The sequence below is a fragment of the Rhodococcus sp. P4_E4 genome (genome assembly GCF_056401575.1).
Genome location: NZ_JBFUJB010000027.1, coordinates 1 through 56,803 on the forward strand (window position 1 = coordinate 1; position 56,803 = coordinate 56,803).

Consider the following 56,803-nt stretch of genomic DNA (forward strand, 5'->3'; position numbering starts at 1 on the left):
GTGCAGTTGGCTGATCCGGCGGAGGCTTTGCCGTTCGTGAAGACGTTGCGTGAGCACGGTATTTCGGGTCGCGCGGCGGGTCAGGGTGCGATGCAGATTTCGCCGACGTTCGTCATGACCGACGATCAGGTCGCGGAGATGGCAGCAGGAATCCTCGCAGCCCTCGGCTAGGTACCTCGTTTCCGTTGACAGACATCGTGTTACGGAATCATTAAGCCGAAGAAAATGTTTGGGCCCTTCGCGGAGCGGTCCTCATTTGGGTCGAAACTGTCTCCAGCACTGACGATGACCCCTGCCCGCGTCATCTGCCACCATTGTTGCCAATCTCGGTGAGTGGGTTCTGGCAGATTGTCATCACGTCCAAATCTGATTGCTGCATTAGCGTTTCACTCCAGACACGGTGTTTGTGAGCTGGGGCACAAAGCATTTCGAACACCTTCCTCCTTCGCGAAAGGTCTCGTCATGCCGATCTGGACGTTGCACGGAGACGGAAAGAACATCGGACCCGGTGAAGTGGTCGCTCCCGGCGAGCGACTCAGTTGGGGAAGAACCATCGGGTTGGGTGGCCAGCATGTCGTGTCGATGTTCGGCGCGACGTTCGTCTTCCCGATCATCATGGGTCTCAATCCCCAACTTGCCGTGATGATGTCGGGCTTTTGTACGCTCTTTTTCCTCCTGGTGGTCAAAGGACGCGTCCCCAGTTACCTCGGTACGTCGGCGGCCTTTGTCGGCGGCGTTGCCGCTATTCGTGCTCAGGGTGGAACGACGGCGGAAGTGACCGGTGCGATTCTGGTGTCGGGGTTGGTTCTGGGATTCGTCGGCATCGCCATCCACTTTCTCGGCGGTGGCGTCATCAGTAAAGCGCTACCGCCGGTGGTCACCGGCGCTGTGGTGATGCTGATCGGTTTCAACCTGGCGCCCGTTGTCGCGGGGTTGTACTGGCCGCAGGACCAATGGGTGGCGCTGATCGTGATGGTTGCCCTGATCGTGATGAGCGTTGCGCTACGCGGCTTCCTGGGACGTATCGCCATTCTCGTCGCGCTGGTTTTCGGCTACATCTTCTCGTGGGTCCTCGACCGGGTCTCCGGTCCGATCACGTCCGCCGGCGGTAGTGGAGCACCCACCGAGCACTTTCGTGTCAACTGGGATTCGGTGCACTCGGCGTCGTGGTTCGGGTTGCCGCCGTTCTCGGACGAAGCCAACGGAATCGTCGGTATCCACGCTCCCTCGTTCAGCCTCACGTTCATCGTTCTGGTCCTTCCCGGTGTCATCGCACTGGTCGCGGAAAACGCCGGTCACGTCAAGGCCGTCGCCGAGATCACGGGCGACGATCTCGACCCGTACATCGGACGCGCAATTGCCGGTGACGGTTTTGCCACCGCCATCGCCAGCGCAGTAGGCGGCTCTCCCACGACGACACACGCCGAGAACATCGGTGTCATGGCAGCCACTCGGGTGTACTCGACCGCCGCGTACGTGATCGCGGGTGTCATCGCGATCCTGCTTGGCTTCTCCCCCAAGTTCGGGGCGGTCATGGCGGCGACTCCCGGCGGCGTTCTCGGCGGAATTCTTGTGGTTCTGTTCGGCATGATCGGTCTGCTCGGCGCCAAGATCTGGAAAGAGAACGGTGTCGACTTCGGGAATCCGCTGAATCTGATGCCGATCGCCGCCGGTCTGATCATCGGTATCGGCGACACGGCTCTGAAGTTCAGTGACACGTTCTCACTCGGAGGCATCGCGCTCGGCACCATCGTCTTGATCGTGATGTACCACTTCTGCCAGTTCGTCGGGTCCAGGAACCCCGAACTGAACAGGCCGGAGCCCGGCAGGCGACCGGGCTCCATGACGGGTCCGGATACGTCAGATGACGAACGGGAAGAGCCCGTGGCGCAGCTCACGTGATGCCAAGTTGAATGTATGCCAGGTATGACCCGTGACCGTTGTCACATCTGCACAAAACGTGAAGTGACTCATAGAGGCAGGATTGAGTAATGAAACCGTCGCCGCTGACTTATCACCGACCGTCCTCGGTCGAGGACGCGTGCCGAATCCTCTCCGAGGTCTCTCACGAGGGGAAGGTGCTCGCCGGTGGGCAATCGCTTGTGCCGCTGCTGTCCATGCGCCTCGCCGCGCCCGCCCACATCGTCGACATCGGATCGATCCCGAACCTCGCTTCGGTGACCTCGTCCGAAGACGAAGGAGTGCGGTTCCAGGCCCTGGCCACGCACTCGGCGCTGGCGGCCGACGAAGGTGCTCGTCGAGTTCAGCCTCTACTGAACCGTGCTCTGCAGTTGGTAGCGCACCCCACGATCCGTAACCGCGGGACGAGCGTCGGTTCCATCGTCCATGCCGACCCGTCGGCGGAGATGCCGGCAGTCCTGACACTGCTCGGCGGCAGCGTGACCGTCCAGTCGGTGCGTGGCACCCGCGAGATCGCGTCGACGGATCTCTTTGCCGGTCCTCTCGAGTCGAGCCTGGAATCGGACGAGATCGCGGTGTCGGTGTCGGTGCCCGGCGCCGAACCCGGAGTGGGGACCGCCATCGACGAGATCGCGCGTCGTCACGGTGACTACGCATTGGTCGGCGTCGTCGCCCGGATTCGCGTGGTCGACGGTCTGGTGGCCGAAGCGCACATGACGTACGTGTCCGCCGGAGAGCTGGGGCAGGTCGTGGACTACACGGACGTGCTGGCGGGGGCGTCCGCGACGGATCAGCGAGACCCGCGATGGCGCACTCTCGGAGAATGCGCCCGCGCGCAGATAGATACCGAGGCAGACATTCACGGGACGGCGGCGTACCGCTCGCAGTTGGTGTCCGCGCTCACGGCGCGGGTCGGCTTCGCGGCGGCAACGGATGCTCTCAGTGAGAACGCAGTACTGGCAGGAAAGTGGTGACAATGTCCAAAAACGATCGCTCCATCGATGATCAACTTGCCGAGTTGGCAGCAGACACCGGTGAGCACCATGTGGCCGTGACGTTCACGCTCAACGAGGTGACGAGCACCGTCGTTCTTCCCTCCCGCACTTTGGCTTCGGATGCCATTCGTCACCACCTCCGTAAGACGGGCACGCACGTCGGTTGTGAACACGGCGTGTGTGGTGCGTGCACCGTGCTGCTCGACGGAAAGCCGGTTCGGTCCTGCCTCGTCCTCGCTGCCAGCCTCGAAGGTCGATCGATCACGACCGTCGAAGGCCTCGTCGAGCCGGACGGTACTTTGCATCCGGTTCAGCAGGCGTTCAAGGATTGTCACGGTCTGCAGTGCGGATTCTGCACTCCGGGATTCGTGACGACCATCGCGGCGTTTCTCGAGGAGAACCCCAATCCCACACGTGAGGAAGCAACCGACGCGATCGCGGGAAACCTTTGCCGTTGTACGGGATACCAGAACATCAGGGCGTCGGTTCTGCGCGCAGCCGAGATCAAGCGTGAACGGGCCGGGCAGTTCCCGCTCGGAATCGACGACGCGTCCACTCGGGAGGCGTTGGATCGCAAGGTGCGGGGAACAACGAATCCCGTCGGAGGACGGGCGGGTAAGGCATGAGTACTCCGATCAAACCAGCAAAGCGCAACGGGGCGAAGCACCCCGCTTCCGATCATTCGACGGCCGATCATTCGGTTGCCGACGACGGCAAGTTCTTCGGTAAACCGATTCCGCGCGAGGAAGATACGCGTCTGCTCAGTGGTCAGGGGCGATACCTCGACGATCTGGGCCACAACGCGCTGATCGCGGCATTCGTCAGGTCGCCGCACGCTCATGCGCGAATCATCGACATCGACATCGACCAGGCGCTGGAAGTGCCTGGTGTGCATGCCATCTACACCTACGAAGATCTCCTGGCCGACACGCCGGAAATGGCGGAGAACCTGCCACTGCTCATTCCGCATCCGGGAATCATCGCTCCGCGCAACGGGTATCCCCTCGCGAAGGACGAGGTGAAGCATGTCGGCGAAGCCATCGCCATGGTGGTCGCCGATAACCGGTACATCGCCGAGGACGCTTGCGCGAAGATCGACGTCACCTACGAGGCGCTGAAGCCTGTAGTGGGGATCGACGTCGCTCGCACCGCCGCCAACGCCGTCCACGCCGACGTTCCGGACAACGTCGCCGCTCACCTGCAGCACGGGTTCGGAGATCTGGATGCCGAACTGGCCGCCGCGCCGCACCGACTGACGCTGGATCTCGAAATCGAGCGTTCGGCTTCCATGCCGATGGAGGGCAAGGGTGTCTACGCGCGCTGGGACGGCGACGAGAACACCCTCACGTTCTGGACCTCCACCCAGACCTCCACGTCCGCCCGCGCCGCAATCGCCGCGCGATTGGGGATGGCGCTGAACAAGGTTCACTGCATCGCTCCTGACGTCGGCGGTGGATTCGGCGTCAAGATCGTTCACCCGTGGCCCGAAGAAGTGATGATCACGTGGGCCGCTCGACGCCTCGGCCAGGCCGGCATCTCCTGTGAGGTGAAGTGGGTCGAGGATCGCCGTGAGCACTTCATCTCGAGCGCGCACGAGCGTGGGCAGATCCAGAAGGTCGACATCGGATTCGACGACGAGGGTCGCCTGTTGGCGTTCGACTTCACGTTCTGGCACGACAACGGTGCCTACCTGCCGTACGGGATCATCGTCATGATCAACACCGCGACGCAGGTTCTCGGGCCGTACAAGCCGAAGTCGTTCCGGGTCAACGCCTATTCGCTGTACACCAACACGGTCATCGTGACCCCGTACCGCGGCGCCGGACGTCCGCAGGCAGTGTTCGCTATGGAGCGATCCATGGACGCCATCGCCAAGTACCTGAACAAGGACAAGATCGCGGTGCGGGAGGCGAACTTCATTCGCCCTGAGGACATGCCGTACGACTTCGGCCTGATGTTCCAGGACGGACGCCCGTTGATCTACGACACGGGCGACTACCAGGCAGGCATCGACAAGCTCAAGAAGCTCATCGACTGGGACGGATTTCCCGAGTACCAGAGGAAGGCTCGCGCCGAAGGGCGGTCGGTCGGAATCGGTATCGGTGCGTACGTCGAGGGAACCGGCCCGGGACCTTACGAGGGTGCCCACGTCGTGGTCGAGACGTCCGGAAAGGTCAAGGCGGCAACAGGCTTGACGACGCAAGGCCAAGGCCATCAGACCGCGTTCGCCCAGATCGTTGCGGACGATCTCGGAGTCAAGGTCTCCGACGTCGAGATCGTCACGGGTGATACCCGCCGGTTCGGTTATGCCGTAGGCACTTTCGCCTCGCGTGGGGCGGTCATGTCGGGTTCGGCCTTCCATGTCGCGGCGCAGATGGTCGCGGAGAAGGCGAAGAAAATCGCCTCCGGAATCTTGGATCTGCCGGAAACCGAACTGGAACTCCGGGAAGGCCACGTGTGCAAGATCGGCACCGAAGCCGGTGTGGAAGGTACGTCCGTACCGCTGAGTGTTGTTGCCGTGCTGTCGAACCCGCTACGATATGCGTTCGACCGTGAGTCGAAGCTGGCCACCGGTTTCGCCAAGACCGACACGGACATGTCGAAGCCGCCGATTCCCGAGGGTGAGCAGCCTGGTCTGGAAGCAACCGGCTACTACTCGCCGCCCAGTTCCACCTTCGCTTCGGGAGTGCACGCGGCGATCGTCGAAACCGATCCCGTGACAGCCGAGATCACGGTCCGTCGTTACGTCGTCATCCACGACTGCGGAAACGTGATCAACCCCCGCATCGTCGAAGGCCAGGTCATGGGCGCCGTCGCGCAAGGTATCGGCGGCGCACTCTACGAGCGGATCGTCTACGACGAGCACGGGCAGATGCTCAACGCGTCGTACATGGACTTCTTGATGCCGTTCGTCACCGAGATGCCGGATTCGCTCGAGATGGATCACACCGTCACGCCGTCAGGGCTCAACCCACTCGGAATGAAGGGTGCCGGTGAGGCCGGTGTGATCCCCACCAGCGCCGTCATCGCGGCCGCCATCGAGGACGCCGAAGGAATCTCGATCACGTCCATGCCCATTTCACCGTCCGAACTGTTCGAACTTCGACTCGCACATGCGGGTTCGTCATCAGAGGAGAATGCATGAGAATCGCCGGCACCGCGCAGCTGACGGCACCTCGCGAAGAGGTCTACGACAAGCTCCAGGACGGTCGTGTACTGGCCGCGACCATTCCCGGTGTGCAGTCGCTCGAGCAGCTCACGGACAATCACTACAAGCTCTCCATCATGGCCGGAGTTGCGTCGATCAAGGGCGTCTACGACGGCGAGGTTGTTCTGTCGCAACAGAATCGGCCCAATTCGTTTGTCATGACGGCTTCGGGGGCTGGTGCTCCCGGCACGGTGAAGGCGGACGTCACGGTCACCTTGACGGAGAACGAGGGTGGCACGCTGCTTTCGTATGACGCCGATGCCGTGGTCGGCGGGATGGTCGGCGGCGTCGGGCAGCGCATGATCACCGGTGTAGCCAAGAAGATGGCCGGGGTGTTCTTCAAGAGCATCGACGGCGTCATTGCCAACGGCATCCCCGAGAAGGTCACTGCCGCCGTGGCGGCGGCAATACCGGCAGTGGCGGTCGAAGGCGCGCCGGTCGTTTCCGGAGCTGTCGCGGCACCGGCGGTTCTTCCGGCCGCTGCACCGACAGCGGGCGGCACAGATGCTCGCACGGTGATGGTCAGCGCCGTCGTCGGCGCAGCCATTGCTTTGTCAGGTGTTGCTATAGGCGGATTCCTGGCGCGTTCTGGTTGTCGCGAGTAGTTCACTCAGGTGTCAACAGCTGATTCACGATGAGGGAAACGCCCCGAACCGACCAGGTTCGGGGCGTTTTTCACGTCCGCGTAACCCATGGAGGCGCCGGCGAAGATCCGCTCGTGATCGTGCGCCGAACCTTGGTCCCCCGATTCGGCGAATTGTGACAAAGAATCCGCCCTTCCGAACCTGTGGAATAGCACTACACGTCAGGTACGAGCCACTCACCGGCTAGGCCACAACCGTCGATCGGTACCAGACGAGACGAGCCAAAGATCTCAGGAGGAAGCGTGGAACCCAGGAAGATTCGGGTCGGTATCGATACCGGCGGAACGTTCACCGACATCGTGGCAGTGGACGACGAAACCGGCGCCATCGTCACCACCAAGACCCCGTCCACCCCGGCGGACCCCGCCGAGGGCTTTCTCGCCGGTATCGAGAAGGTGCTCGCCAAGCTCGGCGAGAGCGGCGACTCGATCGGTGCGGTCAGCCACGGCACGACCGTTGCGACCAACAAGCTGCTCGAAGGCAAGGTCGAGAACCTCGGCTTCATCACCACCGAAGGCTACGAGCACGTTCTCGAAATCGCTCGTCAGTCGGTGCCGGACGGCTACGGCAACTCGTACTTCTGGGTCAAGCCCGAACGCATCGTTCCCGCCGATCGTGTACGCACCGTCGGTGGACGGCTTTCCTTCGACGGCAGCGAGATTCGTCCGCTCGACGAAGAGAGCGTCCGCAGCGCAGCGCAGTTCTTCAAGGACCGCGGCATCCGGACCATCGGCGTCTGCCTCATGCACTCGTACGCCGATCCGACGCACGAGGAGCGCGTTCGCGACATCCTCTTCGAAGTCTTCCCCGATGCGACGGTGAGCATCTCGAGCCAGGTGCTTCGTGAGTACCGCGAATACGAGCGGTCCATCACCACTCTCGTCGACGCCGCGGTCAAGCCGAACATCCGCAACTACGTGAACAACATCGCGAATCGTCTGCGTGAGTTCTCGACCACCGACGGCGAACCCCGCGACATCCCGTTCTACGTCATGAAGTCCAACGGCGGTGTCCTGTCGGCCAAAGAGGTTGTTCACCAGCCTATTACGACAGTTCTGTCGGGACCGGCTGCCGGGGCTCTCGGTGCTGCGCTGATCGCCGATGCGGCCGGCGTCGAGCAGGTGTTGACCTGTGACGGCGGCGGAACATCGACGGACGTCACCGTCGTGGTTCGCGGCGAGCCCGCGCTGACCACCGAAGGGCGAGTAGGCAACTACCCCTCGAAGATCCCGATGATCGACGTCGTGACCGTCGGCGCCGGCGGTGGCTCGATCGCGTGGATGACGCCGGAACGCACCCTCCGGGTCGGCCCTCAGTCGGCCGGCGCCGATCCCGGACCGTTGTGCTACGGCAAGGGCGGCAGCGAACCGACCATCACCGACGCGCACGTCCTGCTCGGACGCATCCCACCACATCTGCTCGGCGGCGAAATTCCCCTCGACACAGAACTGGCACGCAAGGGCCTCGAAGAGCTTGCAACACAGCTCAGTCTGGGCTTCGAGGAGTGTGCGGTCGGCGTCCTCGAGGTTTCGGCGTGGAACCAGGCCAATGCCCTGCGTCAGATCACGGTCAAGCGTGGCCTCGACGTTCGCGACTTCACCCTCGTGACGTTCGGCGGCTCCGGCTCCCTGCTCGCCTGCCGTCTCGTCGACATCCTGGGTCTGAAAGACGTTCTTGTCCCGCTCAATCCGGGTAACGTCTCCGCGTTCGGTCTGCTGACGGTCGATGTCCGCAACGACTACGTCCAGACGCATGTCAGTCGTCACGACCGGTTGAAGGCTGAAGACCTGCAGAGCCAGTTCGACGCGCTGGCCGGCGAAGCCGAGATCGCGCTTGCCGAAGAAGGATTCGACGAGACGCAGCGCAAGTACTCCCGTACTGCGGATCTGCGTTACCTCGGTCAGGCCTTCGAGGTACGCGTCCCGGTGGCGGAAGGTACCGTCACGGCGCAGATCATGGACGACGCGGCCGAGGCGTTCCATCAGGCGCACCGCGAACTGTACGGCTACGACTTCCGGGGAGACCCGTCGCAGCACGTGGAATGGGTCAACCTGCGCGTGAGCGGCATCGGCCCGATCAAGCGTCCGACGCTCAAGGAGATCCCCGCCGGCACCGGCGCCGACAACGCCCGAACCGGTTCGCGGCAATCGTATTTCGACAGCTGGGTCGAAACTGCTACCTACGACCGCACGCTGCTCGGTGCGGGTGACGTCATCGAAGGACCGGCCGTGATCGAGGAGTTCAGCTCGACTGTCCCGATCCACCCCGGATTCTCGGCACGTATCGACACCTTCGGGAACATTCGTATCTCGAAGTCTTCCGACTCGAACGGAGTGAAGTGATGACCGCCATTCTCGATGCTGCTGCTGCCACCGCGGCCAAGCCGTACCGACTCACCGCTACCGACGGCGCGTCACCTGATCCGATCCTGGTCGAGATCGTCGCCGGTTACCTCGCCAGCGTGGAAATGGAAGTCGAGACCTCCATTTCGCGCACCTCGCGTTCGCCGATGATCCGTGACGCTCACGATTTCCGCGCCGGTATTCACGACCGGAACCTCCGCAAGCTCACGGGCCGTTCGTATTCCGCCCTGGTTCATCCGATCGCCCGGGACTTCCCACTCGAGACGATGAAGCCGGGAGACGTGTACTTCCACAACGACGTCTACCTGTCCGAAGGTGGCATCGGCCATCTCCCCGACCTCTGCGTCACGGTGCCTGTCTTCGCCCGCGTCACTCCCGATGCCGAGCCGAAGGTTGTTGCGTTCGTTCAGGCATTCGGTCACCACGACGACATCGGCGGTTGCTGCCCCGGCTCCATGCCGTCCGGCGCCACCACGGTGTACGAAGAGGGTTTGATGGTTCCGCCGATCAAACTGTGGGACCAGGGAGTTCCCAACGAGGCGGCGCTGCGCATCATGACGCGTAACTCCCGCATGCCGGACGCTCTCGCAGCTGACCTCGACGCCGAGTGCTCGGCGTGCCTGATGGGTGCGCGTCGACTCACCGAATTGTTCGAGCGCTACGGCGTCGACACCGTCGAGTCGTGCTTCGACGCGATGATGGACGCGACCACCGAGACGTACCGCCGCGAGATCCTCAGCAAGATCCCGGTCGGTGAGTACACGTGGGAGGACTACGCCGAGCACGACGGCGTCGACGAGCCGATGCTCCACATCCAGCGGATCACGCTCACGAAGACGCGGCCGGAGGACGAGGGCGGCGAGCGACTCATCCTGGACTTCAACGGAACCGGACCGCAGGCAAAGGGCCCGATCAACCACTGCGGTGACTACGCGGACGGAAACTTCCTCATCAAGTGGTTGGCCCCGATTCTGCGTAACCTCGCGGACACCCCCGAGCGCATGGCCGAACTGGATGTCAACGAGGGCGTCGTACCGCTGATCGAGATGAAGTTCCCCGAAAAGGGAACATTGATCACCCCGATCTTCCCTGCCCCCACCAACGCTCGCACCTTTGTCATCCTCCGTCTGCTCGGAGTGCTGGCCGGCGTCGTCGCCAAGGCTGTGGACGGCAACATGCCCGCCGACCAGGAGACCATCAGGTACACCGGTGTTTACGGTGAAGACTTCGAGGGTCACTCGTACCTCATGCGTGAGGTGCTCGGCGGCGGTTCGGGCGGACGTTACTACGCCGACGGTGAGGACACGATTCACGTCGTTCCCGACTCACGGAACCTGCCGACCGAATTCACCGAGAGCCGTTTCCCCTTCATCGTCGAGAAGCTGGGTCTGGCCATGGATTCCGGCGGAGCCGGACGCTACCGCGGCGGCCTGGGATACGAGAAGCACATCCGGATGCTCAAGGATGCGCACTTCATGTCCATCGCGGACCGTTCGATCCTCGCCTGCTGGGGAGTCAAGGGCGGCAAGGCCGGTCGGCCGTTCTCCGTCGTCCTGGATCCGGGTGGACCGAACGAGCGTGAGTTCGACGCACTGACCGATGCCGAGCCGATCAAGGCCGGCGAGGTCGTACGAATTCGTACCACCGGTGGCGGCGGTTGGGGAGATCCACTGGAGCGCCCGATCGAAGAGGTCTTGCGAGACATTCAGTGGCGCAAGGTTTCCGTCGAGGGTGCACGCGACGACTACGGTGTTGTCGTGATCGAGGGTGACGAGCCGTCGGTCGACGAGGCTGCTACCACGGAGCTACGGGATCAGTTGCGCTCGGAGCGCGGTGAGAACGAACCCTTCTTCGATCGGGGTCCGGGCTACGCGCAGCTTTCCGGTGGCGCCACCTCAGCGGTCTACGACTACGTCTAGGACGGAAAACTCTCATGGAGAACGGAATTGCTCGCGGCGCCGACATCGCGGTGATCGGCGCCGCGGGTAAGACCGGTGAGGCAGTCGTCGCTGCACTGCCGCCGAGCGTGACAGCTCGGCGACTGGTGCGAAAGGCGCGCGTCGACGGGGACTTCGAGGTAGAACTCGAAACGGGAAGAGGGCTGCGCAAGGCCCTCGCCGGGTGCCGAGGGGTGTACTTCATTGCTCCGAACGTCCATCCCGACGAGCCGGCACTGCTTCGCAATGCGCTGACGGCAGCGGCTTCGGCGGGGGTGGAACACTTTGTCTATCACTCCGTGGCGTGGCCGTTCAGCCCGTCAATGCCGCATCACCTGGACAAAGCCAGGTGTGAGGACGAACTGCATCGTTCTCCCTTGAAATGGACTGTGCTGCAACCATGTGCGTACGCGCAGAATTTCGAAGCGGTACTCACGGGTCGGTCAGAGACCATCGTCGTGCCGTACAGCGCGGACACGAGGTTTTCGTTCGTGAGTCTGGCGGACGTGGCAGCTGTTGCCGCGGTCGTCCTGAGCGAGGGCCCGGGCGAGCATCACGGAGCGACGTACGAGGTGGGGGGTCCGCAAGCTCTGAGCGTCATGGAGGTGGCACAGATGGTGGAGAAGCAGACGTCACGTACCGTCGCGATAGAACAGATCAGCGTGGATCAATGGCGTGAACAGATCGGCAGCGGCCTGGACGTCAACGCCAGCTCACGATTGGCGGCGATGTTCGAGTTCTACAACCACCACGACTTCCTTGCGGGCAGTGCTGCCGTGGAACTGCTTCTGGGTCGCCGACCGATGGGCGTCGAGAGCCTGATTCGGTGAGGCTTGCTACGCAATGCCTCCTGCCGCCCAGACAACCAGTGGGGGCAGGGCGGCGAGGATCAGGCAGACCGTTCCGTTGAGCCACTTGTGTTCCACCGTGACGGCGGCGAACTCGCGCAGAATAGCGCTCGGCAGGTAGTACCGGGCGGTGTGGGAACCGATGACTTCTGCGTCCAGATCGAGGCTTCGGGCAAAAGTTGCGGTTCGGAGTATGTGGAAGTTGCTGGTGACCAGAACCATTCGAGGCTTCGTGGTGTCGGCGCGGAGAAGGTCCCTGGTGTACTCGAGATTCTCGAGCGTGGTGGTCGAACGGTCCTCTAGCATCACGTTCTCGCGCGGGATCCCGTGATCGACGAGGTAGACGCACATTGCCTCAGCCTCGCTGACCACCTCGTCCGATCCCTTCCCGCCGCTGACGACCAACAGCGGTGAACGTCCTTCGCGGACCTCGGCGCGGAAGATGTCCGCGGCCTTGTCCAGACGGCTGGCCAGCAGGGGCGTCACGTCGGCACCCGAAAGCCCGGCGCCGTGCACCACTATCGCGTCCATCCCGGGCTGGTACTTCTGGCGTCCGTACACGTAGGAGTAGAGCAGAAAGCTCGTGAACAGAAACCCCAGGTACGACGCGACCAGGCTGAACGATCCGAGAACGACTGCGAGCCAATATCTCTGCGTCAGCAACGCTGATGCGAGCAGAACGTAGGGAACGAGCAGTGCGAGTCCGGCGACGAGGGAGAGCAGGTTCGCCACGCTGAATCCCTCGCGCCGCAGTATCGTGACCCCGTTGACGATCAGGAATCCTGCAAGCAGGAGCACCAGCAACGGCGAGAGCAGAGCGATCGTCGCGATGACGAACGACGGGATCTCGGTCCCCGGTGCACCCGACTGCAGCATCCACAGACCGGTGAAGATCACTCCGAGAAGTAGATAGACGCCGTTGCTCAGCCTCCGCCGATCCTGCCTGAACCGGTAGCCGCAGAATCCGAGCAGCGCGAGGCCGATGAGGAGAAGGATCACGGAGCCAGACTAGGCGAGGTGCCCACTACACGGGCGCCACCGTTTTGGACTGCTGGATTGCGGACAGCACCCTGGTACGGCACTCGATGAACAGTGGGTCCGCCTTGGTGGTCAGTTGATCTCGAGCTCCGGTCAACGGGACGTCGACGATGTCCTGCATCAATGCCGGCGTTCCGCCGAGTACGACCACTCGATCGGACAGGTACACCGATTCGTCGACGTCGTGGGTGACCAGGAGGACGGTGATACCAAGATCACGTTGAAGCGTCAGCAGCAGGTCTTCGAGTTCCGCGCGGGTCTGCGCATCGACCGACGCGAAGGGTTCGTCCATGAGGAGTACCTGCGGCCGATAGGCGAGAGCGCGAGCTATCGCTACTCTCTGCTGCATTCCGCCGGACAACTGCCAGGGGTAGGAACGCGCAGCACCGCCTAGACCGACAACGGCGAGTGCATCGGTAACCCTCTCGTTCTGAACCTTCCGCGCCAGACTGTTGCCCCGCAGCGGCAGGCGAACGTTCTCGCCCACTCGAAGCCACGGCATCAGTGTGCGTCCGTAGTCCTGTGACACGAGAGCCAGAGTGGCCGGCGGTGCATCGATCGCGATCCCGGCGATGCGGACGTCACCGGTGGTTGGCTTCTGCAGACCGGCGATGCAACGAATCAGCGTGCTTTTGCCGATGCCGGAATGGCCGACGATGCAGACGATTTCTCCCGGTGCGACCGTAAGGTCGATCCCGCGGAGCACTTCGCGGCCGGTGGGGCCGCCGTAGGTCACCCCGAGGCCGCTCAGTTCGACTGCGGGTATCGATGCCGCAGATTCTGTGGATGACATCAGTTTCCTTTCACTGCGAGAGCGTCGTGGGTCCGCGGCTGCCATCTGAGCAACCATCGTTCGATCACGCCGTATCCGAGGTTGAGCACGTATCCGATGATTCCCAGCAGGAGAATTCCGGACCACATGTCCGCGATGGCGAATGTCTGTTGCGCGACGATCACGAAGTGACCGATTCCTGCAGTGGAGACATACATTTCGCTGCCGACCATGATGACGACACCGATCGCGAGACTGGTACGGATACCGACTGTTATCTGCGGCATCGCTCCGGGGAGGAGTACCTGCGTCACCAGGAGGGGTGTACGGATCCGGTAGCTGCGCGCCACCAATCGGATACTCGGGTCGATGGAGCGAATGCCGTCGAGGGTGTTGAGGAGTATCGGCCAGACCGCGCCGAAGGCGATGGCGGCAACGTTACCCGTCGAACCGGTTCCGAAAACGATGAAGAGGGCGGGCAATACGGCCAGCGCCGGAATGGCGCGGAAGAACTGGAGAAACGGATCGGCAATATCGGCAGCCAGCGGGAACAGGGCCAGCAGGAGACCGGCGCCGATGCCGACCACCAGTGCCACGGCGAGACCGAAGGCAAGGTTGGTCAAGCTCGGTACGACGTCGTGGGCGAATCCCGGACCGAACCAGTTGTCCACAAACGCTTTCCAGATACGCGACAGTGGCGGGAAGTAGGGTGACTTGCTCGACTCCGAACCGAAGTACCATACGACGACGATCAAGATCGGCAGCCACAACTCCCACGCGAGGAGTCGAAGTCCTGACATCATCTTCACGTCGTCATCCTCCTCGGGATGTAATGCCAAGCAAGTAAACGATTCTCGATCGCCATCACGGCGAAGGCGAGCAGCATTCCGAGTAGTCCGGCGACGATGATCAGTGCGAACATTCGATCGGGGACGGATTGGCTCAGCAGGATCTCCTTACCGAGTCCCGGCACGCCGGCGATCAATTCTGCACCGATGGTCAGCAGCAAGCTCAGTGTTGCCGAGATGCGAATTCCGGTGAAGATGTAGGGCATCGACGCCGGTGCGACGACGAGAGCGAGTCTGCGCCACAGCGGAAGTCGGAAGGAGCGTGCGGTCGCCAGCAGTTCCGGGTCGACGTTGCGCACACCGTGAATCGTCTGGAGCAGAATCGGCCACACACTTACTGCCACGATCAGCGCCACCGCCATCCGTTGGGTCGGGCCCATGATCAGCAGAAAGAGCGGAATGATTGCGAGCGGCGGAACGGTTCGGCAGAAGTCGATGACGAAACGGGAGGAGACCGTCAGGAACGGGTGCGCGGCGAGCAGCAGTCCTGCCGGGATCCCGATGACCAGGCACAGCGCCAATCCGATCGCTGTGGTGGTCACCGTTTGTCCCAGTGATGTCCACAACGAGGACGTGCCGAGTTCGTTCACAAGGGCCACTGCCACGTCGCTGAACTTCGGAATACCTTTGACGTCCTCGTCGCCGAGCATTCCGAAGATCTGCCAGGCGGCTCCCAACGCGAAGAGCGTCAGCAGCCGACCGAGCAGAACCTGCCTGCGGCGAGTCTGCAGGGTTGTCAAGGCGGACAACTCAGTTGGCCGGTGTCAGCAGGGATTCGGCCTCGACCGAATCCGTCAGTACCCCGTACTTGACCAGCAGTTCGATCTCCGTGCCGAGAGCACCCGGTTCCACTACTGCGACGAACTGAGGATTCTTGCTGTTGGCCAGCATTTCGAGCGGAATCTTGGCTTGTGTCGAGAGCGCAGCCTTGACGGCGCCCGGATTCTGATTGGCGTAGTCGACGGATTTGGCAAGCGCCGTGCGGAATTTGGCGAGTGAGTCCGGGTTCGCGTCGACAAACGATTCCGAAGCGACCAGCGAGGTCCCTGGCACACCGGGCGCGGCCAAGGGGAAGGGGTGGCCGAGGATCTTCAGCCCCGAGTCGGTTGCTTTGCTCAGGAACGGATCGATGAGGAATGCCGCATCGGCTCCGCCAGTGGAAACAAGGTCGCCGAGGTTGGGCATGGGCGCCTGAATGAACGAGATCTTGTCCGCTGCTCCACCGGACTTCTCCACCGCAGCAGAGATGACTGCCTCGCTGACGGACTTCAATCCGCTGATCGCAACGGTTTTGCCTTCGAGGTCACGGAAGCCGCTGATGGAACTGTCTTTGGCGACGACGAGGCCGGACTGGTCGACGCCGTCACTCGCGGCAAAATTCGTGAGTCCTCCGACGATGGTGACGGGCATGTTCTGGCTGCGTGCCTGAATTGCGGCGGCGGCGGTCGTGGCTGCCATATCTGCATTTCCGCTGAGCAGCAACGGAATTTGAGCCGAGGAACTAGCACCGCCCTCGACGAGTTGGATGTCGAGTCCTTCGTCGGTGAAGTATCCCTGCTCCATTCCGAGCCAGATCGGTGCGAAGTCTGCGATCGGCTGAGGCGCGATTCGAATCGTGGTGGTCTGGGTGCCCCCGTCGTCGGAGGCCGTGGCGTCGCTCGAGCAGCCGGTCAGTGCCAATGCTGCGGTCGCGACCGCAGCTAGGGCAACAACTCTGAACCGTGGTGTCGACCGAAGGGTATGTCCAACCGTCATGTCCGAAAGCCTCTCGCTGGGAAAGATATGACTTCCTTGCCGGTAATCCGGTGGGAAGGTGAAGACGCTCAAAGAATTCCGTACGCCGGAACGATTGTTGTGACTATAGTAATTTCCAAGACGAATGCCAAGGGTTTTCCAAGAACACGAGATTTCGGATCGCCGGGTACATCCACGGCACCGGGAGGGGATCGGATGACGAAGGGTTCTGCGTCCGCCGTCGACAAAGCGCTGGATCTACTCGAGGCCATCGCGCGCTCGACCACGCCGATGAAGCTCAGCGAACTGGCAGAAGAAGTCGGGATGCTCCGCCCGACTGCGCACCGAGTGCTCGGAGAACTCGCGAACCGTGGTTGGGTCTTCCGCTACGACGGTCGCTATCTCCCCGGCCCGGCTGCACTGCAGGTTTCCCACGAAGCGGCAGCGCACTCGTTGGCGGCCTTGTGCGATCCGACCATGCGGGTGCTGTCCGAGAGCACCGACATGATGGTGAATCTGCAGGTTCTCGAGAGCGGCGGAACGCGGATCATCGCGGCGCTGCGTCCCGAGAGACTCAAGATGATCACTCGGATGCTCGGGGATCTGCTTCCGCCGCACCGGTTCGCGGGTCCGCTCGCGTTGGTCGCGGCACTCGAGGACAACACCCGGGCGCCCTACCTGGCGATGGTGGAGAAGAGCGGCTATCCACTGGAAGGCCCCACCGGCTTTCTCGCCGACATAGCCGAGACGCAGAAAACCGGATTCGCCGTTGTACACAAACGATCTCAGGACATCATCGGTTCGGTCTCGCGTGCAGTGTCTTCCCGCAAGGGATCTCCGCTCTGCGCGTTGACGGTGATCGGGTTCGATACCGACTTCGATGCGAAAACGACGCGAATGGTCGAAGAACACCTGCTGCGGGCCACCGATGAAGTGCAGCAACTCCTCACTGACCACACTTCGGGCAAGCGCCCGTCCGACACAGGAGAAGAAGGATGATTTCACGGACCGAGGGCTTCATCACCGTCGCAGACGGCGAACGGGTCTGGTACGAGACTGCCGGCGAAGGCCCGGATCTGATTCTCACGCACGGTCTCGGCGGCAACGCCGCGGTCTGGTACCAACAGGTACCGTACTTCGCTCAGCATTATCGGGTAATCAGCTGGGATCAGCGAGGATTCGGACGGTCCACCAACGAAAAGGGCAACCACGGCCCGGTAGCGGCAGTCTCGGATCTGATCGAAATCATGAACCTGTTGGAGGTCGATCGAGCGCACGTGGTCGGCCAGTCGATGGGCGGTTGGGCCGCATTGGGGACCGCGATCGCTGTTCCGGAGCGGGTGGAGTCGGTAGTCCTGGCCTGCACGACCGGCGGCATTCCCGTCGGATTCGGTCCGGACGGCGCACCTCCCCTCACCGCGGCGCCCGTCACGGCGCGGCCACTGGGGGAACACCCCGCTGTGGGCGGACGGTTGCCGAGCTTGGACATGGCGAGGGCATACCTGTACCAAGCTCTCGGCACCTTCGGTCATCGCCCACCTGACACCGAGTTCTTCCGAATTCTCAAGGCCCACAACTACTCGCCGAGCGATCTTGCCGCGGTGACGGCGCCGGTTCTGCTGATCGCGGGTGAGCTGGACGATTTGATGACACCCGAGCGGATTCGCAGCGCCGCCGAGTTCCTGCCCCACGCCGAAGTGGTCGAACTTGCCGACCGCGGCCACTCCCCCTACTTCGAGGACCCACACGCGTGGAACGAGTTGGTGGCGCACTTCCTGGCCGATGTTCGTGCCCGCCCAGTGCGCTGAAACACCAACTCGTCACGCATATTCCAACTCCGAGGAGATCTAATGGATTCATCTCAGACCGTCGAGTTCATCCCACCCGCTTTCGATACGCCGTTCTCCACCGGAGTGCGCGTCGGAGACGTTCTGTATCTGTCGGGTCAGATCGGCATGCTCCCGGACGGGACTTTGGCCGACGGCTTCGAAGCGCAGGCTCGACAGACCATGGAGAACATCGTGGCTTCGCTGATCGCTTACGGTTACGGCGTCGAAGCAATCTTCAAATGCACTGTCATGCTTGACGACATGTCTCGTTGGCAGGAGTTCAACAAGGTCTACCTCGAGTACTTCCCGGCGTCGAGACTGCCGGCCCGCAGTGCGTTCGGAACAGATGGACTGGCGCTGGGTGCGCACATGGAGGTCGAATGCATGGCGTACACACCGCGGGTCTGACTGCTCGCGGGCACTAACCGTCCCAATCCACACGTTCAGCCAGGCGCAGCAATGTGCGTCGGCGTGTAGTGCTGGTTTCGCCGATGTGCGCGATCCGGCCGTAGATGTGGGCGCGGAAGTTCTCGATTCCGTCCCGATTCTGTTCCTGCGCAGAAGTACTGGCGGCATTGTGCAGCAGGGCACGCAAGCGATCGTAGTCGTCACGCGGATACGACGGTTGGTCGTTGATCACCAGCCCGGTGAGGTGTTGGCGTCGATGAGGGCGCATCACCTTGGTCTTTCGTGGATGGATGGCAAACCCTTCGTCCCTGGCGATCTGCTCGACGCTCCAGAGGAGGGTTCCGACGTCGGCAACTTCGATTCCGGAGAAGGCGAGGTCGTCGGCGTATCGGGTGTAGGTGAGCCAGTTCGCTTGTGCGAGTCCACTCAAGCGGATATCGAGTTTGCGCGCGACGAGATTCGCCAGTGCAGGCGAAGTTGGCGCGCCTTGCGGAAGATGCGCGGTGCGTAGCTGTGATGCCTGTGCATACGGTAGGCCGCGCAGGGTATCGGCAGGTGTTGCAACAGTGCACAATCCGGTGAGAACTCCCGCCACTGCGGGTGGATAGCCGAGGGCTGTGAAGACGGCGTGAACGCGGCTGCCGGTGATCGAGGGGAAGAACTGCGCGAGGTCCACACCGATCACGATTTCCGACTGTGCGTGCGGCGCTGCAAAAGTCAGAGGGCTTCGACCACGGACGAATCCGTGTGCCGCGTCGTGTGGGGGCACCAGGTCGAGTATGCGGCGCAGAATCTTGCGCTGAATTTCGCGCAATCGAGGTTTCGGTACCTCGAGGAGGCGAGCGCCGGTCTTCTTGCTGATCTGCATGGGCCGGTAGTGGCGTAGCGGTAGGGGTTTCGTGCGGAGCCATTCCCCTCGGTCGGCAAACCACTCGAGTTCGGAGATCGTCAGATCCAGTGAACGAGCCAGGTCCACACTGGTGTTGTAGCGGGGAACGTCGAACCGCCACACCGAAGATTCATTGGTGTCCAGTGAGAGAGGAACAGGCCGCAGGCGAGGTAGTTCGCGAAGCAATCGGTACAGCGTTTGCGGTTCGAACGGTGGGGCGGGCATGAGGTCGAGAACGCGCACGGCCAGGAGCGTCGGGGAAACACCGAAGACGGTTCCGAATGCCTCCTCGAGGCCGCTGAGGGTCCACGGAGCGTCAGCAGCCGCAACGGCCAGACGACGCGCCAACTCGGGATCGAGCTCGAAGTCACGCATGATTCGACTCCGGGATGCGACGGGGCGGGGTGACCAAATCCTTTGTCCGGTGCGGCGGCAAGCACGCGGAGCGTGCCGAACGCCGGTGGACGCAGTATCCAATTCTTCTGGCCGACCCAGGGGTTACCCCTGAGACTGGTCGCGTGGACCAACTCTCACCCACGCGCCGCCGCATCTCTTCACAATGGCAGACCGTTCGGTATCTGTCACGTGTGAAGCGGATCTGTCAGGTGTGGGCCCTCAGATCGACGAACGATCCGAACCGACGAACTCGCTGATCCACGGCACGACTGCTTCGCGGACGGTGACCGCCTGCGGCAGTAGTCCGTTGCTCAGCAGGAGATCGGCCGCGCGCTGCTGCTCGTCGAGGAACTCGTCGGTGACCGGGTTGACACCGAAAGGACGTCCGCGCAGTGCAGCTTCCCAGGCATCGATGCTCGCGGACCCGCCACGCTTCTCGATGTCGTCGACGAAGATCTGCGCGGCTTCGCGGGGGTTGGCTTCGATCCAGGCGTCGGATTCCTGCAGGGCCTCGATGATCGCCTGGAGGGCCTCCGGGTTGGTATCCGCGAAATCGCGCCGGGTGAACCACAGTGAGGGGTGGCTGAAGAGTCCGTCGGTGGCGATCAGCGTGCGCAGTTCGTGGTTCGCTTCGATGTCGGTCAGCCCCGGGTACGCCCCTACCCAGGCATCGATGGTGCCGTCGACGAGGTCCGCTCCACCACCGCGCACGTCGGTGTCGACAGGGACGATGTCGGACCAGGTCAGCCCCGCCTGATCCAAGGCGAACAACAAAAGTGTGGTCTGCCATGATCCGTGCGCGATGCCGACGCGCTTGCCGCGCAGGTCCTCTACCGTGTTGATCTCGGACTCTGCCTTGACTACCAGGCGCCCGTTCTCCACGCGGGGGCCGGAGATTCCGATGTAGACGAGATCGCGGCCCTGAGCCAATCCGGTGACCGGCGGCGTGAATCCGGTTCCGATCACATCGTATCCGCCCTCCTCGAACAGCCAGTCCGAGTGCAGGGCCGGCAAGGCGTTTTCCGGGTTCACTGCAGGCTTGGCGGGAAGCTCACGCAGGTCCACCCACTCGACATCGGGGAGACGGCGCTCGAGGATTCCGGTGTGGCGCAGTACGAACAGCGAATTGTTGTGTGGGAAGTATCCGACGCGAACGGTCATGAGATCTACGGTTTCCTGTTCTGAATCAGTGATGAGGGTGGCTAGATGAGGCCGCGTCGACGCGCCTCGTCGGCGAGTCCGCTACGGCCCCACTGGACCGTGAGGTTGGACGGATCGAATTCGACCGAACCGCCGAGGGTTTCGGCGATCGCCTGGAACTGCGCGCCTTCCTCGAGGAGGACGACGAACTTCGCGAGGTCGAGCAACCCGCTGCGGCCGATGACGTTGACCCCGCCGTTGGCTTCGAAGATCGCCACCAGATCGGGATCGTGTTCGAGACGCTCGAGAATGAACTCGCCCGCAGAACGGGACCGATCGATGTGCGGCGGAATCTCTCGGGAGAGCGTCAGCCTCTGCGAAGCCGCATATCGGATGGGTAGCGTCCGGTGTGTCTGGGCCCAACCGCCGAGCCACGGAGTGTGGATGTGGACAACGCTGGTGATTTCCGGATGCTCACGGAACACTGACGCGTAGCCGGTGACAAAACCGGCCGATCCGTTGCCGGACAGCACCTCTCCATCGAACGTAGCGACAACCGGTGACACCGACGGATCGTCCGCCCACGGTCCCGGGTCGTTCAGGGCGACCGCGATTTCGGTGCCGGGTACGCGTTCGACGAAGTTCACGGTCCCGTTGGCTGCAACCGTTCCAGTCTTGCGGAAGACGTCGAATGCCTTGTCTGCTGCTTTGCGCGCTGCTTCGACGAATGCTGCGGTATCGGCGTCGAGTCGAGTTTCGGTGGTGGTCATCGAGTCTCCAGTCCAGAAGGTGTGATCGGGGTGCGCTGCAGGAGGGGAAGAACTTCTTCGCCGACGCGGTATGCCTCTTCGAGATGCGGGTTACCGGCGAGGATGAAGGCGTCGACGCCTAGTTCGCGCAGCTCGTCGAGTCTTTCGGCGACCTGTTCGTAGCTGCCGACCAGTCCGAACGCCGGTCCGCCACGGATGAGGCTGAAGCCACACCACACGTTGGGCTGTACTTCCAGATCTCGGTAACCCGTGATGTGTTCGGGCACCCACCCCTTGATGCGGGCGGCGCCCACCGAGTCACCCTGCGCTGCACGGTCGGCGGCCCCCTTGTCGACGAAGGCCCAGCCTTTCTCGATCTCGGCCCACGCGGCTTCTTCGGTGTGCCGGGCAACGACGTCGATGCGTACGGCGAACTTCGGGGTGCGTCCCAGCTTGGCCGAGTTCTCCCGCACGCCGTCGATCTTGGCTCTCAGATCGGCGTACGGCTCCAGCCAGGAAAGGTAGTAATCGGAGTGCAGTCCGGCGGCGGCGACGGCTGCTGCCGAAGACCCGGAGAAGTACACCTCGGGAAACGGCTGGCCGGCAAGTCCGGGTGGAAGTGCAGCGCCGTGGGTTTGGAAGAAGCGACCGTCGAAGTCGAAAGGTTCGCCGTCCCACACACCCTTGAGGACATCGAGGAACTCGGATGTCCTGGTGTAGCGATCGTCGTGGTCGACTTTGTCGCCCCACCACAGCTGAGGCGCGCCGCCTCCACCACTGATGATGTTGTAAACCAGACGTCCGCCGGTTGCTCGCTGCAGACTGGCCGACATCCGCGCGGCCTGTACCGGGTGAAGGAACCCCGGTTGGAACGCGACCATGAAACGGTACGTGGTGGTCTCGGCGGCCAACGCTGCTGCGGTCGCCCACGGATCCTCGGTCATCGGGAAGGACGGCAGCAGTCCACCGAGGAAGCCGGCAGACTCGGAAGCCTTTGCCACTGCGGCCATGTGGTCGATGTAGCTGTATCCGTCCAACTCGCCGCCGCGGATCGCGGGAGCGATGTTGCCCGGCCCGTATCCACCGGCATCGCCGCGGTTGTAGCGACGCGGAGTACGCAGCGACGCGTGGTCGCCTTCCATCCCGATCCGCCAATAGAAATCGATGCTCATGCGGTGGCCTTCTCTTCTGTGGTGGCCTTCTCTTCCTTGCGGATCCGACCCTCGGGATCGACCAGGTGCAGGAGATGCTCGCCCGCCCGGTGCAGCTCTTCGATGTGTGGCCGACCTGACAGGACGAAACCGTCCACGCCGAGATCGCGATACGACGACAATCGCTGCGCCACTTCCTCGTAGCTTCCGACGAGGCCGATACTGTGCTCGTAGCCGATGCGGTCGAATCCGGACCACAGGATGCCGCCCCGGTCGATCTCGAGTGCAGCGGAATCGGATTCTCTCAGTTGCCGTTCGACGCGAGCCCAGGCTTCGTCGGCTGTCTCCCTCGCGATGATCGGGATGCGCAGGACCTTCTCGACGGTCCTGCCGAGTTCGGATGCTCGGTCGTCGAGGGTGGTGATCCGTGTCGACAACTCGTCACCGGAAAGGGTGAACTGATGGACATCGGCATGGTGGGCCGAGAGTTCCAGAGCTTCCGGTGAGTCTCCGGTCAGATGTACTCGGGGAAAACGGAGTCCCGACAAGATGCCTCGGAATCCGCCGCCGAGTACGTCGTAGTATTCGCCGTCGAAGTCGTAACCCGTGCCGCCGAATCCGCCGGGCAGAATCTGTTCCTCGTTCCACACGCCGCGTGCGACGGTCAGGAACTCCGCGGCGCGCGCGTTGCGGTCGGCTCCTCGAACCACGTCTCCGCGAGCAGCGGCGTCTTCGGGGTCCGTCTCTACCTTCACTCGCCATTCGAGACGACCTGCCGACAGGCGCTGAAGTGTCGCCGACATTTTGGCGGCGTAGACGGGGGTGCCGAAAGTGGGGTGAAACTCCACGACCACTCGCGAATGACGCGTCTGACGTAGGGCGGCGGCAGCAACGATCCAGGATTCTTCGCCATTCGGATCGTACGGTGCGACAACGCCGTCGACGCCCGACAGTTCGGCTGCGAGAACGATCTGTGCCAATTCGTCGAAGGGCCCGAAGTTTCCGGGGCGAACATCGGTCGCGACGGTAGTCGGTCGCTGTGGCCCGAAGCCGCCGCGACTGTTCAGGGCGGCCACGGCCCGGCGTCCGTCACCGCGCGAGGGCAGCTCCCAGTAGACGTCCGTCATTCTTCTGTGCCCTTCTGCGCGGCGACAAGTGCGCGTGCCTGTTCCAGTGGTTCGTGCGCCACCCAGGACTGCAGGTCGAAGTCGGCGGCAAGGAAGCCATGCGCATACAGGAATTGCTTCTGCACGCCGAGCAGGTCCACACGCTCGTCCGACAGGCTCAAATGCAGTCCGGTGTGGAAGTTCTCGCCGTACGCTGCCACCACACCTTCGGGCCCGGACTGTGTTTCGGTCTGCAGCACGGCTCGGACCTCGTCGATATTGGCTGCGGCCCAGTCCGCCGCTCTCAGGCTCTCGGCGAGGAAACCGACGACGATGTCCGGGCGCTGTTCGAGTAGGTCGGCATGAACTGTGATCGGTCGTGGGGTGCCGTTGTTGACGCGATCACGTAGGGATGCAGTGGAATCGAGATCGACGGCCACGACGAGGCCGTGTTCGCGGGCAACTTCCTGGGCGCGGGCACCCTTGACGTAGATGGCGTCGACGTCGCCGCGGAGCAGGGATTCGACACCCCACGTCGTGTTGCGGGTGGACGAGGCGGTGCGGACCTCGGGGGCTGCGGTCGTCGCAACCTCGACGAGGGTGACGTCGGCAAAACTCAACTCGCCCAGTCGAAGTGCGGAGGCGAAGCCGTGCAGGGCCATGGCGCGAGGAAAGCTCCTGGCCTGATCCGCCGCCCAGGCCGGGATTCCGATCCGAGCGCCGGCCAGAAGACCTGCTTCTCGGATGTCGGAGTCTCCGCGCACCAGGATCGCCTGGGCCTCGTCGATCCAGGTGAGCCCGATGAGCCGCGTCGGAGAACCACTGGCACGCGCGGCCAGTGCGGGGACGTTGCCGCCCTCGCGAATGAGTCCGGAGAGGTGGTGATCGAAATGGCGCACTGCCAATTCCGGTCCGGCATCTTGCAGTACGCCGAAACGCACTCCGGATTCGTTTGCCGTCCGGTCGAGCCAACCGAGACTGTTGGCGAGACCGCTGGCGGTGGGAACGGGGCAGCGGGTGTACCAGAGTGTGTCGATTGCGGAATCAGCGATCAATGTCATGACTGTCCTGTCCGTCGGGGAAGGTGCGGCCGACACCGAGTTCCTTCAGGAAACTCGCTCGGTAGCGCAAAGATTCGGGATCGTTTCGATCGCGGGGGCGTGGCAGGTCGATGTCGACGTCCACGGCAAACCCGCCCTTGTCGAGGATGAGCACGCGGTCGGCAAGTCGTACGGCTTCGTCGACGTCGTGCGTGACGAGTAGTACAGCCGGACGGTGGCGGGCGACCAGATCGCCTACCAAGTCTTGCATTTGGAGCCTGGTCAAAGCGTCGAGGGCCGCGAACGGTTCGTCGAGCAGTAATAGTTCAGGTTCGCGAACGAGAGCGCGCGCCAATGCGACGCGTTGGGCCTCGCCGCCGGAGAGGGTGGCCGGCCAGGCACGGTGCTTGTCCGCGAGGTTGACCTCGGAGAGTGCGTTGCGTGCATTGTCGGTCACCTGACGTGACCGCTTCTGTCCGACTGTGACATTGGCCAGAACTCGCTTCGACGGTATCAATCGCGGTTCCTGGTAGACGACCGTGCGGTCGCGCGGAACCAGCACCTCGCCGCTGTCCGGTGCTTCCAAACCGGAGAGCACTCGCAACAGGGTCGTCTTGCCGGTGCCGCTGGGGCCGAGGAGAACGACGAACTCTCCGCGTGTGATCTCGAGGTCGATACCTCCCAGAACAGTCTTGTCACCGAACGACTTCCGCACTCCGGTGAGTGAGACTGCCACTGGTGATCCGGCTCGTCGTTCGGCCGCAGTGGTGCCGGTCCGCTCACGCGTTGCCAGCGGCGGGAGTGGTGCTTCGGTGGTCGGCAGCGAGCCGACGGTCGTGTTCGTCATCGCGCCACCGACAATCTCCGCCACGGCATGGAGTACCGCTCGATCAGCCTGACCACGGCGTCGAAGATGAGACCCAGCGCCGCGTACATGACGATGCACAGAACCATGTAGTCGGTGCGGTTGTATTCCTGCGCCAGAGTGACCAGGTATCCGATGCCCTCACGTGTGCCGACCTGCTCGGCGGCGATCAATCCGGTGATGCTGAGCGACAGGCAGATTCGAAGCCCCATCAGAACGCCGGGGAGGGCGGTCGGAAGAATCGCTCCGAACACCAGTCGCCAACCTGTCAGTCCGAAACCCTGTGCCGCTTCGACCATCTTGCGATCGACCCCGCGCACTCCCAGGTAGGTGTACGCGTACATGGGGGCGACGGTCGCGACCGCGATCAGGACCACCTTGAAAGTTTCGTCGATACCGAACCAGGCGATGAACAACGGAACGAGCGCGAGGAACGGGACCGCGCGATTGATCTGCATGGCCCCGTCGATCAGTTCTTCGCCGAGCGAGGAGAGACCGGAGAGAACCCCGAGCACCAATCCGACGATCACACCGACCGAAACACCGAGTGCAGCACGTTGAAGCGACGCGAGACCGAAGTCGACCAACTGACCCGACTGGTACAGCTCGGCGAATGCCGTCCACACCGCCGGAGGTCCGGCCAGGATCTCTTCGCGGATCAGTCCGGTAGCGGATCCGATCCACCATCCGGCAACCAGCAGCGCGGGCACGAGGAAGCGGCGGGGGATCGAGACCCACTTGGGCCTGCTGCGATTGCGCCGGTAGCGGGGCGTTTCGAGTTGCGGATGCTCCACTGACGGCGACGCCGTTCGTGCGGGCCGGGTCAGCGTCACCATCGGGTCACTTCCCCTCGGTGGTGGGCGCTGCCGCTGCCGAACCTGCCACAGCACCCTGGAGGTCGAAGATCACATCGCTGCCCTTGAGGGGCTGCTGGATCACCTTGTTCTCGGCGAACAGCGTGGAGATGGATTCGAGGTCGGTAGCGTCGGCTGCAGTCGGGTAGCGGAAGTTGGTGATCTGGCCGCCGAGGGTGATCGCGTCGTCGAGTCGCTGTCCGGAGAGTGCACGCGGACCGGTCTGTTCGAAGACGTTCTCGAAGGCTGCTGGGTCGGCCTGCTGCTTCGCGGTGAGTTCCTGGGTGACCTCGAGGAACTTCTGGACAACCTCGGGATGGGCTTCGAGTACTGCGGTGCGGCCGGCGATGATGGTGCTGTCCACGGAGTCGATGCTCGCCTCGGTTGCGATCTCGACCGCGCCCTTGGCCTTCGCCTCCTGATACGGAATCAGGAACGATGCCCACGCGTCGACCTGCCCGGTGGAGAACGCCGACGCCGCGTCAGCCTGTTGCAGCGGAACGCGTTCGACGGAATCGATCGGCACTCCGGCCTGTGTCAGGGCCTTGAGCGTGATGTACTCGCCCTTACCTGCAGGGTTGACGGCGATGCGCTTGCCGGCCAGATCTGCGACGGTCTTGATTCCGGATTCCGGAGTGGCGATGATGCCGGCCTGGTCCTTGTTGTACGGGTCGGACGTGGCGAAGATGCGGACACCCACGTCCTTGGACAGTGCGCCGACGACGGGACTGTATGCGCCGGTTTGGATGTCGAGTTCTCCGCTGTTGAACAGTTTGAGGTTGGAGCTGAATCCCGGTGTGGTCTTGACCCATTCGATCTTTGCACCCAGCGGTGCCAGCGCCTCGTCGTAGGTTCCGTCACGCTTGCCGACGGCGATGGCACCGGAGTTTCCGGGATCGAAGACTTTGAGCGTGAAGTCGGCGCTGGAATTGCCTGCGGCGCTGTCGGAATCGGAAGACCCACACGCCACCGCCAACCCGGCCAGCGGGATCATGGCGAGCGCAGCGGCAGCTCGTGGCAGTCGGCGGAAGCGGGACATGTATGTGGCTCCTTCAGGCGTTGATTCGTCAGAACTGACGACGATGACGCTATTGGGTGCCTGTCCGTTTTACCCCCGTTTGTTTTCTGGAGATTGGAAATCTTGACAACATCGGAAGTCTGTTCATCTGGGCTTTTATGGACCGTCGTCTGGTTCCTTTCCACCTGATGGAAAGGATGGCCGGACTGCTGGGTCCGTGTTAGCGTCCGATTCTCAGGTCGATCAGGCCACAGCGAAAGGATCGTTCGTGACGGACGCACGCGGCGCGGGAGTTCAGACGGTAACCCGTGCCCTGACCATGCTCACATGTTTTCGCAGTGGCGAAGAACTGGGAGTCTCGGAAGTTGCGCGGCGACAAGAGCTTGCGGTCAGCACCACGCATCGATTGCTGCAGTCTCTCGTCGACGCGGGGTTCCTCGAGAAGGACGACGCAACCAGTCGGTATCGCATCGGCGCGGCGCTGGCGGCTTACGGACAGGTCTCCTACCGGCAGCATCGGATCTATCTGTCCGAGCCCTATTTGGAGCAATTGGCCGCGACGACAGGAGCATCCGCCTCCCTGGCAGTGCGAAGCGGAAGTGAGGTGGTGTTGCTCGGATTCAGTCGGTGGCGCGAGGCCGACGGGCACGTGCTCCAAGGTGTCCGCCTTCCCTTGCATGCGAGCGCACTGGGGAAGGCCTTTCTGGCTTGGTCCGATGTCGACGATTCCGAGCTCGCTGCGCTGCCACGTGAAGCGACCACTCAGCGTGCGATCACCGACGTTGCCGGTATCCGCCGGGAATTGGAACTGACTCGTGAGCGAGGATACGGATTCAACGACGAGGAGTTGACCCCGGATTACCGAACGATCGGAATTCCGATCATCGATGGATCCGGCACTGTGCGTTACGCTCTCGGGCTTCGTGGTCCGGTCGAGCTGATGATCGACGAACGGATTCCGTTCCTCGCCGACCTTGCCAAGGTGACTGCGCGACAGATCGGTGAAGTGCTTCTCTGAACTGGCGTGAAGTGCTTGTGGCAGATCCGGCCGAACGTGATTACCGTTGAAGCCGAGGGCGCGATCGCACAATGGCTACGCGACGTGACCGCGTCCTCGCGAGCGTGGAGACGAGTGATGACGACGATCGGTGTCGTTGCCCTGGTGCTGGGCGTCCTGTTGATCGTGGTCGAGGCGCATGCCCCAACCGCGGGGGTGCTCGGTGTGCTTGGAGCACTCATGATCGGTGCCGGCGTCTGGATGCTTTTCACATCCGACGGTATCGGGCAATTGATCGCGATCCCGGTGACGGCGGGGGTCGCGGTAGTCGGCCTGGGCGTGGTGGCGGTAGCGAGTCGAAAAGCGCTTACCGCGCGCCGCGCTCCCGTGCGTACCGGGACGGAATCTCTTGTCGGTTCCGACGCGACCGTTCGCAGTTGGACGGGCGTGCAGGGGCAGGTCGAGCTTGACGGCGGATTATGGAGTGCTCGAATGGAATTCGGGTACGACGACTCCGTGCCTGCCGTGGGCGAATTCGTCGTCGTAGAGCAGGTACGAGGCCTGACTCTGAAAGTGCGCCGTCGTGAACCGTGGGAGCTGCCGCTATGACCACCGTGCTTGTCATGTTGTCCGTGTTTGTCGTGCTGATTGCAGTCCTTGTGGGAATGTCGGTGAGAGTTCTGCGCGAGTACGAGCGCGCGGTGGTGTTCCGCCTCGGCCGATTGATCACCTTGAAAGGCCCAGGCCTGGTGATTCTGGTGCCGGCGATCGATCGCATGGAACGGGTCAGTCTGCGAACCGTCACGCTGAAAATACCGGTCCAAGAAGTGATTACCCGCGACAATGTTCCTGTGAAGGTCACCGCCGTCACGTACTTTCGGGTCGTCGACGCTGACCGTTCGATAGTCGAAGTCGAGGACTTTCTGGCCGCCACCTCGCAGATCGCCCAGACCACACTGCGCTCCATCCTCGGTAAAGCTGAGCTGGACTCGCTGCTATCCGAACGGGAACGCCTCAACGAGGATCTGCAGAAAGTCATCGACCAGCAGACCGAACCGTGGGGCGTCAAGGTCACGACCGTCGAGATCAAGGACGTCGAGATTCCAGCCAACATGCAGCGCGCCATCGCCAGGCAAGCTGAGGCCGAACGTGAACGTCGAGCCAAGATCATCAACGCCGACGCAGAGTTTCAGGCTTCGGCCAAGCTCGCCGAGGCGGCCGAGGTGATCAGCCGCAATCCGACCACCCTGCAGTTGCGTTATCTACAGACGCTTCACGAGATCGGTAGCGAGAACAACTCCACCGTTGTCTTCCCCTTGCCGCTGGATCTTGTCCGGCCCTTCATGGGCGGCCAAGCGGAGGTTTCCACAGTCACCCAAGAACATGCCCGTTCTGTCTGGAATGCGAAAGTTGTTGATTAGCAGCTAGTTTCATCTCGAAATTCTCTTGTATTCGAAACTGTGTTCGAATACGATTGCTGCATGGACAGTCGGGATGCGTGGCAACTGGATGGCGAGGACCTCAAGAGTGAGGTTCTCGATCTGGTGCACGCTCGGCACGAGTTGCAGTCGCGGATGGTGTTGCTGATTGTGGAGATGTTTTCCCGAGAGGTTCTCGGTGGGAAGGGTTTTCGGGCGATCGCGCAGTGGTTGCACGGTTCGACGAATCTCGAGATCGGCGAGTGCAGCCTGCTGGTCGGGTTGGCGCGGTTGCTGATGCTCGAACCCGTTGTCGGCGATGCGTTTCACCGGGGTGATGTGGATGCGTTGAAGGCGCGGCAGGTGGCGTCGTTTTGTCAGCATCCGCCGAAGAATATGACCCTGGCGGATGTGGACAAGGCTCGCGGGATTCTGTTGGGGTTGGCGTCGAAGAACATTGCGGATTGTGATGCGGTGCGGGCGGCGATTCGGCGGATCGAGAAGCAATTTGGCAAGCGTGAGGACGGTGTTCCGGTCGGGGAGGATTCGGAGCGCAACGAGTTCTACGCCTCGAAAGGCTTGTACGGCAGAGTGACTGTGAAGGGTGATCTGGATGCTGTGAACGGGGCGCGGTTGATCACGTTGTTGTCGAGTCTGTCGGCTCCGACGCCGGAGAAGGACGGCGTGAAGGACACCCGCACGCCGGCATTACGGCGTGCGGACGGGTTTTGTGAATTGTTGCGGCGGTATGAGCGGGCGGGGTTGGGTCCGATCGAGGGCGGCGTGAAACCGCACATCACCGTTACCGCTAGCGCGAAAGACATGACGGACCTTAAAGTTCTGAAAGACCTGTTGCCGTCCACCGAGGAGTTGGGGTTTGCGTGGACGGATTGGGTGGGCCCGATCAGCCTCGACACTGCCCGGATGTTGGCGTGCGACTGCACCGTCACCCGAATCTTGTTGGACGAGAATGGTGTTCCGCTCGACTGCGGTAAGGAAGCGAGAACGGCGACGGTTCCGCAGCGGCGGGCGTTGGCGGTGCGGGATGGTGGGTGTGCGTTTCCGGGGTGCGGGACTCCGTCGGGGTGGTGCGATGCCCATCATATTGTTCACTGGGGTGATGGTGGCCCAACAGATCTCGACAACCTGATCTTGTTGTGCGGTCATCATCATCGGACGCTGCATCATACGGAGTGGCGGGTGGAGATCGGCCCGGATCGGAAGTCGGTGTTCTATCCACCGATGTCGATCGATCAGCACCCGATCGGCGGGAACAGCCCACCTACAGCAGCCTGAACGGGCGCAACTGAATACGTACACACCGGGGCATAGCCATGCCCCGGTGCGAGCTGCGTTTGTCGGAGTCGCGTGTGCGGTCAGAGCATCGTCGAGATATGGTCCGGAAGCGCGACACCTGAGTCGAGATCCTCGGACGGGATCGGTTCACCGAAGTGCGTAGCTGCGGGAACTACTCCAGCCCAAACGGTTTCGACACCAATGTCGGCGGCATCGTCGCCGGGGCCGCCGGTGCGGGCCTTGACGGAAGCCTCGTACAACGGCAGTGCAAGAACGATGGTTGCCGCCATTTCCTTGCGCGTGTGATCCCGCAAGTGTTGGGAACGTCCGGGAACCACCTGGTCGACGATCAGATTCAAAGCCTTCACTCGCTCGTCGCCGTCGGTCACGACTCGAGGTGATCCGATGATGACGCCGCTGCGGTAGTTCATCGAGTGGTGGAAGCCCGACCGAGCCAACACGAGCCCGTCGAGGATCGTGATGGTGACGCAGATTTCGCTGTCCGGAGCCAAGCTTCGCGAGGCCACCGAGCCGTGAACATAAATAGACCCGCCGCGGTCAGGGCCGTCGAGGTCGAACCCGTACGCGGTGGGAAACACCATGGGAACTCCGCCGACGGTCACGCCCATGTGGCACAGCTTCGCGGACTGCAAGACGTCGACGAGTGCCGCGCGTTCTGCGACGCCGTGGTGGCGGGCGCGCTTGTGCGTCGTACGTGCTGTCGGGGACAGCGGAATAGGTGCAGTGGGGGCAGGAGCAGGGGCAGCAAAGACAACGGAATCTGTCATGCAGACAATCCTGGTGGCAAAGTGGCTTCAAGTCATGGTCCAATCAGTGGAGACTTCGATAGGCCACTTCGATTTGCCACTTCCGAGAGGGTTCAGAATGTTTCTTCCTTCGGCGGTGGCCGTCGTCCTCGACCGGACAGATCGGCGGGCGCTCCCGATCCAGATTGCCGACCACCTCAGAGCTGATATCCGCAGTGGTAAGGCGGCAGTGGGACTGAGGTTACCCAGTTCCCGGAAGCTGGCGGCGGAGCTCGAGGTGGCGCGGGGCGTCGTGGAACGGGCGTATGAGCAGTTGATCGCAGAGGGGTGGCTTGTCGCTGTACACGGTTCGGGCACCTTCGTTGCCGAGGCGCCCTCTCCCGCGGTCACTCCCACGACTACACCGAAGAAGACCGCCGACAAGATGTCGCCCAGGGTGCAGCTCCGGCCAGGCGTGCCGTGGACACCGCCGCGTGCATCGGCAGCGTGGCGGCGGGCGTGGCGTGATGTCGGGTCCAAACCGCCACCATTCGAGGATCCCGATCCTGCGGGTGACTACGAATTGCGTTCGGCACTATCGGAATTGCTGGCAAGAGCCCGCGGAATGTCGGTTGAACCCGAGAGAATCCTGATCACCTCAGGTGCCACGCATGGTCTCGGCCTCGCCCTGTCGGCTCTGCGTACCCGTGGTGCTGTTCTGGCGATGGAAGATCCCGGATACCGGTATGCGTCCTCGGCCGCAACAGCCTGTGGATGGTCGCTGCTCGACGTGCCCGTCGACGCTCATGGTCTCTGTGTCGACCAACTCGAAACGGCGTCGGAGAGCGTCCGCGGTGTGTATGTGACACCGTCCCATCAGTATCCGACAGGTGGGCTGCTTCCGGTAGGTCGGCGCAACCAGTTGATCGAGTTCGCCCGCGCCCGCGACGTCGTCCTGTTCGAGGACGATTACGACTCCGAATTCCGTTACGACGTAGCGCCTTTGCCTGCGCTCGCCCAGTTGGCTCCTGATCGGGTGGTGTATCTCGGAACGGTTGCCAAAACGCTCGGCGCCGGAATTCGATTGGGCTGGTTGGTAGCTCCCCTCGACCTGGTCGACCGCATAGCAGTACACCGCAAGCGAATCGGCGACTTCCCGTCGGTTCCGCTGCAGCAAGCACTCCTGTCCCTGCTCCGTGACGGCGAATGGGATCGGGCGGTACGTACCGCCCGGCGCAGGTACCGGGAGCGCGATCGGGCGGTCGAGGAAGCGCTGTCATCGTTCGGTGAACTGCGGGGTCTCGGCGCCGGCATGCACACGACGCTCATGCTCGACGCGGATCTGGCAGCCACCGTCGCTCGTGAGGCACTTGAACACGGCGTCGAAGTGCCCACCCTGGTCGAGTCCACCCGAACGCACGGAGACCCCGGCGGATTGGTCATCGGCTACGGGCGAGTGGAATCCGCGGACCTCGAATATGCGCTCGAGGTGATAGCCGAGTGCCTCGCACGTCACAGCGCGTGAAGTCTCGTTGATCGGGAGTGCGGCAACGGATGGGCGTGGTCCAGTTCTAGCGTCTGCTCGTGACGATCCGAAGCCAGACCTTTCCGCACCTGCTCGCACCAGGCACCATCGGCCCGATGACCGTGCCCAATCGCGTGGTTCTCCCTGCGATGGACATGAACCTGTGTGAAGACGGGGAAATCGAAAAGGGCGACATCGACCACTTCGTGGCTCGTGCGGCCGGTGGAACGGGTCTGATCATCACCGGTTGCTGCGCTGTTGCGTACCCGCTGGGCTGCACCAGCCGCAAGGAACCGGGGCTCTCCGAAGACCGGTTCATCCCCGGACTCAAAGCGCTGGCCGACGCGGTGCACGACGCAGGCAGCAAGCTCTGTGTGCAGATGACACACCACGGCAAGGTGGCGCGCATCGATACCCTCGACGGCCGACCGCAGCTGGTCCCGTCCACACCGAAGCCGCCGGGTGACATGAGTGCGATGGCCGATTGCACGCCCGAAGAACTGGGCAAGATGGCTGCCATCAACGAGGGCAAGAGGGCGACCTACCACGAGGCCACCAAGGAAGATCTTGATTGGCTCGTCCGCATGTTCGCCGAGGCTGCCGGACGGGTGAAAGCGGCGGGCGGCGACGCCGTCGAGATTCACTGTGCCCACAACTACGTCCTCGGAGCGTTCCTGAGTCGGTACACGAATCAGCGCAGCGATGAGTACGGAGGTTCCATGGAGAACCGTGCTCGCCTGGCTTGTGAGGTCATTCGGGCGGTCAAGGAGGAGATCGGCGGTGCGCTTGCCGTCATCGTGCGTCTGGCCGGTCAAGAGTACGGCGAAACCGACGGGCTGACCGTCGACGAGGCTGCTGCGGCCGCCAAGATGTTCGAAGAGGCCGGCGCTGACGCCATTCATGTCACCGGTACCGCGCTGAATGCTTTTGCCAACTTCACCGACGGCCCCCTGCCCGACAAGGTCGGCTACTACACGGACAATGCAACGCGAATCAAGCAGGCGATATCGATCCCCGTGATCACGGTCGGACGTATGCTCCCCGAGGTCGGCGAGAAGATGATCGCGGAAGGTCGCACGGACTTCGCCGCAATGGGCCGTCAGCTCCTGGCCGACCCACAGTTAGTGAACAAACTCAAAGACGGTGTACCCGAGCGGGTTCGACCTTGCATCAATTGCTACGTCTGCGTGCAGGAGAACTTCTGGGACGAGACCCCGCTGTGCGCGGTGAACCCTGCCCTGGGCAACGAAGCGCTGCTCCCCTTCGTTCGGACCAGCACCCCGAAACACGTTGTTGTGGTCGGAGCGGGCCCCGGTGGTCTCGAAACGGCTCGCGTGGCCGCTGAACGTGGGCACCGAGTCACGGTGTTGGACAAATCCGATCGCCTCGGCGGCACCCTGTGGTTCTCGAGCCTCACTACCCCGGACAACGGGCGTCTGCTCAGCTGGTTGAAAGTGGAGATCGAGCGTCTCGGTGTCGATGTTCGACTGAAGACCGAAGCCTCGGTTGCTTCGATCCGGGCACTGAACCCCGACGCCGTAGTCGTGGCCACCGGTGCAGTTCGTGAGCGGCCTAGTGTTCCGGGCGGCGGCTTGCCGCACGTGCACACCGGTGATTCGTTGCGCGCGTTGATGACCGGAGCGGGAGACGTCTCACAGGTGCCGCCGTTCCTGCGGACGATGGCCAAGTTGGGCAAGCTGTCCGGTATCACCAAGAGCCCCGCGGCGATTCGAGCTGTGACCCGCAAGTTCCTGCCCATGGGTAAGGACGTTGTCGTGATCGGTGGTTCGCTTGTCGGACTCGAGCTTGCGGAGTTCCTGGCCGAGCGAGGTCGCAATGTGACGCTGATCGAAGAAGGCCAGCAGTTGGGTATTCCGATGGCGATGCCGCGCCGCTGGACGGCTGTGCGCCACGCCAAGCATGTCGGTGTGGACATTCACCGCAATTCAACGGTCCAGCGAATCACGAAGGAACTCGTCGAATTCCGTTCCGGTGAAAAGACACTGACCGCTCCGGCCGACATGGTTGTCGTCGCGTCGGGGGTGTCAGCGCAAGCGCCGCTGGCCGACGCTCTGATCGGCGTCGTCTCCGACGTGCACGTGGTCGGTGACGCGGTGAACGTCGACTACATCGAAGGTGCGATGCACACGGCGTGGAAAGTTGCGATGGATCTTTGACCCATCCCCTAGGTAGCACTTTGTGCCGCAACGATGTCCGGCCACCATCGGGCCGCGACATCGGGGTGCGCGCGTAGTCGACTCTTGAGGGCGTTCGCCCCGTAGGAATCGTGGATCGGGTTGTTCGCGTCCACGGTGACGCCGGTGGCGCGCGCCGCCAGCTCGGGCGGTAGGTCGAACTCCGGGATCTGCGCTGCGTAGTTCGGGTTGAAGAAGAACGGCACCGAGATACGTTCACCGTCACCTTCGGGTGAAACTACCCGGTGCACAGTCGCTTTCAAGTAGCCGCCGGTAGCGACCTCGAGAAGTTCGCCGATGTTGACCACCAGCGCCCCGTCGATCGGCGGGGCGTCGATCCAGTCGCCGTCGTGCTCGACCTGCAGACCGCCCTTGCCCGGTTCGACATAGAGCAGAGTCAGTACACCCGCGTCCTTGTGCCCGCCGACGCCCTGGGAGCCGGCACCTTTCGGGCGGCCCGGGTAACGCACCACCTTGATGAGGATCGACGGATCGTGAGCGAACGCGTCGTCGAAGATGTTCGCATCCTGGCCCAGGGCTACCGCCCATTCGCGTAAGAGGCTCAATGCGATCGAGGTGAGTGTGTCGTTCCACTCGGTGATGACGTCGCGGAGTTCGGGAAGGGCGTCGGGCCACTGGTTGGGGCCCTGCAGGATCTCCCAGGCCGGTGAGGTGTCGGTGCGCTCGGCCGCGGGCTGTTCGGCGCCGATGTCGATCTGCTCGCGCCAGTCCTGCTTGCCTTCGGTCAGTTCGCCGCCGAGCCTGGTGTACCCACGGAAGTGCGGGCTGCGGACGTTCTCGATCGCGAGCTTCTCGGCAGTCGGTAGCGCGAAGAACTCGCGGGCGACGGCGAGGAGGCGTCGCTGCAGTTCGTCGGGAATTCCGTGGCCGACCAGGTAGAAGAATCCGACCTCGTGGGTGGCCTCGCGGAGCTGAGTGCGGAACTGCTCGGCGGTGTCGGGGTTCTGCGCAAGCGACAGATCGAGCACTGGCAGCGACGTAATCGACATGGGGTCCTCGATCCGTGTGATGGTTCTGATGTCCATCATTCCACGCTGATCGGCACCCGGACCCGCTCGGCGATTCGGCAGCCGCAGGCGTGATTACCCGCGCGGATGCGGAAACACCCTGCGGATAACAGAATCGGGGCCTTGCGCCATTGGCGCAAGACCCCGAATCAGCGTGAACCTAAATCAGGCCTCGTCGGCCCGGCGTCTAGCTACGCCTCATCGGCTCCGATGATGAACGCTTCGAGCTCGATGCGAGCCTTGTCGTCGGCCATCTGGACCGGCGGGGACTTCATCAGGTAAGCGGAAGCCGGGTAAACCGGTCCACCGATGCCGCGGTCTTTGGCGATCTTGGCTGCGCGGACGGCGTCGATGATGATGCCGGCAGAGTTGGGCGAATCCCAGACCTCGAGCTTGTACTCCAGGTTCAGGGGAGCGTCACCGAAGGCGCGGCCTTCGAGGCGGACGTATGCCCACTTGCGGTCGTCGAGCCACTCCACGTAGTCCGAGGGACCGATGTGGACGTTGCGGTCGTGAACCTTGCCGGCGAGTGCGCCGGTCAGGTTGGACGTCACGGCCTGGGTCTTGGAAACCTTCTTGGACTCCAGGCGATCACGCTCGAGCATGTTCTTGAAGTCCATGTTTCCACCGACGTTGAGCTGGTAGGTGCGGTCCAGCACGACGCCGCGGTCTTCGAACAGTTTCGCCATCACGCGGTGGGTGATGGTGGCGCCGACCTGGCTCTTGATGTCGTCGCCGACGATCGGGACGCCGGCGTCCTTGAACTTGGCAGCCCACTCCGGATCGGAAGCGATGAAGACGGGCAGGGCGTTGACGAATGCAACGCCTGCGTCGATCGCGCACTGTGCGTAGAACTTGTCAGCGTCGTCGGAACCGACGGGCAGGTAGGAGACGAGGACGTCGACCTGAGCGTCCTTGAGTGCCTTGACGACGTCGACGGGCTCGGCGTCGGACAGCTCGATGGTCTCGGCGTAGTACTTGCCGATGCCGTCGAGGGTCGGGCCACGCTGAACGGGAACGTCCAGGGGCGGGACGTCGGCGATCTTGATGGTGTTGTTCTCGCTCGCGAGGATCGCCTCGGAGAGGTCGAAGCCGACCTTCTTGGCGTCGACGTCGAACGCAGCGACGAACTGCACGTCGCGGACGTGGTACTTGCCGAACTTGACGTGCATGAGGCCGGGGACCGTCTGGGTCTCGTCGGCATCCTTGTAGTAGTGGACGCCCTGAACCAGGGACGAGGCGCAGTTACCCACGCCCACAATGGCTACGCGCACCGCGGTGCTGTTCTCACCCATGGTCGGGTTCTCCTTCTTTCCGGGATGTTCCTGTTGTCGATTGCTCGGCTGCGATCAATTCGTTGAGCCAACGCACTTCGCGTTCACTCGATTCGAGTCCGAGCTGATGGAGCTGACGGGTATAGCGGTCCAGCGATCCGCTGGCCCGACCGACGGCCTCGCGGAGCCCCTCACGGCGCTCCTCGACCTGGCGTCGCCTGCCTTCGAGGATCCGCATCCGCGCTTCTGCGGGGGTGCGGCTGAAGAAGGCGAGGTGAACGCCGAAACCGTCGTCGGTGTAGTTCTGCGGCCCGGTGTCGGCGACCAGTTCGGTGAACCGTTGCCGACCTTCCGGAGTGAGCTGGTAGACGCGACGCGCCCGACGCTTGAGCGTGCCGGTGGCAGTGTCGACGTCTTCCGAGATCAATCCGTCGGCTTGCATGCGCCGCAGTGCCGGGTACAGCGATCCGTACGAGAACGCGCGGAATGCGCCGAGCAGACCAGTGAGCCGCTTACGCAGCTCGTATCCGTGCATCGGTGACTCGAGGAGCAGCCCGAGGATTGCGAGTTCGAGCAACTGACAAACCTCCCGAGTCGTTGAACCTAACCGCTTGATGCGATAACCAACTATATCGCGCCGATATATAAAACCACACTGCGGCCCGATACGTGTACCAAGGTGTCACGGCTAGATCAGGGGGCGAACGGGTAGACGCTCAACGGCTCGCCCGACAGTGTGGTCTCCAAGTGGCCGGAGTCGTCGGCCTCGTTTCTCACGTACATAGAGACGGTCGGCTCGTTGGCTCGGCCGATGGTGGGGTATTCGAAACGGATCTGGTCGACCACTCCGCCCGGAACCCGGAGCGTTTCCGGAGCGCCGGCGATCAGCCGCGCCAGAACCTCGAGATCGACCGTCGACAGGTCGATTGTTCGTGTCCCGGTTTTTCGGGGTGAAGGTGTCGACCAGGATTTGAAGTCACCATCGTAGATGTATCTGACGTAGTTGCCGGGCTGATCATGGGCCACTCGTTCTACGGTTGCGTTTTCGGTACTGAGCGAGACGGTATCGGCGATGGTGTCGCCGAATTCGGCCCGGTAATCGTCGATGAACTGCGCCACGCCGTGGCCGGTCATCAGATTCGGGATCGGTGCGTCGGTCCCGAGCGGTGACGTGTCCGGGTTGGTGGCCGAACCGATCAGCGCCCCGACGACACCGGCGACAAGTACGACGGCCGCAGCAGCTTTCACCGATTTCGGTGGCGCAGGCAGGCGGGGCCGGACCACCTCGGTGTCGAGATATCGAGAGGGGATCTGAAGGTCATTCACGAGAACCTGAAGGTCGTGAATTGTTTTGGCGGACATTGCTTTTGATGTTCGAGACTCGTATTCTCCGGCATGTAGCTGCCCGTCTGCGAGGGCGTTGTCCAGCACCCCACAGGTATCGGCTCGGTCGGAATCTCGTGCACGTTTAGACGGGGAGGGACTCGACGGCATGATCTGATTCCTAATCGGTGAAGGCGTAGACGCGGACGAGTTCGCCAGCGGAGGTGGTATTGACGAATCCGCCTTCGCCGAAGCTGTTTTTCGCCGAAATATCCAGCAGCGGTTCTTCTCCGGCAGTGTACGAAATGTAGTAGACCTGGGCGTCGGGCACATTGACGTGCCGCTGGATCGCCTCGATGTTTCGTCGTACGGCTTCGAGATCAATCGCGTCGAGATCGACTGTCGCAGTGTCGATCTTACGGCTTTCCGGATCGCCGTCCGCAGTGAAGCCGCCGCGAAAGGAGTACTTGATCTTCCGGTTGGGTTGACCGGGAACAGCGAGGGAGAAATAGGCTGCGCTGTTGTTGAAGGTGATCTCGTCGACGACGGTGGAGCCGAACTTTTCCCGCAACCGGTCACGTAAGAGGGCGATCCCTTCCGCGCTCGCCATGAAGGGTGTGGGTATGACCAAGGGCTCCGGGTTCGGGACAACGGCAGGCGCAACTGCGGACGGCGGCGTCACGGGATCTCGGTGCGTGAGCGAATAAGCCCCGACGCCGACGACCAGCGCTGCCGCCACCGTTGCCGCTGCGAACCACGGCACCGGTCGTTTTGGTGGGCGACGTCGATCGGACGGCGGATTCGCTGCGCCCTGCAAGTCTGCGACGATGGCGGCCAGTTCGTCGAGAGTGCGCGCTTTCGCCACCGCCTGCGCGGCAGCGCGATGCTCGGCGGCGTTCAACTGTCCGTCTCCGAACGCCGCATCGACGACGGCCGCGGTTGTCTCCCTGTCCCGGTTTGCGGCGCGGGTGTTCGGCGGATATTTCTGGGCCATGCCGAGAATCCTAAATTCAAGGCCTGTGCGTCAGAACACCCTGCCGTCGAAGGTCATCTTGCGCACGCCCGTGTACGCCCCGGTGTCGTCGACGACGTAGATGCTTATCACCGGCGCACCCGAATCGGCCAAGGTGATGTGGTCCACGCGGGTACCGGCCAGCGCGGCGGGGGACTGTGCGATCACCGATACCAAGGCGTCGCGGTTCACGTTGGTGAGGTCCATGTCCGTGTTGCCGGCCACCGACGCGGGTTCGTCGGACGGAGTGAGAGTGCCGCGGAAATCGAAGTTCCGGAAGTTCCCTGATCCGTCGACGCGGCCGACCACCGCTCGATCGGGGTAAAAGGTCGCAACCCGCACCGTCTCGGAACCGTACGTCGCGACGAACGACGCGAAGACGTCGTCGATGCCGGTGGGAGTAAACGGAGAATCGGCAGGCTCGGTGCTTGCTGTGAACCGTTCGACCACCTCGGCCGGCGGCTCGAGCGGACCGCGTTGGGCTGCAGCCAGTGCAATCGCGCCCGCCACCGCCGCAGCGGCCAGCGAAACGTAGAGCACTTTTCGTCGAAAGGTCACGTGGGGAGATTTCACGCGCGCACGAGGTGCAGCTTCCTGTAGATCGCCGATCAACGACGCCAACTCGACCACCGTCGTGGCAGTTCGCGCTTGCTCGGTGCGATCGAAGTATTCGGCGGCGCCCAGTTGTCCCTCGGCGTAAGCGGCGTCGAGTCTGGCGCAGGCGTCGATACGGTCCGTATCGCGTGCGCGGGTGGCCGGCGTCTTGGAAGAACTCACAGGTTCCAATGATAATTGCTGGTCGCCATGCGTCCGGACCGCAAAATGTGTTCATCGTGACCCTCCCGAACCGTCCGTGGCGGCACGGACGCACGTACGCTGGTCAGGTGCGGATACAGCGGCAAGTTGTGGACTACGCGCTCGCGCGTCGGTCTGTGCTGGCCGAAGTGTCTGCGGGTAGGACCGACGTCAAGCAAGTGTGTGACGCCGATCCGTACCTACTCAGAGCCGCGAAGTTCCACGGCCGGGGCAGCGACGTCGTCTGCCCCATTTGCCGCAAGGAACAGTTGACGCTCGTGTCCTGGGTGTTCGGCGACAAGCTCGGTCAGGTTTCGGGATCGGCCCGAACCTCGGACGAGCTCGCTCGGCTTGCGGAAACAGCAGAGGAGTTCACGGTGCACGTTGTAGAGGTGTGCCGTACCTGCAGTTGGAACCACTTGGTGCAGTCCTATGTGCTCGGCGCAGTACCTGCGCCGCCGCGACCGCGGCGAGCACGCCCACCAAGCCGGCGCACCGCCAGCGAGTAACGCCACACCCGAAGAAGGGCCCGATCGAAGTCTGCACGTGATCGGTCCGTGACCACTGGAGATTTGATTCGTGAGTTCCCCCAGCAACAACAACCCGGGAGGCAACAACCCGGGTGGCCGTCCCGTCGGTCCCAACCGTCCCGCCGGACCTCCTCAGGGTCGTCCGCCGCAGGGACGTCCGCAGGGTCCACCTCCGCAGGGTCCACCTCCGCAGGGACGCCCTCCGATGGGTCCGCCCCCTCAGGGTCGTCCGCCGCAAGGTCGTCCGATGGGACCCTCGCCTCAGGGTCGTCCGCCGCAAGCCCGACCTTCGGGCCCGCCTCCTCAGGGCCGCCCCGCCGGTCCCCCGCCTCAGGGTCGTCCGTCGCAAGGCCGACCTGCCGGCCCGCCGCCTCAGGGTCGCGCCTCCGGCGCTCAGGCAAACGAACCGACCCAGCGCGTCGCGGCAGCAGCAGCGACCACCCGTAGCAACGCGGGCACCCGCCCGCCGGTCGGACCTCCGCCGACGAAGCCGCCGACAGGTGGCTCCGGTGGCGGTGGCAACGACGGACAACCACCGAAGGGAAGAAAGAGCACCGTGAAGAAGAAGTCCAAGTGGCGCACAGTTCGCCGCTCGGCCTACGTCTTGGTGGCGCTCGGTCTTGTTCTGCCCGTCCTTGCCTTCATGGCGGCGTACATCGTGCAGGACGTCCCCAAGCCCGGTGACCTCAAGACCAATCAGGTGGCGACGGTCTTCGCCGCCGACGGCACCACGGTGATCAGTACCGTCGTCCCGCCGGACGGCAACCGCGTCGAGGTTTCGCTCGATCAGGTACCGCTTCACGTTCGCAATGCGGTTCTCGCCGCAGAGGACCGCGATTTCTACTCGAACCCGGGCTTCTCGATCTCCGGTTTCGCACGCGCAGCCCGAGACAACGTCCTCGGTCGCGACAGTGCCGGTGGTGGCTCGACCATCACGCAGCAGTACGTGAAGAAGGCGCTCGTCGGCTCGGAGCGTTCGCTGACGCGAAAGATGAAAGAGCTCGTCATCTCCTCGAAGATGGCCAACGAGTGGTCCAAGGACGACATCCTCGCCGCGTATCTGAACACCATTTACTTCGGTCGCGGCGCATACGGCATCGGCGCAGCATCCAAGGCTTACTTCGGTAAGCCCGTCGACCAGCTGACCATCGAAGAAGGTGCCGTCCTGGCATCGTCGATTCAGCTTCCGTCGCTCCTCGATCCCGAGACCAACCCGACCGGCGCGAAGTCCCGTTGGGATTACGTGCTCGACGGCATGGTGTCCGCCGGCACGCTGGATCAGGCCGCGCGCACGCCGATGCAGTACCCCGCCTACATCCCGCTCGCCCAGGTCGACAACAGCAGCCAAGGCTCGACCGGACCCGAGGGCCTGATCAAGCGTCAGGTGCTCAAGGAGATCGGCGACGCCGGAATCAGCGAGCAGTTGCTCAACACCGAGGGCTTGCAGATCACCACGACCATCGACCCGCAGGCTCAGGCCGCAGCGGTCGAGGCAGCCCGTTCCAACATGGAGGGTGAGCCGGAGAACCTGCGCACCGCAGTTGTCTCGGTTGACCCGAAGACCGGTGCCGTCAAGGCGTACTACGGCGGTGAGGACGGCGCGGGATACGACTTCGCGAATGCCGGACTTCAGACCGGTTCCTCGTTCAAGGTGTTCGGTCTCGCAGCCGCCCTGGATCAGGGAATCCCGCTCTCGCAGATGTACGACAGCTCGCCGCTGACCGTCAACGGCATCTCCATCGGCAACGTCGAAGGTGAAAGCTGCGGCACCTGCACCATCGCAGAGGCGCTCAAGCGTTCGCTGAACACCAGCTTCTACCGCCAGATGCTCAGCCTCGACGGCAACGGCCCGCAGGCAATCGCGGACATCGCACACCAAGCAGGCATCCCGAAGGACATCCCGGGCGTCGGCCCGTCGCTCACCGAGGCTGACGGTTCCGGTCCCAACAACGGCATCGTGCTCGGCCAGTACCAGGCCCGCGTGCTCGACATGGCGTCGTCGTACGCGACGCTCGCCGCATCCGGCACGTATCACGCACCGCACTTCGTCCAGAAGGTCGTTGCCGCCGACGGCACCGTGCTGCTGGACCGCGGCGCACCCGCCGGTGAGGACCGCATCGACGCTGCCGTCGCCGACAACGTGACGGCTGCGATGCAGCCGATCGCGGCGTACTCGCGCGGTCACAACCTGGCCGGCGGACGTCTGTCGGCGTCGAAGACAGGTACTGCGCAGCTCGGTGACACCGGAGCCAACAAGGACGCATGGATGGTCGGCTACACGCCGTCACTCTCGACCGCGGTCTGGGTCGGAACTCCCGACGGTGAAGCGATCACCAACTCGGGCGGCGCGATGATCTACGGCTCGGGTCTGCCTTCGGACATCTGGAAGGACACGATGGACGGCGCCCTCGACGGCACCGACAACGAGAAGTTCCCGACGCCGGGCAAGATCAACGGCCAAGCCGGTGGTGTTCCGGAGTACACGGCACCTGCACCGCCCAAGACGTCGGCGCCGCCGACCACCGCACCGACGACGACGGAAACCACTCCGCCGCCCGTGGTGACGACGACGCAGGTCGAGGTTCTGCCGGGCATCACCATCCCGATTCCGGGCATCTCCCGGCCGACGACAACCACGCCGCAGGTACCAGGGGCAGGCGAGACCACCGAGGAAGAACCGGCAGGTGTGAGCCCCGGCCAGTAGTTGGAGGGTGGTCGGTTCGAAAGACGGTAACCTCGCGGAGTGGCCGCGAATGCTGATGATGCCGAACCGACCTCCCCCGCTCCGCTGGCCGAAGATCTTCGTTCGGCGGATTGGCGGGACGTTCCCAGTCGCAACGACGCGATGGTGTCTGCGCTGTCGGGAACCGTCGGCGGTCCGGTAGGTCGTCACGCACTGATCGGACGCACTCGCTTCTTCACACCGATGCGAGTGATCCTTCTGCTCGCCGTGGTGTTCTTGGCTTTCGGCTGGTTCGCGAAGGCCGGCTGTATTCAGCAGGCGCCGGTCGGCGAGAGCGGGCAGGTCGGCCTCGACTGGAGTGGCAGCCGTCAGTACGTGGCCATGTGTTACTCCGACACCGTTCCGCTGTACGGGGCCGAACGCCTCGATCAGGGAGCATTCCCGTACAAGACGTCGTGGGAAGAAGTACGCGGCGACGGTTCGATCCAGATGCGGTACATGGAGTATCCGGTCATCTCGGGGCTCTATCAGTACGGCGCAATGAAAGTCGCGAAGGCGTGGGATTCGATCACCTGGCTGCCGGGCGCGATTCAGGTGGCGCTCTATTTCAACGTCGTGGCGTTCGGATTGGCGTTGGCGTGGCTGGTCACCGTGTGGGCGAGCACCCTGCTGGCCGGACGACGAGTGTGGGACGGTGCGCTCATCGCGTGTTCCCCGTTGGTGATCGTGCACGTGTTCACGAACTTCGATCCTCTGGCGACGGCGTTCGCGGCTGGCGGGTTGTTGGCGTGGGCACGCAAGCGGCCCGTGCTCGCGGGAATTCTGCTCGGCCTGGGCGGCGCCGCGAAGCTCTACCCGCTGCTCCTACTCGGACCGCTTTTTGTTCTGTGTCTGCGCGCGGGCAAGACGAGGGACTGGCTGGTGACCGCACTCAGCGCCGTCGCGGCATGGCTTGCGGTGAACCTGCCCATCGCCGCCCTGTACCCGCATGGTTGGTACGAGTTCTTCCGGCTCAACTCCGAGCGCGGGGCCGATCCCGATTCCCTCTACAACGTGATCGCGTCGTTCACGTCGTGGAAGGGCCTCGACGGTCCTCTCGCACAGGGTGAGTCGCCGTCGAATCTCAACGCCGTTTCTCTGCTGCTGTTCGTGGCAGTCTGCATTGGTGTCGGTTACGTCGCCCTGACGGCGCAGCGTCGTCCGCGCGTTGCGCAGTTGTGTTTCCTGTTGGTGGCGGGCTTCTTGCTCACCAACAAGGTGTGGAGCCCGCAGTATTCTCTGTGGCTGGTACCGCTGGCCGTGTTGGCCTTGCCGCACCGCAGGCTCCTGCTCGCGTGGATGACCATCGACGCCCTGGTCTGGGTTCCGCGAATGATGTATTACCTCGGGGTGTCCAACAAGGGGCTGCCCGAGCAGTGGTTCACCGGAACCGTCGTGATCCGGGACATCGCGGTACTCGTTCTGTGCGCGCTGGTGCTCCGTCAGATCTACCGGCCGTCGGAGGATCTCGTGCGGTACGGGTTCATCGACGATCCGGCGGGCGGTGTTCTCGATCAGGCTCCGGACAAACAACCTGCCTGGCTACCAGGTTGGTTGAAGCCGTCCAAGGCGAAGGAACCGGAACCCGTCGCGGTCTGAGGTCACCACTCGTCGAGGGTGGTGTACCCGTCCTGGACCGCGCGGGCAAACAACGCTGCCTTCGTGGGAGCCGGCCGCCCGACGTCGCTGTACTTCGTGCGTACCCGAGTGATGTGTGTGTTGACGGTGCAGACGCGTAGGCCGAGTGTCTCGGCGACCTCGGACTTGGAATCCGAACGAAGCCAGGCGAGAAGTACTTCGATCTCGCGGACGCTCAGCTTCGGCTTGTGCTTGCCGTGCTTGGGGTTGCCGACTCGGGACACGTTTGCCTCGATCTTCGGAGAAAAGCCGATTGAAGACATGCGAGTAGCGCCTTTCGACGGAGGGAATGGGCGTCGACTGCCGTATTTGCAGAAGGGCTGCTGAGATGGGGCGCGACTGAGAACGAGTATTTCGATCTAGGCGTCTCAGTGGAACGGACGCAACTCTCTCGATACAGAGTCCATACAACGGACAAATCCCCTACCTGCTCCGATAGAGTGCCTCGCTATGAACTCGAAGGCGGAAGCCGGTAGGCACAATCAGGTCGATCCCGCCCAGATCGAGTCGCGTGGTCAGTTTGCTGAGGCGCTCACGGCTTTGCGGAAGGCGGCCGGACTGACGGTCCGCGAAGCCGTCGAGCGTTCGGGTGGTTTGCACGGAACCGTCAGCGGATGGTTCGCCGGCCAGCACCTGCCGACGCCGGCGAGTACCCCGATGTTTTTTGCGCTCCTCGAGGCCTGCGGTGTCGACTCCGAGGATGAGCGGCAGCGCTGGATCGGTGCGGTGCAACGAGTGAGGCAGCTGACGGCCAGACGACGCGGCGACGCCACCGTTCCGTACCGAGGTCTCGAATCTTTCCGACAAGAGGACGCCGAGTGGTTCTTCGGTCGAGACGAACTCACTGCCAACTTGGCCCAACGGGTGGCGTCGGCGATACGAGGTGTCGGCCGCCGTCAGTTCATGGTGATCGGTGCTTCCGGATCGGGTAAGTCGTCGTTGCTGCGGGCCGGGCTCGCCCCCAAGGTTGCCGAGGGTGATTCGCGGTTCGACGGCTGGCGGGTGGAAATCCTGCAGCCGGGTACGGGAGGAATTCCGTCGTCGATTTCCGACGAACCAACCGTCTTGATCCTCGACCAGTTCGAGGAACTGTGGACGCACTGCGACGGTGATCGGCGCGAGGAAATACTGCGGACTCTCGCGGAACTCGGTGAGAACACCATCGCCGTCATCGGAATGCGCGCCGACTTCTACGGTCGCGCGGCGGAGGAACCGCTTTTGGTGCCGCTGCTCGACGATTCGCCGATGGTGGTCGGGCCACTGACCGACGAACAATTGCGCGAGGTGATCGTCGAGCCTGCGGTCAAGGCCGGGATGACCGTGCAGAGCGAATTGGTTCAGGTTCTGATCTCCGAGCTGACACCACGCGGCTCGCGTACGGCGAGCGACCCCGGAGCTTTGCCCTTGCTGTCACACGCACTGTTGGGGACCTGGCAACGGTCGACGCGTAAAACTCTGACCGTCTCGGATTACTACGCCACCGACGGGATTGCCGGAGCCGTCCAGCAAAGCGCGGAGGAAGTGTACGGCGAGCTCACAGAGCGGCAGCAGCAGTTGGCGCGCAGGATCTTCCTCCGATTGGTCAACGTCGACGAAGTGACGCAGACGCGTCGGCGTGCACCGCGCACCGAACTCTTCCTCGGTGACGACGTCGACGACGTGAACACCGTCATCGACCGGTTCGCCTTACGGCGCCTTCTCACCGTCGACGAAGAGACGGTCGAGGTTTCGCACGAGGTGCTGCTGTCCGCGTGGAGTCGGCTTCGCGATTGGATCGACTCGGACCGCGCCGGCCTGGCGGTGCATCGCCGGTTCACCTACGCGGCGCAGGTATGGGAAGACAGTGGACGCGACCCCGGCGCGCTGCTCGGACCCGCACGTCTTCACCTGACGGAAGAATGGCTGAACTCGGGTGAACTCGGTCTCCCACTGGAACCGAGTCGGACCCGCGCCGCCGACCTCAACGCCACCGAGCGGGAGTACCTCGCTGCGAGCATCGAGCATCGTGATCAGCAGGAATTTGCCGATCGCCGACGTACACGCGTTCTGCGGCGACTCGTGACTGCGTTGGCAGCCGCGTCGGTGATCGCTCTGGTGTTGGCGGTGGTTGCGACCGTCGCCGGTATCGGAGCCAATCGTCAACGTGTCCAAGCAGATACCGCGCGAGACGAGGCGATGTCGCGTCAGGTGGCCACCGAGTCGATCAGGATGCGCGAGCGGGATCCGTCGCTGGCGTCGCAGCTTGCTCTGGCGGCATTTGCGGTCAACGAAACAACCGAAGCCCGCTCGGCATTGCTGGATGCGTCGGGCGTTCATTCGGCTACTCGCATCATCGGACCGCCCGGCGCGATGAAGGCCCGGATAAACCCAGCCGGAACTGTTGTGGCGATGGGGGGTTCGGATGGGAAGGTCAGACTTTATCCGATGGTGGACGGTGTGGCCTCAGCTGTTCCGCAGGCGGAGTTCCTCGGAGTCTCGGAGGGCACGGCGCTCTTTGCCGTCGCCTACAGCCCGGACGGACGGCTGCTTGCGACCGGTGGCGCCGGCGGCGCTGCGCTGTGGGACGTGTCGGATCCCGAGAATCCGGTCCGTGGAACTCTTCCCGTCGACGGTGAACGCGTAGTGCAGGACATGGAGTTCAGTCCAGACGGAACCAAGCTGGTCGCCGGTACCTCGACGCCCGACGTCCTGCGATGGAACATCGACGTTTCGGCGAATGCCGTTGCTTTGCCTGCTCTTCCGCACCCAGCTGACGGCATCGTCACCGCGACGTTCAGTCCTGACGGACGTTTCCTCGTGGCGGGCGGGCGTCAATCGACACTTCGTGTGTGGGACGTCGCAAAGTGGGGTGAGGAATCGGCGCCGATCTTCGCGACCGAGCCGAACGGCACCACCGTCCACTACCTCGGCGTCGCCTTCAGTCCGGACGGACGCGAGCTTGCGGCGGGAACCACTGGCAGGGAGGTGGTTCGGTGGGACATGAGCGATCCGGCGCGCCCCACTCCCCTGCCGGCACTGACGGGATTTTCCAGCTACGTCAACGAACTCAACTACGGCAAAGACGGAACACGTCTTGCCGCAGGAAGTTCCGACAACTCCGTGCGCGTGTGGGACCCACGAACCGGGGCATTGATCGAAACACTTCCGGACAGTGGGGCGGTGACCACCGTCGACTACAGCGACGACGGCCGCAACCTGGTCACCGGAGGACTCAACGGTGTGACTCGCGTGTGGGCTCTACCGGGTCCGGTCTGGGCGGGAGCTCGGGACACGATTTTCACCAGTCCCTTTGCCGCGGACGGTTCGCGTCTGGTGGCCGGCGTCGGTGCCAGGGGCGGCGCGATGTTGGCGTGGAACACCGAGGATCTCGATCGCCCCGCGGTGATGCCGGAGTTGAAACCGCAAGGGGCCGACTCTTTCAGCGGTGCATCGGCGGTGTCGGCAGACGGGAACCTGGCTGTGAGCGGCACCGGCGGCGGCGGTGCATATCTTTGGGACCTGAGTGATCCGGCGTCGCCACGGATCTACAGCGAACCCGCAGTGTACGTGAAGGGCATCGTGGCGGTCGTCGCGTTGAATCCCGCCGGAGATCTGTTGGCGGTGTCCTCGCAGGACGACAACAGCATTGCGTTGGTCGACGTTTCCGATCCATCGGAACCGAAGCTGCTGTCGTCGACCGATGTCGGCTCTTACCCGCAGATGATGGCCTTTCAACCGGGCGCCGACATACTGGCGATCGCGAACGCCAAGAACGAAGTGGATCTGTGGGATGTGTCGAATCCAGCGTCGCCCCGGGTAGCGGCGACGGTGGGTGGATTCGAAAGTTACGCACTAGCAGTGTCTTTCAGTGCCGACGGGACGCTGTTGGCCGCCGGAAGTGCGGATCACAGTGTCGCCGTGTGGGACGTACGCACACCGTCGGCACCCGAGGAGCTCGCTCGTCTTCTCGGCCCCGAGGGCGCAATCTATTCGATCTCGTTCAACCGCGCCGGTGATCGGCTCGCTGCCGGTGTCGGCGACGGAACCGTCTGGCTCTGGGATATCGAGACGCCCTCGCGGTCAACACGATTTGCGACGCTGTCCGCCTACCCGGGTCGCGTCAACGACGCTCAGTTCGCCGGCGAGAGTGACATGATCGCGGGCAGCGGGTCGGACAAGACCGTTCGCTTGTGGGGAATCGACCCCGACAGCGTCGTTGATCGATTGTGCCGCACCGCAGGATCTCCCATCACGGAAGCCGAATGGGAGCGTTACCTGCCCGGTGTTCCCTATCAGGATCCGTGCGCCGGCTGACGTGGGTCAGTTCATCCAGAACTCGAGCGCCGGTTCCCGACCCAGCTCGCCTCCGCTGCCGGTGATCACCAGTCCGGCGGAGGTGAGCTGGTACGTCACGTCCTTGTTGGTGACGGTGAATCCGTTGCCGGTGGGCGTCGGATCGTCGAGTTCGATGGTGGCGCCGTCGCTCAGCCGTTGACCCTTGTAGTAGTAGCGGCCGACTCCCGTTTCGCAGATGACGATTCGTGATCCGGTCGTGACGGCGATGGCGACGGCAGGATTGGTGGAGTTGCAACTGGGGCCGCCGGAGATGAAACCCTGACGGTCGGTGCCAGAGACGGTCGGCGCCGGACCGATCGAGGTTGTGACGCGTGGTGGCGTCGTCGTTTTCGGCGCTGTGGTGGGTGCACTCGGTGCCCGAGTCGTGGTCGTGGAGTACGAGTACGGCGTCGTGTAGGTGAAACTCCGCGAACTCGCGTCATTGGCGGCGTTGCCGAAAGCGGCGGCGAGCAGCCCGAAGAACGCGATCCACACGATCACGGCCAGGATGCCGAGTGCGGTGAAGATGTAGCCGATGATCAGTCCGGCAAGGGCGAGTCCGTCGCCTTCTTCGCCGGTCCGTTTGATCTGGCCGCGAGCGATGTGCCCGAAGACGATCCCCAACGGCGCGATGAGGAACGCGAAGACGAGGGCGAGCACCGCGAGTGTGTTCGTCGGGCGCCTGCCGTACGGATCGGGCTGCCCGTACGGAGCCGGTTGCCAATTCTGATTGCCCTGGTACCCGTACCCACCCTGATCGCTCATGAGGTGAATCTTGGCATGGACTTGGCCGAAGAGTGCAGGTGATCGCTAGTTTCGGGTACGTGTCTCGAGCTGAGGTGCGATGGTCGGCCAGTCTTCGTCGGTCATCGCGAACAGCGCTGTTGTACGCCAACTGCCGTCGACGCGGCGTCGGTGCTTGCGCAGCAGGCCCTCGAACTGAGCGCCGAGCTTTGCGATCGCTGCCCTGGACTGTTCGTTGAACTCGTCCGTGTGCCACTCGACGCGTACGGCCTCGAGCTGGTCGAAGGCGTGGCGAAGCAGGAGCAGCTTCGATTCGGGATTGATCCCGGTTCCCTGAACAGATCGCGACAACCACGTGTATCCGATTGCAAGACTGCGGTTTACCGGGTCGATCTGGTACATGGACGTAGTGCCGACCACGGCGTTCGTCGCGATGTTCACCTGCGCGAAGGCGATCCGATTCGGGTCGTCGAGGGCTGCAGCGATGTACGTCTGTGCCTGTTCCCGATCGGTGATGGGCGATGCGGTCCAACGAAAGATCGCCGGATCGTCGGCCGCCGCGAGCAGAGCGTCGGTGTGCGCGACGCCCAGGGGTTCGAGTCGGACACGATCACCGGTCAGCGTCGGTGATTCGAACCATGATGCAGTCATCAGGCGTGCTCCCGTGAGTGAGTCGGAAGGTTGTTGTCGGAGTTCGCAATCTGATCGGTCCCACCGGCAAGCGGATACCGCAGTGGGACTCGCAGGAACAAGAAGAAGAACACGGCGAGCAGGACGACGTGGCCCCACACACTCGCCTGGACGACGGCTTCGTACTTGCTCGGATCGAGATTCATGTCCAGTTGGTAGAAGTACCGGAAGATGCCGATACCCAACGCCGCGTCGGCGATCAGATAGGCGACGATCCAGAACCACCGGATCTTGAACAGTACGAGGAACGGCAGGATCCACAGTGTGTACTGCGGTGAATTGACCTTGTGCAGCAACACGAATCCGCACAACATCGCGGCACTGACTGCAATCCACGGAAAGTAGCCGTCGCGGACGTATCGTCGCCAACCCAGATACATCGCGAGCGCGAACGACAACAGGATCATGACCGGAGACAGGATGCTCACCAGTGCGTCGTAGTCGGCGTTGAGTTCGCGAACTCCGAAACCGTAGAACGGGCGCAACCCCCAGAACCACACCGAGTTGGTGGTGATGTCGGCGCTTCGCTTCTCCTGGAAGCTGAACGACGCGCGCCAGCCTTCGTAGGAAATGAGGGCGAACGGCAGGTTGACGAGGACGACGGTGACGATCGCCGCGCCCGCCGTCATCAGCGCCCCACGAACGTCGTAGCGCTTGCCTTCGGTGCCGCGTAGGAGCACATAGGCCATGAGCGGCAGCACGAACATTCCCGGGTACAGCTTCAAACAGAAACCGATCGCCAGGATGACGGCCGCCAGAACCGCGCGAGTTCGCAGTGGAATCCGCTCGAACGTCATCAGGAAGATCGCGCCGACGCTGGTGGCCACCACCGGGAGCTCCCAGTTGTGGAATGCGTACAGAACCAGGGGCGGAGTCGCCGACCACACGAGCGCGTACGCGCCGCTCATCTTGCCGAGCATCCACGCCGTGAGCAGTCCGAAAGGAGCCAGGATCAGGGCCGAGTGCAGAAGGAAATCGGTGTCGGTGTGTGAGCCGATACCGCCCAGCCACATCAGAATTCCGCTGAGCACCGGGTATTCGACGGTTCCGCCGGTCAGGAATCCTTCGGGCGTTATCCCTCCGGTGACGAAGGGGAACAGATGCTGATCGATACCTCGTCCGAGCCAGAGCAACTGAATGTCGGAGTAGCAGACGTCGATGTTCTTGTTGACGTCGAAGTTCAGGCTTCGGCCGTCGGGCGCGAACGGTGCACCGCCGCATCTGGCCTTGTTGAAATAGCCCAGCGCCATCGTCAGCCCGCACAATCCGACGACCAACGCCAGGATCGACGCCGGGGTCTTGCGGTCTGTTCGCATGATTCTCACCCTAGGGGGCGCAGTGGCTCGCGGGGTGATGCGTCTGCGCCACGCGTCGCGCATCGACTTGGCGGTCTTCCCGGAGGGCCGGGACGATTTCCCTGGTCAAGGCCCCTCGTGTAACCTACGAGGGTTGCTGACGCAACGACCCTCCTGCCACGGATAGTCCGTGGCCGTTTTCACTTAGTCCACAGGAGGTGATGAGGTCTTATGCGTCATTACGAATTGATGGTCATCCTTGACCCCAGCCTGGACGAGCGCACTGTCGCTCCTTCACTGGATACGTTCCTCAATGTTGTGCGCCAGCACGGCGGCACGATCGACAAGGTCGATGTCTGGGGTAAGCGTCGTCTCGCCTACGAGATCCTGAAGCATGCTGAAGGTATCTACGCGGTGATCGACATCAACGCCACTCCCGCCACCGTCGCTGAGCTCGATCGTCAGCTCGGTCTGAACGAGTCGGTTCTGCGCACGAAGGTTCTGCGCCACAACAAGTAATTACTGTCGGTAGCGAGCTCTACTCTCGCGCCCAACGGTCTTACATCAATGCAGGAGGAACCACATGGCTGGCGACACCATCATCACCGTCATCGGAAACCTGACGGCTGATCCTGAACTTCGTTTCACCCCGGCGGGTGCCGCGGTTGCAAACTTCACGGTTGCTTCCACGCCCCGCACCTTCGACCGTAATTCCAATGAATGGAAAGACGGCGATGCGCTGTTCATGCGTTGCAACATCTGGCGCGAAGCAGCCGAGAACGTCGCGGAGAGCTTGACCCGTGGTTCACGAGTAATCGTGAGCGGCCGGCTCAAGCAGCGTTCGTACGAAACTCGCGAGGGCGAAAAGCGAACTGTCGTCGAGCTCGAAGTCGATGAAATCGGTCCTTCACTGAAGTACGCCACGGCAAAGGTCAACAAGGCCAACCGTGGTGGCGGCGGTGGAGGCGGCAACTTCGGCGGTTCCTCCGGCGGATCGGGTGGCGGACGTCCGAGCGCTGCACCTTCGGGTGGAGACGATCCTTGGGGCAGTGCGCCTCAGGCTTCGGGCTCCTTCGGTGGTGCGGGCAGCGACGAACCGCCCTTCTGATCCGTACCTGATCAGGAACATCCAGAAAAGAGCAAAGACATGCCGAAGCCGCCCTTGCGCGACAAGGTTATGAAGAAGAAGGTCTGCACCTTCTGCAAAGAGAAGAACACGCAGATCAACTACAAGGACACGACGTTGCTTCGTAAGTACGTCAGCGATCGCGGAAAGATCCGTGCTCGCCGTGTCACCGGCAATTGCGTCCAGCACCAGCGCGACGTTGCCATTGCCGTCAAGAACTCACGTGAGGTAGCACTGCTGCCTTACGCCACCGTGGCTCGCTAAGGAAAGGGAGGAAAGAACATGAAGCTCATCCTCACCGCTGACGTGGACAACCTCGGTGCGCCTGGCGACACCGTGGAGGTCAAGGACGGCTACGGCCGTAACTACCTGCTCCCCCGCGGACTGGCAATCGTCGCCACCCGTGGCGCCGAGAAGCAGGTCGAGGGCATCCGTCGTGCACAGGAAGCGCGCGCTGTGCGCGGCCTGGATCACGCCAAGGAGCTCAAGGCAGCTATCGAGGGCCTCGAGTCCGTAACGCTGACGGTCAAGACCGCCGGCGGCTCGGGCAAGCTCTTCGGTTCGGTTACCGTCGCTGACGTCGCTGCTGCGATCAAGGCTGCCGGTGGACCGGTTGTCGACAAGCGCTCCATCGTGTTGCCGAAGGCTCACATCAAGAACACGGGCAAGCACGCCGTGGTCGTGAACCTGCACCCCGATGTGGTTGCCAAGTTCAACCTGAACGTCGTCGGCGCATAGTCGACTGTTCGTCTCGTCGGGCCCCGCACACTTCGGTGTGCGGGGCACTATTTTCATCAACAGGCCTGTGAAATTGTGGATAGCCATCTACCTGGTCTTTTGTAGTTACTAGGCAAAGTAGTCCCCAAATGCTCCACAGGCGGTGCACACCGTGGGGCGGGAGTTTCCACAAAGCATCCACAGCTTTATCCACAGTCCGGTTTGTATGCGGACCTACTAGTCCCTAACGTCATCTCGGCGTCTATCTACAGCCCGGCCGAATGCGGCTAGGGGATGTCGGTGGGGGCAGGTACAAATGATGAGGGCGCTGCGGTTTCTGGCAGTGTCGTCGAGTGTTTTACGGGAAGGTCTCGCTTGTGGCTGTTGTAGATGATCGAGGACCTTCCGACTTCTCAGGGCCGGACTACCCGGGCCCTCCCGAGGCCGAGCCCGACCAGGAGTTCGGACGCCAGCCACCTCAGGACATGACTGCCGAGCAGTCGGTGCTCGGCGGCATGCTGCTGAGCAAGGACGCCATCGCTGACGTCCTCGAGGTACTGCGTCCGGGTGACTTCTACCGGCCCGCCCACCAGTCCGTCTACGACGTGATCCTGGACCTCTACAGCCGTGGCGAGCCCGCCGACCCGGTGACGGTCTCCGCCGAGCTCGACCGTCGAGGTGAGCTCCGCCGTATCGGTGGTGCTGCCTATCTGGTGACGCTGACCCAGACAGTGCCCACTGCCGCCAACGCTGCCTTCTATGCCGAGATCGTCGCCGAGAAGTCCGTGCTGCGTCGTCTCGTCGACGCCGGTACTCGCATCGTCCAGTACGGCTACGCCGGCACCGAGGGCCAGGACGTGGCCGAGGTTGTCGACCGCGCGCAGGCCGAGATCTTCGAGGTCACCGAGCGTCGAACCACCGAGGACTTCGTACCCCTCACCGAGCTCCTCCAGCCCACGATGGACGAGATCGACTCCATCGCCAGCCGAGGCGGAATTTCCCTCGGTGTGCCCACCGGATTCAAGGATCTCGACGAGATCACCAACGGCCTTCACGCTGGTCAGATGATTATCGTCGCAGCTAGACCTGGTGTGGGCAAATCGACCCTTGGAATGGATTTTTTGCGTTCCTGCTCCATCACGCACGGCATGGCCAGCGTCATGTTCTCGTTGGAAATGAGCAAAACCGAGATCGTCATGCGTCTGTTGTCCGCAGAGGCAAAGATCAAGCTCGGTGACATGCGTTCCGGCAAGATGACCGACGACGACTGGACCAAGCTCGCGCGTCGCATGAGTGAGATCAGTGAGGCGCCGCTATTCATCGACGACTCCCCCAACCTCACCATGATGGAAATTCGCGCAAAAGCGCGGCGGCTCAAGCAGAAACACGACATTCGCCTGATCGTCATCGACTACCTCCAGCTGATGAGCTCGGGTAAAAAGGTCGAGTCCCGTCAGCAGGAAGTCTCCGAATTCTCCCGTAGCCTAAAGCTTTTGGCGAAGGAGCTCGAAGTTCCGGTTGTCGCGATCTGTCAGCTCAACCGTGGTCCCGAGCAGCGAACCGACAAGCGTCCGCAGGTCGCCGACCTTCGTGAGTCCGGATCGCTCGAGCAGGACGCCGACATGGTGATTCTGCTGTACCGCCCCGACGCGACCGAGCGAGACGA

At 63.0% G+C, this 56,803-nt stretch carries 52 protein-coding genes and 1 pseudogene (1 of these 53 cut by a window edge); 27 read left to right on the top strand and 26 right to left on the bottom strand.

Annotated features, from left to right (window positions below):
- The 9 genes and pseudogenes from AC1DVN_RS27080 to AC1DVN_RS27120 all read left to right on the top strand — a co-directional run.
- Window positions 1-171 (top strand): annotated as a pseudogene (locus AC1DVN_RS27080) (aspartate aminotransferase family protein); the annotation flags it as partial.
- Window positions 172-462: 291 nt separating this feature from the next.
- Complete coding sequence (locus AC1DVN_RS27085; protein ID WP_477847906.1) at window positions 463-1,902, top strand: uracil-xanthine permease family protein; 1,440 nt, start codon at window positions 463-465, stop codon at window positions 1,900-1,902.
- Window positions 1,903-1,991: 89 nt separating this feature from the next.
- Window positions 1,992-2,894: an FAD binding domain-containing protein gene (locus AC1DVN_RS27090; protein ID WP_477847908.1), complete on the top strand. Its 903-nt coding sequence runs from the start codon at window positions 1,992-1,994 to the stop codon at window positions 2,892-2,894.
- Window positions 2,895-2,896: 2 nt separating this feature from the next.
- Window positions 2,897-3,541 carry a (2Fe-2S)-binding protein gene (locus AC1DVN_RS27095; protein WP_029256750.1) on the top strand — a complete coding sequence of 215 codons (645 nt, stop codon included), beginning with the start codon at window positions 2,897-2,899 and terminating at the stop codon, window positions 3,539-3,541.
- A complete protein-coding gene (gene cutA / locus AC1DVN_RS27100; RefSeq protein WP_477994430.1) occupies window positions 3,538-6,060 on the top strand; it encodes an aerobic carbon-monoxide dehydrogenase large subunit in 2,523 nt (840 codons plus the stop codon). The genes AC1DVN_RS27095 and cutA overlap by 4 nt, the downstream gene beginning before the upstream one ends.
- On the top strand, window positions 6,057-6,728 hold the full coding sequence (locus AC1DVN_RS27105) for an SRPBCC family protein (protein ID WP_003946004.1): 672 nt from the start codon (window positions 6,057-6,059) through the stop codon (window positions 6,726-6,728). The genes cutA and AC1DVN_RS27105 overlap by 4 nt, the downstream gene beginning before the upstream one ends.
- A gap of 281 nt (window positions 6,729-7,009) precedes the next feature.
- Window positions 7,010-9,109, top strand: coding sequence for a hydantoinase/oxoprolinase family protein (locus tag AC1DVN_RS27110; RefSeq protein WP_133727391.1), 2,100 nt, complete (start codon window positions 7,010-7,012; stop codon window positions 9,107-9,109).
- Window positions 9,109-11,049 carry a hydantoinase B/oxoprolinase family protein gene (locus AC1DVN_RS27115; RefSeq protein ID WP_003946069.1) on the top strand — a complete coding sequence of 647 codons (1,941 nt, stop codon included), beginning with the start codon at window positions 9,109-9,111 and terminating at the stop codon, window positions 11,047-11,049. The genes AC1DVN_RS27110 and AC1DVN_RS27115 overlap by 1 nt, the downstream gene beginning before the upstream one ends.
- 14 nt (window positions 11,050-11,063) lie before the next feature.
- Window positions 11,064-11,897, top strand: coding sequence for an NmrA family NAD(P)-binding protein (locus tag AC1DVN_RS27120; RefSeq protein ID WP_020971400.1), 834 nt, complete (start codon window positions 11,064-11,066; stop codon window positions 11,895-11,897).
- Window positions 11,898-11,903: 6 nt separating this feature from the next.
- On the opposite strand, the gene AC1DVN_RS27125 is transcribed toward AC1DVN_RS27120, so the two are convergent.
- The 5 genes from AC1DVN_RS27125 to AC1DVN_RS27145 are packed head-to-tail and all read right to left on the bottom strand — an operon-like array spanning window position 11,904 to window position 16,328.
- On the bottom strand, window positions 11,904-12,914 hold the full coding sequence (locus AC1DVN_RS27125) for a YdcF family protein (RefSeq protein WP_446695325.1): 1,011 nt from the start codon (window positions 12,912-12,914) through the stop codon (window positions 11,904-11,906).
- A gap of 25 nt (window positions 12,915-12,939) precedes the next feature.
- Entirely contained in the window at window positions 12,940-13,746 is an 807-nt protein-coding gene (locus tag AC1DVN_RS27130; RefSeq protein ID WP_092765882.1) for an ABC transporter ATP-binding protein, read from the bottom strand.
- Window positions 13,746-14,528 (bottom strand): ABC transporter permease, encoded by a 783-nt coding sequence (locus AC1DVN_RS27135; protein WP_202022878.1) that lies wholly within the window; start codon window positions 14,526-14,528, stop codon window positions 13,746-13,748. The genes AC1DVN_RS27130 and AC1DVN_RS27135 overlap by 1 nt, the downstream gene beginning before the upstream one ends.
- Before the next feature lie 2 nt (window positions 14,529-14,530).
- Window positions 14,531-15,313 (bottom strand): ABC transporter permease, encoded by a 783-nt coding sequence (locus AC1DVN_RS27140; RefSeq protein WP_174531779.1) that lies wholly within the window; start codon window positions 15,311-15,313, stop codon window positions 14,531-14,533.
- Window positions 15,314-15,323: 10 nt separating this feature from the next.
- On the bottom strand, window positions 15,324-16,328 hold the full coding sequence (locus AC1DVN_RS27145) for an ABC transporter substrate-binding protein (protein WP_060939381.1): 1,005 nt from the start codon (window positions 16,326-16,328) through the stop codon (window positions 15,324-15,326).
- 195 nt (window positions 16,329-16,523) lie between these two features.
- Here AC1DVN_RS27145 and AC1DVN_RS27150 point away from each other — a divergent pair, with 195 nt between their 5' ends.
- From AC1DVN_RS27150 to AC1DVN_RS27160, 3 genes are read left to right on the top strand one after another with little or no spacing between them, the layout of a single operon-like run.
- Window positions 16,524-17,306, top strand: a complete 783-nt coding sequence (locus AC1DVN_RS27150) for an IclR family transcriptional regulator (RefSeq protein WP_019746079.1) — start codon at window positions 16,524-16,526, stop codon at window positions 17,304-17,306.
- Window positions 17,303-18,115: an alpha/beta fold hydrolase gene (locus tag AC1DVN_RS27155; RefSeq protein ID WP_020909738.1), complete on the top strand. Its 813-nt coding sequence runs from the start codon at window positions 17,303-17,305 to the stop codon at window positions 18,113-18,115. Before AC1DVN_RS27150 ends, AC1DVN_RS27155 begins: the two co-directional genes overlap by 4 nt.
- A 42-nt stretch (window positions 18,116-18,157) precedes the next feature.
- Window positions 18,158-18,544 (top strand): RidA family protein, encoded by a 387-nt coding sequence (locus tag AC1DVN_RS27160; RefSeq protein ID WP_477994434.1) that lies wholly within the window; start codon window positions 18,158-18,160, stop codon window positions 18,542-18,544.
- Window positions 18,545-18,557: 13 nt separating this feature from the next.
- On the opposite strand, the gene AC1DVN_RS27165 is transcribed toward AC1DVN_RS27160, so the two are convergent.
- The 9 genes from AC1DVN_RS27165 to AC1DVN_RS27205 all read right to left on the bottom strand — a co-directional run bounded on the left by AC1DVN_RS27165 (window position 18,558) and on the right by AC1DVN_RS27205 (window position 27,773).
- Entirely contained in the window at window positions 18,558-19,808 is a 1,251-nt protein-coding gene (locus AC1DVN_RS27165; RefSeq protein ID WP_080910782.1) for a reverse transcriptase family protein, read from the bottom strand.
- Window positions 19,809-20,048: 240 nt separating this feature from the next.
- A complete protein-coding gene (locus tag AC1DVN_RS27170) occupies window positions 20,049-20,990 on the bottom strand; it encodes an ABC transporter substrate-binding protein (protein WP_182263177.1) in 942 nt (313 codons plus the stop codon).
- Between the two features lie 41 nt (window positions 20,991-21,031).
- Window positions 21,032-21,739 (bottom strand): class II aldolase/adducin family protein, encoded by a 708-nt coding sequence (locus tag AC1DVN_RS27175; RefSeq protein ID WP_020909735.1) that lies wholly within the window; start codon window positions 21,737-21,739, stop codon window positions 21,032-21,034.
- Window positions 21,736-22,890, bottom strand: a complete 1,155-nt coding sequence (locus AC1DVN_RS27180) for an LLM class flavin-dependent oxidoreductase (RefSeq protein WP_003946051.1) — start codon at window positions 22,888-22,890, stop codon at window positions 21,736-21,738. Before AC1DVN_RS27180 ends, AC1DVN_RS27175 begins: the two co-directional genes overlap by 4 nt.
- Entirely contained in the window at window positions 22,887-23,996 is a 1,110-nt protein-coding gene (locus AC1DVN_RS27185; RefSeq protein ID WP_477994436.1) for an LLM class flavin-dependent oxidoreductase, read from the bottom strand. The genes AC1DVN_RS27180 and AC1DVN_RS27185 overlap by 4 nt, the downstream gene beginning before the upstream one ends.
- Entirely contained in the window at window positions 23,993-25,036 is a 1,044-nt protein-coding gene (locus AC1DVN_RS27190; RefSeq protein ID WP_019746073.1) for an ABC transporter substrate-binding protein, read from the bottom strand. The genes AC1DVN_RS27185 and AC1DVN_RS27190 overlap by 4 nt, the downstream gene beginning before the upstream one ends.
- Window positions 25,020-25,862, bottom strand: a complete 843-nt coding sequence (locus AC1DVN_RS27195; RefSeq protein ID WP_031332129.1) for an ABC transporter ATP-binding protein — start codon at window positions 25,860-25,862, stop codon at window positions 25,020-25,022. Before AC1DVN_RS27195 ends, AC1DVN_RS27190 begins: the two co-directional genes overlap by 17 nt.
- A complete protein-coding gene (locus tag AC1DVN_RS27200; RefSeq protein ID WP_477994438.1) occupies window positions 25,859-26,716 on the bottom strand; it encodes an ABC transporter permease in 858 nt (285 codons plus the stop codon). The genes AC1DVN_RS27195 and AC1DVN_RS27200 overlap by 4 nt, the downstream gene beginning before the upstream one ends.
- A 4-nt stretch (window positions 26,717-26,720) precedes the next feature.
- Window positions 26,721-27,773: an NrtA/SsuA/CpmA family ABC transporter substrate-binding protein gene (locus AC1DVN_RS27205; protein WP_019746070.1), complete on the bottom strand. Its 1,053-nt coding sequence runs from the start codon at window positions 27,771-27,773 to the stop codon at window positions 26,721-26,723.
- A 247-nt stretch (window positions 27,774-28,020) separates the two neighbouring features.
- Between AC1DVN_RS27205 and AC1DVN_RS27210 the strand changes: the two genes are divergently transcribed.
- The 4 genes from AC1DVN_RS27210 to AC1DVN_RS27225 all read left to right on the top strand — a co-directional run bounded on the left by AC1DVN_RS27210 (window position 28,021) and on the right by AC1DVN_RS27225 (window position 31,463).
- Window positions 28,021-28,770, top strand: coding sequence for an IclR family transcriptional regulator (locus AC1DVN_RS27210; protein WP_020971387.1), 750 nt, complete (start codon window positions 28,021-28,023; stop codon window positions 28,768-28,770).
- A gap of 117 nt (window positions 28,771-28,887) precedes the next feature.
- Window positions 28,888-29,358, top strand: a complete 471-nt coding sequence (locus tag AC1DVN_RS27215) for an NfeD family protein (protein ID WP_477994440.1) — start codon at window positions 28,888-28,890, stop codon at window positions 29,356-29,358.
- Window positions 29,355-30,170 carry a slipin family protein gene (locus tag AC1DVN_RS27220; protein WP_477994441.1) on the top strand — a complete coding sequence of 272 codons (816 nt, stop codon included), beginning with the start codon at window positions 29,355-29,357 and terminating at the stop codon, window positions 30,168-30,170. The genes AC1DVN_RS27215 and AC1DVN_RS27220 overlap by 4 nt, the downstream gene beginning before the upstream one ends.
- A gap of 60 nt (window positions 30,171-30,230) precedes the next feature.
- A complete protein-coding gene (locus tag AC1DVN_RS27225; RefSeq protein ID WP_477994442.1) occupies window positions 30,231-31,463 on the top strand; it encodes an HNH endonuclease signature motif containing protein in 1,233 nt (410 codons plus the stop codon).
- 80 nt (window positions 31,464-31,543) lie between these two features.
- On the opposite strand, the gene AC1DVN_RS27230 is transcribed toward AC1DVN_RS27225, so the two are convergent.
- A complete protein-coding gene (locus tag AC1DVN_RS27230) occupies window positions 31,544-32,251 on the bottom strand; it encodes a pyridoxamine 5'-phosphate oxidase family protein (protein WP_477994444.1) in 708 nt (235 codons plus the stop codon).
- A 97-nt stretch (window positions 32,252-32,348) separates the two neighbouring features.
- Here AC1DVN_RS27230 and pdxR point away from each other — a divergent pair, with 97 nt between their 5' ends.
- Together pdxR and AC1DVN_RS27240 are read left to right on the top strand one after the other, a co-directional pair.
- Window positions 32,349-33,734 carry a MocR-like pyridoxine biosynthesis transcription factor PdxR gene (gene pdxR / locus AC1DVN_RS27235; protein WP_477994445.1) on the top strand — a complete coding sequence of 462 codons (1,386 nt, stop codon included), beginning with the start codon at window positions 32,349-32,351 and terminating at the stop codon, window positions 33,732-33,734.
- A 59-nt stretch (window positions 33,735-33,793) separates the two neighbouring features.
- Window positions 33,794-35,911, top strand: coding sequence for an oxidoreductase (locus AC1DVN_RS27240; protein WP_477994446.1), 2,118 nt, complete (start codon window positions 33,794-33,796; stop codon window positions 35,909-35,911).
- An 8-nt stretch (window positions 35,912-35,919) separates the two neighbouring features.
- Here the strand turns inward: AC1DVN_RS27240 and AC1DVN_RS27245 are convergent, their stop codons facing one another.
- The 6 genes from AC1DVN_RS27245 to AC1DVN_RS27270 all read right to left on the bottom strand — a co-directional run bounded on the left by AC1DVN_RS27245 (window position 35,920) and on the right by AC1DVN_RS27270 (window position 41,343).
- Entirely contained in the window at window positions 35,920-36,978 is a 1,059-nt protein-coding gene (locus tag AC1DVN_RS27245; protein WP_019746062.1) for an isopenicillin N synthase family dioxygenase, read from the bottom strand.
- A 170-nt stretch (window positions 36,979-37,148) separates the two neighbouring features.
- Window positions 37,149-38,252 (bottom strand): inositol-3-phosphate synthase, encoded by a 1,104-nt coding sequence (locus AC1DVN_RS27250; RefSeq protein WP_003945979.1) that lies wholly within the window; start codon window positions 38,250-38,252, stop codon window positions 37,149-37,151.
- Window positions 38,245-38,808: a PadR family transcriptional regulator gene (locus AC1DVN_RS27255; protein ID WP_003946014.1), complete on the bottom strand. Its 564-nt coding sequence runs from the start codon at window positions 38,806-38,808 to the stop codon at window positions 38,245-38,247. Before AC1DVN_RS27255 ends, AC1DVN_RS27250 begins: the two co-directional genes overlap by 8 nt.
- A 116-nt stretch (window positions 38,809-38,924) precedes the next feature.
- The gene (locus AC1DVN_RS27260) at window positions 38,925-39,725 is read right to left on the bottom strand and encodes a DUF1707 SHOCT-like domain-containing protein (protein WP_020971371.1); all 801 of its coding nucleotides are present in this window, start codon (window positions 39,723-39,725) and stop codon (window positions 38,925-38,927) included.
- A 10-nt stretch (window positions 39,726-39,735) separates the two neighbouring features.
- Window positions 39,736-40,548, bottom strand: a complete 813-nt coding sequence (locus tag AC1DVN_RS27265) for a DUF1707 SHOCT-like domain-containing protein (protein WP_020971370.1) — start codon at window positions 40,546-40,548, stop codon at window positions 39,736-39,738.
- A gap of 30 nt (window positions 40,549-40,578) precedes the next feature.
- On the bottom strand, window positions 40,579-41,343 hold the full coding sequence (locus AC1DVN_RS27270) for a DUF1707 SHOCT-like domain-containing protein (protein WP_060939392.1): 765 nt from the start codon (window positions 41,341-41,343) through the stop codon (window positions 40,579-40,581).
- A 107-nt stretch (window positions 41,344-41,450) separates the two neighbouring features.
- Here AC1DVN_RS27270 and AC1DVN_RS27275 point away from each other — a divergent pair, with 107 nt between their 5' ends.
- Window positions 41,451-41,870: a DUF5318 family protein gene (locus tag AC1DVN_RS27275; RefSeq protein WP_042448217.1), complete on the top strand. Its 420-nt coding sequence runs from the start codon at window positions 41,451-41,453 to the stop codon at window positions 41,868-41,870.
- Between the two features lie 414 nt (window positions 41,871-42,284).
- On the opposite strand, the gene AC1DVN_RS27280 is transcribed toward AC1DVN_RS27275, so the two are convergent.
- Entirely contained in the window at window positions 42,285-42,464 is a 180-nt protein-coding gene (locus tag AC1DVN_RS27280; protein WP_156511702.1) for a hypothetical protein, read from the bottom strand.
- On the opposite strand from AC1DVN_RS27280, the gene AC1DVN_RS27285 reads away from it, so the two are divergent.
- Both AC1DVN_RS27285 and AC1DVN_RS27290 read left to right on the top strand, forming a co-directional pair.
- The gene (locus AC1DVN_RS27285) at window positions 42,448-44,595 is read left to right on the top strand and encodes a transglycosylase domain-containing protein (protein WP_019746057.1); all 2,148 of its coding nucleotides are present in this window, start codon (window positions 42,448-42,450) and stop codon (window positions 44,593-44,595) included. The two genes, AC1DVN_RS27280 and AC1DVN_RS27285, sit on opposite strands and share 17 nt — an antisense overlap.
- A 39-nt stretch (window positions 44,596-44,634) precedes the next feature.
- A complete protein-coding gene (locus tag AC1DVN_RS27290; RefSeq protein ID WP_070795416.1) occupies window positions 44,635-46,212 on the top strand; it encodes a glycosyltransferase family 87 protein in 1,578 nt (525 codons plus the stop codon).
- A gap of 2 nt (window positions 46,213-46,214) precedes the next feature.
- Here AC1DVN_RS27290 and AC1DVN_RS27295 read toward each other — a convergent pair whose 3' ends face one another.
- Window positions 46,215-46,514, bottom strand: coding sequence for a helix-turn-helix transcriptional regulator (locus tag AC1DVN_RS27295; protein WP_020909716.1), 300 nt, complete (start codon window positions 46,512-46,514; stop codon window positions 46,215-46,217).
- A 187-nt stretch (window positions 46,515-46,701) separates the two neighbouring features.
- Between AC1DVN_RS27295 and AC1DVN_RS27300 the strand changes: the two genes are divergently transcribed.
- Entirely contained in the window at window positions 46,702-50,544 is a 3,843-nt protein-coding gene (locus tag AC1DVN_RS27300; protein ID WP_477994449.1) for an nSTAND1 domain-containing NTPase, read from the top strand.
- A 6-nt stretch (window positions 50,545-50,550) separates the two neighbouring features.
- Here the strand turns inward: AC1DVN_RS27300 and AC1DVN_RS27305 are convergent, their stop codons facing one another.
- The 3 genes from AC1DVN_RS27305 to AC1DVN_RS27315 are packed head-to-tail and all read right to left on the bottom strand — an operon-like array spanning window position 50,551 to window position 53,315.
- On the bottom strand, window positions 50,551-51,330 hold the full coding sequence (locus AC1DVN_RS27305; protein ID WP_020971364.1) for a DUF4190 domain-containing protein: 780 nt from the start codon (window positions 51,328-51,330) through the stop codon (window positions 50,551-50,553).
- Between the two features lie 45 nt (window positions 51,331-51,375).
- Entirely contained in the window at window positions 51,376-51,960 is a 585-nt protein-coding gene (locus tag AC1DVN_RS27310; protein WP_477994451.1) for a GNAT family N-acetyltransferase, read from the bottom strand.
- Window positions 51,960-53,315 carry a glycosyltransferase family 87 protein gene (locus AC1DVN_RS27315; RefSeq protein ID WP_029256727.1) on the bottom strand — a complete coding sequence of 452 codons (1,356 nt, stop codon included), beginning with the start codon at window positions 53,313-53,315 and terminating at the stop codon, window positions 51,960-51,962. Before AC1DVN_RS27315 ends, AC1DVN_RS27310 begins: the two co-directional genes overlap by 1 nt.
- 210 nt (window positions 53,316-53,525) lie before the next feature.
- Between AC1DVN_RS27315 and rpsF the strand changes: the two genes are divergently transcribed.
- The 5 genes from rpsF to dnaB all read left to right on the top strand — a co-directional run.
- On the top strand, window positions 53,526-53,813 hold the full coding sequence (rpsF, locus tag AC1DVN_RS27320) for a 30S ribosomal protein S6 (RefSeq protein ID WP_003941237.1): 288 nt from the start codon (window positions 53,526-53,528) through the stop codon (window positions 53,811-53,813).
- A gap of 64 nt (window positions 53,814-53,877) precedes the next feature.
- Complete coding sequence (locus tag AC1DVN_RS27325) at window positions 53,878-54,402, top strand: single-stranded DNA-binding protein (protein ID WP_003941248.1); 525 nt, start codon at window positions 53,878-53,880, stop codon at window positions 54,400-54,402.
- Between the two features lie 39 nt (window positions 54,403-54,441).
- A complete protein-coding gene (gene rpsR / locus AC1DVN_RS27330) occupies window positions 54,442-54,684 on the top strand; it encodes a 30S ribosomal protein S18 (protein WP_003941245.1) in 243 nt (80 codons plus the stop codon).
- An 18-nt stretch (window positions 54,685-54,702) separates the two neighbouring features.
- Window positions 54,703-55,158, top strand: a complete 456-nt coding sequence (gene rplI / locus AC1DVN_RS27335) for a 50S ribosomal protein L9 (RefSeq protein WP_007735531.1) — start codon at window positions 54,703-54,705, stop codon at window positions 55,156-55,158.
- A 356-nt stretch (window positions 55,159-55,514) separates the two neighbouring features.
- On the top strand, window positions 55,515-56,803 hold the 5' portion of the coding sequence (gene dnaB, locus AC1DVN_RS27340) for a replicative DNA helicase (protein ID WP_019746049.1). 118 nt of this gene lie beyond the right edge of the window; the window shows 1,289 of its 1,407 coding nt (coding positions 1-1,289); it begins with the start codon at window positions 55,515-55,517; the stop codon falls past the right edge of the window.

Excerpts from the sequence above, each read along its gene's own strand:
- AC1DVN_RS27315 (WP_029256727.1), bottom strand. The coding sequence starts at position 53,315 with ATGCGAACAGACCGCAAGACCCCGGCGTCGATCCTGGCGTTGGTCGTC.
- AC1DVN_RS27220 (WP_477994441.1), top strand. The coding sequence starts at position 29,355 with ATGACCACCGTGCTTGTCATGTTGTCCGTGTTTGTCGTGCTGATTGCA.
- AC1DVN_RS27250 (WP_003945979.1), bottom strand. The coding sequence starts at position 38,252 with ATGGGTGAGAACAGCACCGCGGTGCGCGTAGCCATTGTGGGCGTGGGT.
- AC1DVN_RS27245 (WP_019746062.1), bottom strand. The coding sequence starts at position 36,978 with ATGATGGACATCAGAACCATCACACGGATCGAGGACCCCATGTCGATT.
- AC1DVN_RS27105 (WP_003946004.1), top strand. The coding sequence starts at position 6,057 with ATGAGAATCGCCGGCACCGCGCAGCTGACGGCACCTCGCGAAGAGGTC.
- cutA (WP_477994430.1), top strand. The coding sequence starts at position 3,538 with ATGAGTACTCCGATCAAACCAGCAAAGCGCAACGGGGCGAAGCACCCC.
- AC1DVN_RS27295 (WP_020909716.1), bottom strand. The coding sequence starts at position 46,514 with ATGTCTTCAATCGGCTTTTCTCCGAAGATCGAGGCAAACGTGTCCCGA.
- rpsR (WP_003941245.1), top strand. The coding sequence starts at position 54,442 with ATGCCGAAGCCGCCCTTGCGCGACAAGGTTATGAAGAAGAAGGTCTGC.
- AC1DVN_RS27190 (WP_019746073.1), bottom strand. The coding sequence starts at position 25,036 with ATGACATTGATCGCTGATTCCGCAATCGACACACTCTGGTACACCCGC.
- AC1DVN_RS27130 (WP_092765882.1), bottom strand. The coding sequence starts at position 13,746 with ATGTCATCCACAGAATCTGCGGCATCGATACCCGCAGTCGAACTGAGC.
- AC1DVN_RS27300 (WP_477994449.1), top strand. The coding sequence starts at position 46,702 with ATGAACTCGAAGGCGGAAGCCGGTAGGCACAATCAGGTCGATCCCGCC.
- AC1DVN_RS27085 (WP_477847906.1), top strand. The coding sequence starts at position 463 with ATGCCGATCTGGACGTTGCACGGAGACGGAAAGAACATCGGACCCGGT.
- AC1DVN_RS27090 (WP_477847908.1), top strand. The coding sequence starts at position 1,992 with ATGAAACCGTCGCCGCTGACTTATCACCGACCGTCCTCGGTCGAGGAC.
- AC1DVN_RS27265 (WP_020971370.1), bottom strand. The coding sequence starts at position 40,548 with ATGGCCCAGAAATATCCGCCGAACACCCGCGCCGCAAACCGGGACAGG.
- AC1DVN_RS27145 (WP_060939381.1), bottom strand. The coding sequence starts at position 16,328 with ATGACGGTTGGACATACCCTTCGGTCGACACCACGGTTCAGAGTTGTT.
- AC1DVN_RS27165 (WP_080910782.1), bottom strand. The coding sequence starts at position 19,808 with ATGCGTGACTTCGAGCTCGATCCCGAGTTGGCGCGTCGTCTGGCCGTT.
- AC1DVN_RS27185 (WP_477994436.1), bottom strand. The coding sequence starts at position 23,996 with ATGACGGACGTCTACTGGGAGCTGCCCTCGCGCGGTGACGGACGCCGG.
- AC1DVN_RS27120 (WP_020971400.1), top strand. The coding sequence starts at position 11,064 with ATGGAGAACGGAATTGCTCGCGGCGCCGACATCGCGGTGATCGGCGCC.
- AC1DVN_RS27180 (WP_003946051.1), bottom strand. The coding sequence starts at position 22,890 with ATGAGCATCGATTTCTATTGGCGGATCGGGATGGAAGGCGACCACGCG.
- rplI (WP_007735531.1), top strand. The coding sequence starts at position 54,703 with ATGAAGCTCATCCTCACCGCTGACGTGGACAACCTCGGTGCGCCTGGC.
- AC1DVN_RS27160 (WP_477994434.1), top strand. The coding sequence starts at position 18,158 with ATGGATTCATCTCAGACCGTCGAGTTCATCCCACCCGCTTTCGATACG.
- AC1DVN_RS27200 (WP_477994438.1), bottom strand. The coding sequence starts at position 26,716 with ATGGTGACGCTGACCCGGCCCGCACGAACGGCGTCGCCGTCAGTGGAG.
- AC1DVN_RS27325 (WP_003941248.1), top strand. The coding sequence starts at position 53,878 with ATGGCTGGCGACACCATCATCACCGTCATCGGAAACCTGACGGCTGAT.
- AC1DVN_RS27115 (WP_003946069.1), top strand. The coding sequence starts at position 9,109 with ATGACCGCCATTCTCGATGCTGCTGCTGCCACCGCGGCCAAGCCGTAC.
- AC1DVN_RS27135 (WP_202022878.1), bottom strand. The coding sequence starts at position 14,528 with ATGATGTCAGGACTTCGACTCCTCGCGTGGGAGTTGTGGCTGCCGATC.
- pdxR (WP_477994445.1), top strand. The coding sequence starts at position 32,349 with ATGTTTCTTCCTTCGGCGGTGGCCGTCGTCCTCGACCGGACAGATCGG.
- AC1DVN_RS27205 (WP_019746070.1), bottom strand. The coding sequence starts at position 27,773 with ATGTCCCGCTTCCGCCGACTGCCACGAGCTGCCGCTGCGCTCGCCATG.
- AC1DVN_RS27155 (WP_020909738.1), top strand. The coding sequence starts at position 17,303 with ATGATTTCACGGACCGAGGGCTTCATCACCGTCGCAGACGGCGAACGG.
- AC1DVN_RS27310 (WP_477994451.1), bottom strand. The coding sequence starts at position 51,960 with ATGACTGCATCATGGTTCGAATCACCGACGCTGACCGGTGATCGTGTC.
- AC1DVN_RS27195 (WP_031332129.1), bottom strand. The coding sequence starts at position 25,862 with ATGACGAACACGACCGTCGGCTCGCTGCCGACCACCGAAGCACCACTC.
- AC1DVN_RS27230 (WP_477994444.1), bottom strand. The coding sequence starts at position 32,251 with ATGACAGATTCCGTTGTCTTTGCTGCCCCTGCTCCTGCCCCCACTGCA.
- AC1DVN_RS27170 (WP_182263177.1), bottom strand. The coding sequence starts at position 20,990 with ATGACCGTTCGCGTCGGATACTTCCCACACAACAATTCGCTGTTCGTA.
- AC1DVN_RS27215 (WP_477994440.1), top strand. The coding sequence starts at position 28,888 with ATGACGACGATCGGTGTCGTTGCCCTGGTGCTGGGCGTCCTGTTGATC.
- rpsF (WP_003941237.1), top strand. The coding sequence starts at position 53,526 with ATGCGTCATTACGAATTGATGGTCATCCTTGACCCCAGCCTGGACGAG.
- AC1DVN_RS27260 (WP_020971371.1), bottom strand. The coding sequence starts at position 39,725 with ATGCCGTCGAGTCCCTCCCCGTCTAAACGTGCACGAGATTCCGACCGA.
- AC1DVN_RS27305 (WP_020971364.1), bottom strand. The coding sequence starts at position 51,330 with ATGAGCGATCAGGGTGGGTACGGGTACCAGGGCAATCAGAATTGGCAA.
- AC1DVN_RS27175 (WP_020909735.1), bottom strand. The coding sequence starts at position 21,739 with ATGACCACCACCGAAACTCGACTCGACGCCGATACCGCAGCATTCGTC.
- AC1DVN_RS27225 (WP_477994442.1), top strand. The coding sequence starts at position 30,231 with ATGGACAGTCGGGATGCGTGGCAACTGGATGGCGAGGACCTCAAGAGT.
- AC1DVN_RS27150 (WP_019746079.1), top strand. The coding sequence starts at position 16,524 with ATGACGAAGGGTTCTGCGTCCGCCGTCGACAAAGCGCTGGATCTACTC.
- AC1DVN_RS27095 (WP_029256750.1), top strand. The coding sequence starts at position 2,897 with ATGTCCAAAAACGATCGCTCCATCGATGATCAACTTGCCGAGTTGGCA.